The organism is Paraburkholderia phenazinium, from assembly GCF_900100735.1.
Lineage (GTDB): Bacteria > Pseudomonadota > Gammaproteobacteria > Burkholderiales > Burkholderiaceae > Paraburkholderia > Paraburkholderia phenazinia.
Window position 1 is genome coordinate 1 of sequence record NZ_FNCJ01000023.1, and the last position, 57,671, is coordinate 57,671.

The following is a 57,671-nucleotide window of genomic DNA, read 5'->3' on the forward strand; positions in this document are numbered from 1 at the left end:
TACAGGTTCAGCGACGTATGCATCGCCTCGACCCACGACTTCGACGGCTCCACGCCGTGCAGCAGGTGCAGGAAGTGGCCGCCGATCGAATCGTCGTCGGTTTCCACCTCGATGCGCTTGCCGTTGTGCGAGTAGTGATACCAGTACAGCAGCATCGAACCGAGCGAGGCCATCAGCTTGTCGGCGATATCGCGCGCGCCGGGCAGGTTGTGGTCGTCCTTCTCGGGCAGCACGGTGCCGAGCACCGAGACGCCGGTGCGCATCACGTCCATCGGGTGGGCGGCTGCCGGAATCCATTCCAGCGCGGCCTTGACGTTGGCGGGCAGGCCGCGCAGCGCCTTCAGCCTGGTTTTGTACGCGGTCAGTTCGGCCTGGGTGGGCAGCTTTTCATGCACCAGCAGGTAGGCGATCTCTTCGAATTCGCAGGTGCTGGCGATGTCGAGAATGTCATAGCCGCGGTAATGCAGGTCGTTGCCGGTCTTGCCGACCGTGCACAGGGCGGTATTGCCCGCCGTCACGCCCGACAGCGCCACGGATTTCTTCGGTTTGAACGCGCCCGGGGCGCCGGCTTCGCCAGTCGTGCCTGCGGCTTGCATCTTTTCGCTCATCTCCAGCAGTCTCCTGAATACCCGTTCACGTCGTCTGGTCGAACAGCGGCGCGGCTTCGGCCGGTACGCTGCGCCCGGTCGAGCGGGCGCGGCGCAGCACCGACCAGTAATAGCGATAGCTGGCGCGGTCGTGCAGCGTGTCGTGATGGCGCGTCGGGCCCCACTGGGCGGCTTGGGCGGCCAGCAGAATCTCGGCAGCGGTGGCGATCTCATCTTCCCGCGGCGCGAAGGCGGCGACGATCGCCGGTACCTGGGCCGGGTGGATGCTCCACATCCGCGTATAGCCGAACTCGTTGCGGGCGCGGGCGGCGTCATTGGCCACCACGCTCATGTCGCGCACTTCGGTGCTGACGTTATGCGACGGCACCTTGCCGTGTGCGTGGCAGGCCGCGGCGATTTCGAGCTTGGCGCGCCGCACCAACGGATGATCGAACTGGCCGGGCGAGCGCATCGCGGTATCGGGAATCGCGCCGTCGTGCGCGGAGACGAAGTCCATCAAGCCGAAGCTGAGCGCTTCGACGCCCGGCAGGGCGGCCAGATCGAAGGCCCGCGCCAGCGCGCCGTGAGTTTCGACCAGCAACTGCACCGGTACGGGTTGAGCGATGCCGAGTTCGCGCCGCGTCGCCTCGATGTAAGCGCACATTTCTGCGGCATCGGGGACGCTGCGGATCTTCGGCAGGGTGATATAGGCAGGGGCGCGCCTGGCGGCGCGCAGGATCAGGCGCACGTCGTCGCGCCAGTGCGCATGATTGAAATCGTGAATCCGCACGCCGACGCGGCCGAAGCGGTCGTGTTCGCTGCCCAGCAGCGATGCTACCAGCTCGGCATGCTCGGCCTCGCGCCCGACTTGGGCGCCGTCTTCGCAATCGAGCGTGATGTCGAACACCGGCCCCAACTCCTGCTGCAAAGCGAGCGATTTCAGCATCAGCTTCTCGCTGCCGGCGTAGTGATCGCAGGCAGGCAGGACGGTGGGCGGCGCTTCGCCGTCAAACAGCACTTCGGCGGGAGTCAGTGCGCGCATCTTCGGCGTTAGGGGCGTGGGTTCTCGTTGGGGAATCGGATGTAAAAAACCGGAACCCGTTGGCAAGCAACGGAGTCCCGGCTCATCTGCATCAGGCGCTTAGCCGAGCAGGTGCTGGACGCCTTCGCGCTCTTCCAGCAGTTCGTTCAGCGTAGCGTCCATCTTTTCGCGCGAGAACGCGTCGATTGCCAGGCCTTCGACACGCTTGTACTCGCCGTTTTCGCAGGTCACCGGCACACCGTAGATGATGTCTTCCGGAATGCCATACGAACCGTCCGACGGGATACCCATCGTGACCCACTTGCCGTTCGTGCCGAGCACCCAGTCACGCACGTGGTCGATTGCAGCGTTCGCTGCCGAAGCTGCCGACGACAGGCCGCGCGCTTCGATGATCGCTGCGCCGCGCTTGCCGACGGTCGGGATGAAGGTGTTGCGGTTCCATTCGTCGTCGTTGATCAGCTTGGTCAGGTCTTGACCTTCTGCCGTTGCAACGCGGAAATCCGGGTACATCGTCGGCGAGTGGTTGCCCCACACAGCCAGCTTTTCGATCGAAGCGACCGGCTTGCCCGACTTCGCTGCCAGTTGCGACAGCGCGCGGTTGTGGTCCAGACGCAGCATGGCGGTGAAGTTCTTCTTCGGCAGATCCGGTGCCGACTTCATCGCGATGTAAGCATTGGTGTTAGCCGGGTTGCCGACCACCAGAACCTTCACGTCACGGCTGGCGACTTCGTTCAGCGCCTTGCCTTGCACCGTGAAGATCTCGGCGTTGGCCGACAGCAGATCTTTACGTTCCATGCCTTTCGAACGCGGACGGGCGCCGACCAGCAGGGCGACGTCAGCATCCTTGAAGGCAACCTTGGGATCGTCGGTGATCACGACGCCCTGCAGCAGCGGGAACGCGCAATCATCCAGTTCCATCACGACGCCTTTCACGGCGCCTTGCGCTTGCGGCAGGTCGAGCAGTTGCAGGACCACCGGCTGATCCTTGCCGAGCAGGTCGCCATTGGCGATGCGGAACAGCAGGGAGTAAGCGATTTGACCTGCGGCGCCAGTGACGGCAACGCGCTTTGCGGGCTTAGCCATTGAGAATTCTCCAGGACGATGCGTTAGACGCTAGGGAAAACGCCATTCTATATGCGCGTTAGGCGAAGCGTTGTGAAACACGGCGGAATTCACTGTTACGCGGAGCCTCAAGTTGAAAACCGAGGCTGGAAAGCGCGTTGCGGCGAGACCACCATGCCGGAAACCTGTGCAGCGGAGCGGGGGCGCACGAGACGCCGGTGGCCACTGCATGTGCCGGGCTCCTGCAAGGGTGTGTTTCCGAAGCGTCTGACGGGACAAAGACCGGCGAATCGAAAGCTGAACCGCGAGAGACGACAGCATGATGCAGAGCGGCTGCCGGGACAGGGCGGTTCGCCGGAAGTACCTAGAGATACTTGGGGGAAAACGCCGCCGGATTGCCCGCAAACCCTTGCTCGCGAAGGAGTGTAGGATTCGGCCTTCACAAAGTCAACATTATCTTATGTCTTATATAAGACAGATCTATTGCCGGGAAAGCTCTGGACGGAGGATGGGCCTTTATGATGAAATGCGCGCATGACTGCGAACCCGGCTAGCACTGCGAATCCTAACGGCCCTGGGGGACCAGGCGAGGCCGCGCCCGTTGCGGCTGCGCCCGCCACGTCGCCTACTTTCAGCCCTCTGTATCAACAGATCAAGGGGTTGATTACGCAAAGCCTGGAGTCAGGTGAATGGAAGCCGGGTGAAATCATCCCGAGCGAGGTCGAACTGGCCGCCCGCTTCAAGGTGAGCCAAGGCACCGTCCGCAAGGCGATTGACGAACTGGCGGCGGATAACCTGCTGGTGCGCCGCCAGGGCAAGGGTACTTTTGTTGCAACGCACAACGAAGACCGTGCCCAGTTTCGCTTCCTCAGGTTACTTGCCGATGACGGCGCCGAACATCCCCACGTTAGCCGCCTGCTCGAATGCCGCCGCCTGCGTGCGTCGGCCGACATCGCACGTCAGCTCGACCTGAAGCCAGCCGATCCCGTGGTGCTTATCAAGCGGCTTTTGCAGTTTGATGGTGAAATCACGGTACTCGACGAAATCTGGTTGCCCGGCATGGTGTTCCGCGGGCTCACCCTCGAGCGGCTCTCCGAGTACAAAGGTCCGCTCTACGCGATGTTCGAGACGGAGTTCGGAACCCGGATGATCCGGGCTTCCGAGAAGATTCGTGCGGTCGCGGCGGACCCCTCGGTCGCCGATTTGCTGCAGGTGCCGCCTGGATTTCCGTTGCTATCGGTAGAGCGAGTGTCCTATACCTATGGAGACCGTCCCGTCGAAGTGCGGCGTGGATGGTATGTCACAACTGGGTACTACTATCAGAACGATCTCAGCTGAAACCGGGTTGTGAACAGTTGTGAACATCCGGGTCTTCAAGCTGGATCAGTGTGTTCAAGGGTGTCTGGCGCAGCGCGCAGCACCCTCTTGACGACGCCATTGTCTCGTGCGCAGTAAAGGACCTGTGGGGTTTTTCGCTGCAGCGCGATATAAAAAGGCGCTAAAATTGCGGATTAGTGTTACTACATAGTAGGGGTCTAGCATGGCTGAAGCCGTAAAAAAACCGAGGCCGGAGTTCCGGAACATCGGTATCGGGCAAATATTGACGGCGTATCGCCTCCCACTAGCGGGGCGTGTGTCGATTCTCCATCGCGTCAGCGGTGGGCTGCTTTTTGTGTTCCTTCCGTTCCTGCTGTACCTCTTTGATCAAAGCCTTACGTCCGAGCTCAGCTTTGATGTGTTCAAGGGCTTCCTCTCCAACATCATCGTCAAGCTCATCACGCTGGTTCTCGCGTGGGCCTTCCTGTTCCACTTCTGCGCCGGCATCCGTCACCTGGTGATGGACACCAACCACAGCGCAGTCACGAAGGAAAAGGGCAAGCAAACCTCCATCGTCGTGCTGGTCGTCTCGTCGATTCTGACGATTGCTTTTGCGCTCAAACTCTTCGGAGCATTCTAAAAAAATGGCAGCTAACAACCGAATCGGCCCGAAGCGTCTCGTCGTCGGCGCGCACTACGGTCTGCGCGACTGGCTCGCGCAACGCATCACCGCCACCATCATGGCGATCTACACGATCATCCTGCTCGCGTGGTTCTTCGGCGCGCAAGATTTCTCGTATGACGGCTGGGCGTCGATCTTCGCGACGCAATGGATGAAGCTCGCCACCTTCGTGACGCTGCTGTCCCTGTTCTACCACGCGTGGGTGGGTATTCGTGACATCTGGATGGACTACATCAAGCCCGTCGGTGTGCGCCTCACCCTTCAGGCCCTGACGATCGTCTGGCTGCTGGCGTGTGCCGGCTACGCTGCGCAGATTCTCTGGAGAGTATAAAAGAATGGCTGCAATCAAGAATTCTCTGCCGCGTCGCAAGTTTGACGTGGTTATCGTCGGCGCAGGCGGCTCGGGGATGCGCGCTTCGCTGCAACTCGCGCGCGCCGGTCTGTCGGTTTGCGTGCTGTCCAAGGTGTTCCCGACGCGTTCGCACACGGTGGCTGCTCAAGGCGGCATCGGCGCTTCGCTCGGCAACATGAGCGAAGACAACTGGCACTATCACTTCTACGACACGATCAAGGGTTCCGACTGGCTCGGCGACCAGGACGCGATCGAGTTCATGTGCCGCGAAGCACCGAACGCCGTCTACGAACTGGAACACATGGGCATGCCGTTCGACCGCAATGCGGACGGCACGATCTATCAGCGTCCGTTTGGCGGCCACACGGCCAACTACGGCGAAAAGCCGGTGCAACGCGCTTGCGCGGCCGCTGACCGTACCGGTCATGCGCTGCTGCACACGCTGTACCAGCAAAACGTTGCCGCGAAGACGCAGTTCTTCGTCGAATGGATGGCGCTGGACCTGATCCGCGACGCCGAAGGCGACGTGCTCGGCGTGACCGCGCTGGAAATGGAAACCGGCGACGTCTACATCCTCGAAGGCAAGACCACGCTGTTCGCCACGGGCGGCGCTGGCCGGATCTTCGCAGCTTCGACCAACGCGTTCATCAACACCGGTGACGGCCTGGGCATGGCTGCGCGTTCGGGCATCGCACTGCAAGACATGGAATTCTGGCAATTCCACCCCACCGGCGTGGCTGGTGCGGGCGTGCTGATTACCGAAGGCGTGCGCGGCGAAGGCGGTATTCTGCGTAACTCGAACGGCGAGCGTTTCATGGAACGCTACGCGCCGACGCTGAAGGATCTGGCGCCGCGCGACTTCGTTTCGCGTTCGATGGACCAGGAAATCAAGGAAGGCCGCGGCGTGGGTCCGAACAAGGATCACGTGCTGCTCGACCTGTCGCACATCGGCGCCGAGACGATCATGAAGCGTCTGCCGTCGATCCGCGAAATCGCACTGAAGTTCGCGAACGTCGATTGCATTAAAGAGCCGATCCCGGTCGTGCCGACGATCCACTATCAGATGGGTGGTATTCCTACGAACATTCACGGCCAGGTCGTGGGTACGTCGAAGGGTCACGAAGAGCCGGTCAACGGTTTCTACGCAGTGGGCGAATGCTCGTGCGTGTCGGTCCACGGCGCGAACCGCCTGGGCACGAACTCGCTGCTCGACCTGGTGGTGTTCGGCCGCGCAGCTGGCAACCACATCGTCAAGCACGTGAAGGAAATCAAGGAGCACAAGCCGCTGCCGGCCGATGCCGCTGACTTCGCGCTGTCGCGTCTGGACAAGCTGGACAAGTCCTCCTCGGGCGAATACACGCAAAATGTCGCGAACGACATCCGCGCCACTATGCAGGCACACGCTGGCGTGTTCCGCACGTCGAAGCTGCTGGCCGAAGGCGTCGAGCGCATCCGCGAAGTGGCTGAACGTGTCGACAACATCCATCTGAAGGATAAGTCGAAGGTGTTCAACACGGCTCGCGTCGAAGCGCTGGAACTGGCGAACCTGATCGAAGTGGCGCGCGCCACGATGGTTTCGGCAGAAGCGCGTAAGGAAAGCCGCGGTGCGCACGCACAAAACGACTTCGAACATCGCGACGACGAAAACTGGCTGCGCCATACGCTGTGGTTCAGCGAAGGTGATCGCCTCGACTACAAGCCGGTTCACATGCAACCGCTGACCGTCGAATCGGTGCCGCCGAAAGCGCGTACCTTCTAAGGCACAAGTCAAAGGAATTCAGAAATGGCCAAGCGTACATTTGAAATCTACCGCTACGATCCGGATAAGGACGCAGCACCGCGCATGCAATCGTACGAGATCGAAATCGACTCGCACGAACGCATGTTGCTCGACGCGCTGCTCAAGCTGAAGGCGCTCGACGAGACGTTGTCGTTCCGCCGCTCGTGCCGCGAAGGCGTGTGTGGTTCGGACGCCATGAATATCAACGGCAAGAACGGTCTGGCATGTCTGACCAACATGAACGATCTGCCGAACAAGATCGTGCTGCGTCCGCTGCCGGGCCTGCCCGTCGTGCGCGACCTGATCGTCGACATGACGCACTTCTTCAACCAGTACAACTCGATCAAGCCGTACCTGATCAACGATACGCCGCCGCCGGAAAAGGAACGTCTGCAGTCGCCGGAAGAACGCGAAGAGCTGGACGGGCTGTACGAGTGCATTCTGTGCGCAAGCTGCTCGACGTCGTGCCCGAGCTTCTGGTGGAACCCGGACAAGTTCGTCGGTCCGGCTGGCCTGCTGCAAGCCTATCGCTTCATCGCGGATAGCCGCGACCAGGCGACGGGCGAACGTCTCGACAACCTGGAAGACCCGTACCGTCTGTTCCGTTGCCATACGATCATGAACTGCGTCGATGTGTGCCCGAAGGGCCTCAACCCGACGAAGGCGATCGGCAAGATCAAGGAATTGATGGTTCGCCGTGCTGTCTGAGATGGAAGACAAGCATCAGTCCGACCCGCTGCGGCGGGCGCGCCTTCGCTGGCGCGCCCGGCGTGGCTTGCTGGAAAACGATCTTATTTTCGAGCGTTTTTTCGGCAAATACGAGCATGACCTCAGCGACGCCGATGTGGGCGCACTTACGCGCCTGCTCGAGCTGAGCGATAACGACCTGATGGACTTGCTGCTCGCGCGCAAGGAACCAGAAGGCGACCTTGCCGACCCGGATGTAGCCCGGGTGCTGGAGCTGCTGCGCACTGCTTGAGCGAAGCCAGTCCGTTGTTCCACGCGTGCAATTATCGAAACCCTGTTTCCATACTTCGATTGAGGATGTGCCATGACCCCGTCAGATGTTAAAGCCACGCTATCGTTCAGCGACAATTCGCCGAGCGTTGAAATGCCGATCTACAAGGGCACAATGGGCCCGGACGTGATCGACATCCGCAAACTGTACGGCCAGACCGGCAAGTTCACGTACGACCCGGGCTTTATGTCGACGGCGGCGTGTAACTCGGCCATCACCTACATCGACGGCGACAAGGGCGAGCTGCTGTATCGCGGCTACCCGATCGACGATCTCGCGCAGAACGCGGACTTCCTCGAAACCTGCTATCTGCTGCTGAAGGGCGAACTGCCGAACCAGGCGCAGAAGAAGGAATTCGTCGACACCGTCACGAAGCACACGATGGTGCACGAGCAGATGCACTTCTTCTTCCGCGGCTTCCGTCGCGACGCGCACCCGATGGCGATTCTGGTGGCTGCAGTCGGCGCGCTGTCGGCGTTCTATCACGACTCGCTGGACATCAATAACCCGCGTCACCGTGACGTGTCGGCCATTCGCATGATCGCGAAGCTTCCGACGCTGGTGGCAATGGCGTACAAGTACAGCATCGGCCAGCCGTTTGCGTACCCGAAGAACGACCTGTCGTACAGCGCGAACTTCATGCACATGATGTTCTCGAACCCGTGCGAAGAGTACAAGGTCAACGACGTGCTGGTGCGCGCACTCGACCGTATCCTGATCCTGCACGCGGACCACGAACAGAACGCCTCGACCTCGACGGTGCGTCTGGCAGGTTCGTCGGGCGCGAACCCGTTTGCGTGTATCGCAGCCGGTATCGCCTGCCTGTGGGGCCCGGCACACGGCGGCGCGAACGAAGCGGCGCTGAACATGCTGGAAGAGATCGGCTCGGTCGACAACATTCCTGAGTTCATCAAGCAGGTGAAGGACAAGAACTCGGGCGTGAAGCTGATGGGCTTCGGTCACCGCGTGTACAAGAACTACGACCCGCGTGCCAAGCTGATGCGCGAAACCTGCCACGAAGTGCTGGAAGAGCTGGGCCTGCACGACGACCCGCTGTTCAAGCTGGCCATGGCGCTGGAAAAGATCGCGCTGGAAGACGAGTACTTCGTGTCGCGCAAGCTGTACCCGAACGTCGACTTCTACTCGGGCATCGTGCAGCGCGCGCTGGGCATCCCGACCTCGATGTTCACGTGTATCTTCGCGATGGCGCGTACGGTCGGCTGGATTGCGCAATGGAACGAGATGATTGCCGATCCGGAACAGAAGATTGGCCGTCCGCGTCAGCTGTTCGTTGGCGACACGCCGCGTGAAGCGAAGCCGCTGACGGCACGGTAAGCGATTGCTGCTGGTGGTCGCACAGCGTATGGCGGTTTAGGCCGCCGTGGGTTGCGCGTAATACGCCAGCTGCGAACTGCACTGCGGTTAAGGAAGCGCCCCAACGGGTTGAGCGTTGGGGCGTTTTGCATTTGGGGCGGGGCGCGGCGGGGTTTTAGCCAGATTGCGCCTTGCTTCCTCGTGCCTCGATCGCCTGCTTTGCCCGTAGTTTTGGCTGCTCCAGTGAGGGCGGCCTCGTTTGCACGCCAGGTTGGATATCCGCCTGTGCCACATTCCCATGTGTCTCGAAGACGCGGCGATAAGCGCTCGGCGTCATCCCGCGTGCGGACAGAAACAGGCGGTTGAAATTGGCGAGATTGGGAATACCTGCTTTCGCGGCGATGACCGAAATCGGCCACGTCGTATCGGTGAGTTGTCGTGTGGCGTAACTGATTCGTAGGCGCGTTAGATGACGCCCGACGCTTTCGCCGACATGCCGCACGAAATGACGATGCAGTGAGCGTTCCGATAGGTTGGCGACTGCGCAGAGATCGGCGACACGCAGCGGCTCGTTGAAGCGCCGATCGAGCAGGTCGAGCACGCGATTCAGGCGTTCGGCCTCGGACGCGGTGCCGTCCGCCTCAGCGCCGGATCTTGGCTCTGAACCAGAACCACCTTCTCGCGATTCACCGCGCCGCGCGCTGTCCACATGCGCTGACGGTGACGCTAGCGGCGCTGCAAACGCCTCAGCCAGTTGCGGCAGGATCTCCAGCACGGTCGCAAGCCGCACACGTGGCTCAGGATCTAGCAGCGCGTGAACCTTTCCTCGTACCAACGCCGTTGAATCCTCGCCGAAGCGCAGTCCCGGCGCGCCACGCCGCAAGAGCTTGCGTAGCGCCGCGAACTCAGGACAGCAATCGGCCATCCGCCGCACCCAGTCGCCGCTAAACCAGACCACGATCGCCACTTCTGGCTCGTTCGTATCGATCGGTTTAGTCGACGCCCACGTATGCGGCATATCCGGCGGCACCAGTACGAGATCGTCGCCGGCGTAGTCGGCGATATGGTCGCCAACGAACCGGCGGCCGCGGCTATTCATTGTCAGCGTCAGTTCGTATTCGGGGTGATGGTGCCATTCGAACGGAATCTGCGCGATCTGGCGGTGATAGACCCGCACCGAGCAGCCGTCGGGGATCGTGACGCGTTCGTATTGGGGTTTCATGGCGAGCGCCCAGCCGCGGAAGGATGGTACGGCGAATGTCTGAATTGTATCGATAGTTGGCGGGAAGGTATGCCTGGCAGAGGTCGAAACTGCCTAATCTACGGAAACTAGCTGCGCAAACAAACGACCCGAAACACGCGCCCCGCACGCAAGAAGCCATCCGCCCGGAATGCAACCGCCCACGGGCCGTCATCGAAACATAACGGAGGAGACAAGCTATGCCGCTGATGATCGACAACCTGCCCGAAGCGATCCGTACGACCAAACACGCGTTGCGGGCTGCATTGCCCAACTACGCGCAGGTATTTCGCGAGGTAGAGGACGCAATCCGGCAGCAGGTCGACGCAATCCACCGCGACCGCCATCGGGAGCGCGAGCCCATTCCCGTGTTCGACTACAAGTCGATCGTCTCTCACGACGTGGACCCGCGCACCACTGAGCAGATCAAAACCCGCGGCGCGTGTGTCGTGCGGCAGGTATTCGATCCTGCTCAGGCGACTGACTGGAATGACGAAATCGCGCACTACGTGGAGGCTAACCGTCTCGACGAAAAGCTCGCCCATCGCGCCGAAGACAAGTATTTCGGCACCTTGTCTTCAAGCAAGCCGCAAATTTACGGCGTGTACTGGTCGAAGCCGCAGGTCGCCGCGCGACAATCCGAACAACTAACCAATACGCGAGTGTTTCTGAACCGCCTGTGGCGCGCAGAAAGCGAAGGCCGCCAGCGTTTCGATCCGGAGCGGGTGCCGGTCTACGCGGACCGTATTCGCCGTCGCCCGCCTGGTTCGGAATCGCTGGGTCTTTCGCCGCACGTCGACGGCGGTTCGGTCGAGCGCTGGCTCGATCCGAATTTCCGCCAGGTGTACCGGCATGTACTGTCGGGCAACTGGCGCGCGTACGATCCCTTCGACGCCGCGTTTCGTCCTGAAGTGCAGGAGATTCCCTCGCCTGCTGTGTGCTCTATGTTTCGCACCTTCCAGGGCTGGACTGCACTGACCCCGCAAGGTCCCGGCGATGGTACGCTGCAGTTGATCCCTATCGTGAATGCCATGGCCTACGTTGTGCTGCGCGCGCTGCAAGACGACGTTCCAGACGACGAACTGTGCGGCGCGCAACCGGCACGCGCGTTGTCGATCAAACCTGAATGGCATAGCGTGCTTCTCGACGCGGTGACGCCAATCCCGCACATGCTGCCCGGTGACGCGGTGTTCTGGCACAGCGATGTCGTGCATTCGGTGGAAGACGTGCATCGCGGCAGCGGCTACAGCAACGTGATGTACATCGCGTCGGCGCCGTGGTGCGCAAAGAACGAAGCGTATCTGCGGCAGCAGTTGCCGAGCTTTCTGCGCGGTGAGAGCCCACCCGATTTTCCCGCGGATCACTTCGAAACCGACTTCGTGGGTCGCGCGCAGGAGAGTGATTTGACGGCACTCGGTCGCGCTCAAATGGGCCTCGATTTGCTGCGTTGATTTTATTCAGTCGCTCAGAACGGCACACATGGGACCAACGGGCCATGTGTGCCGTCTGTCGTCCATTAGACCGCAATAAACGCACCATGCTCGCAGCCTTGGTTACCCAACTTGCATTTGCCGGGTGCCTCCGATACAGGTATCGCCACTACCACCCAACTCCCTGTTTTTTATCGGTTTTTCCTTGAATCGATGGGCCAAATCGCGGATCAGCGTGGCATAATCAATCGCACACACAGCTTGCCCGCAGCTATCACTACCCCCGCATACCATGGCACAGACTCTCTACGACAAATTGTGGAACACGCACGTGGTCCACACGGAAGAAGACGGTACGACGATTCTTTATATCGACCGTCACCTGCTGCACGAAGTCACCAGCCCGCAAGCCTTCGAAGGCCTGAAGCTGGCTGAGCGTCCGGTGTGGCGCATCAGCGCAAATCTGGCGGTGTCCGACCACAACGTGCCCACCACGGACCGTAGCCATGGCATCGCTGATCCGGTGTCGAAGCTGCAAGTCGACACGCTCGATTCGAACTGCGATTCCTACGGTATCACGCAGTTCAAGATGAACGACCTGCGCCAAGGCATCGTGCACATCATCGGGCCGGAGCAGGGCGCCACGCTGCCGGGTATGACGATCGTCTGCGGCGACTCGCACACGTCTACGCACGGCGCGTTCGGTGCGCTGGCGCATGGCATCGGCACCTCGGAAGTCGAGCATGTGCTGGCTACGCAAACGCTCTTGCAGAAGAAGAGCAAGAACATGCTGGTGAAGGTCGAAGGCCAACTGCCGCGCGGCTGTACCGCGAAAGATATTGTGCTCGCCATCATCGGCAAGATCGGCACGGCAGGCGGCACGGGCTACGCCATCGAGTTCGGCGGTTCGACGATCCGCGCGCTGACCATGGAAGGCCGCATGACCGTCTGCAACATGGCGATCGAAGCGGGCGCACGCGCCGGCATGGTCGCCGTGGACGACACCACGATCGAATACCTGAAGGGCCGTCCGTTCTCGCCGGAAGGCGTCGAGTGGGAGCACGCGGTCGAATACTGGAAGCAGTTCAAGTCGGACGACGGCGCGCAGTTCGACCGCGTCGTCGAACTGAATGCTGCGGAAATCGTGCCGCAAGTCACGTGGGGCACGTCGCCGGAAATGGTGACCGCAATCGACGGCCGCGTGCCGGACCCGGAACGCGAGAAAGATCCGGTCAAGCGCGACGCGATGGAACGCGCGCTCAAGTACATGGCGCTCGAACCGAACTTGCCGATCGAATCGATCAAGCCGGACAAGATTTTCATCGGCTCGTGCACCAACGCTCGTATCGAAGACCTGCGCGCAGCAGCGTACGTCGTGCGCAAGCTGGGCCGCCGCGTGGCGCCGAATATCCGTCTCGCGATGGTCGTGCCGGGCTCTGGTCTGGTGAAGGCGCAAGCCGAGCGTGAAGGTCTGGACAAGGTCTTCACCGACGCAGGTTTCGAATGGCGCGAGCCGGGCTGCTCGATGTGCCTCGCCATGAACGCCGACCGGCTGGATCCGGGCGAGCGTTGCGCGTCGACCTCGAACCGTAACTTCGAAGGCCGTCAGGGCGCGGGTGGCCGTACCCACCTCGTGAGCCCGGCCATGGCGGCTGCGGCGGCCATCGAAGGTCACTTCGTCGATATTCGCAAGCTCGGCTAAGCCGGCGCGATCCTGTTTCGATTCCACCGGCGGCGCACCTCGTGTCGCAGCCGCCGGTCTTTACTCTGGTGGGTGATGGGCCATGGATAAATTCATCGTACATACCGGCGTCGTGGCGCCGCTCGATCGCGAGAACGTCGACACGGACGCGATCATTCCGAAGCAGTTCCTGAAGTCGATCAAGCGCACGGGTTTCGGTCCGAATGCGTTCGACGAATGGCGTTACCTCGACCACGGCGAGCCGGGTCAGGACAACTCGAAGCGTCCGCTGAATCCGGACTTCGTGCTGAATCAGCTGCGCTATCAAGGCGCGTCGATCCTGTTGGCGCGCAAGAACTTCGGCTGCGGCAGCTCGCGTGAGCACGCACCGTGGGCGCTGCAGCAATATGGCTTCCGCGCGATCATCGCACCGAGCTTCGCCGACATCTTCTACAACAACTGCTTCAAGAACGGCCTGCTGCCGATCGTGCTGACCGAGCAACAAGTCGATCACCTGTTCAACGAAACCTATGCGTTCAACGGCTTTGAGTTGACCATCGACCTCGAAGCGCAGGTTGTCCGCGTGGGCGCTGGCACTGAGTATCCGTTCGAAGTTGCAGGCTTCCGTAAGTACTGCCTGCTGAACGGCTTCGACGATATCGGCCTCACGCTGCGTCACGCCGACAAGATTCGTCAGTTCGAAGCAGAGCGTCTGACGAAGCAGCCGTGGCTCAACCACCGCATCGTCGGCTAAGCGCGCATTGTTGGTGTTGTTGCTTTTACGTTCCCAGGTCTAAAAGAAAACAATCAAGGAAATTCGCATGAAGATCGCAGTGTTGCCCGGCGACGGCATCGGTCCGGAAATCATCAAGGAAGCCATCAAGGTTTTGAACGTGCTCGGCGAGAAATTCGAGCTTGAAGAGGCGCCGGTCGGTGGCGCGGGTTACGAAGCCAAGGGCCACCCGCTGCCCGATTCGACGCTCGCACTGGCGAAGGAAGCCGATGCCATCCTGTTCGGCGCCGTAGGCGACTGGAAGTACGACTCGCTCGAGCGCGCGCTGCGCCCGGAGCAGGCCATTCTGGGTCTGCGTAAGCATCTGCAACTGTTCGCAAACTTCCGTCCGGCGATCTGCTATCCGCAACTGACGGCTGCATCTTCACTGAGGCCGGAAATCGTTTCGGGCCTCGACATCCTGATCGTGCGCGAATTGAACGGCGACATCTACTTTGGCCAGCCGCGCGGCGTGCGCGAGGCACCGGACGGTCTGTTTGCCGGTTCGAAGGAAGGCTTCGACACGATGCGCTATTCGGAACCGGAAGTGCGCCGGATCGCGCACGTCGCGTTCCAGGCGGCGCAAAAGCGCAGCAAGAAGGTGACCTCGGTCGACAAGGCCAACGTGCTCGAAACCTCGCAGTTCTGGCGCGACATCATGATCGATGTGTCGAAGGAATACGCGGACGTCGAGCTGTCGCACATGTACGTCGACAACGCGGCCATGCAGTTGGTGAAGGCGCCGAAGGCGTTCGACGTCGTCGTCACCGGCAACATGTTCGGCGACATCCTCTCCGACCAGGCCGCCATGCTGACGGGTTCGATCGGCATGCTGCCGTCGGCTTCGCTCGACAAGAACAACAAGGGTCTGTACGAGCCGTCGCACGGTTCGGCGCCGGATATCGCCGGCAAGGGCGTGGCCAATCCGCTGGCCACCATCCTGTCCGCCGCGATGATGCTGCGCTATTCGCTGAACAAGGCAGAGCAGGCTGACCGCATCGAAGCGGCAGTCAAGAAGGTGCTGGAGCAAGGCTACCGGACCGGAGACATCCTGACGCCGGGTTGCCAGCAGGTCGGCACAGTGGCGATGGGCGATGCCGTCGTTGCAGCGCTTTAAGCTTGTTACGGTTGTGTTGTCAAAGCGCCGCGAAATTTCGCGGCGCTTAGTTAGTTCAACGGGTAGTCAAGCGCGAATGGGCCGCAATCCAGCCCATTCGCGCGCAAAAATGGCCAATCAGGCCGCCCAAATCCGGTTTTCGTGTAGACTGTAACGATGGCGAAGATTCCTCAGATCACCTCGATTTCGAACCACCACGGCAAAACGGCCCGTGTGGTTGAACTCGCCATTACCATCAAAACGCTCGTTAAATCGATTACCCCGAAAACGATCACGATTCGCTGATCGTCCGTCGTGCCCGCCCATCTTCCCCGCGCGGTCACTGCGGGCAAAGATGCGGGGAAGCCTCCACTCGAAGGGTAAGTGTCATGAACGTAGGTCTCGTAGGTTGGCGCGGCATGGTCGGCAGCGTCCTGATGCAACGTATGCAACAGGAAGGCGATTTCGATCTGATCGAACCGGTGTTTTTCAGCACCAGCAACGCAGGTGGCAACGCGCCGTCGTTCGCTAAAAACGAGACCAAGCTCAAAGACGCGTCGAGCATCGACGACCTGAAGAAGTGCGACGCCATCATCTCCTGCCAGGGCGGCGACTACACCAATGACGTGTTCCCGAAGCTGCGCGCAGCCGGCTGGAACGGTTACTGGATCGACGCGGCTTCGTCGCTGCGCATGAAGGATGACGCGGTCATCATTCTCGATCCGGTCAACCTCGACGTGATCAAGAACGCGCTCGTTAAGGGTCAGAAGAATTTTATCGGCGGCAATTGCACGGTCAGCCTGATGCTGATGGCGCTGGGCGGCCTGTTCCGCGAAAACCTCGTCGACTGGATGACGGCCATGACGTATCAGGCCGCATCGGGCGCGGGTGCGCAAAACATGCGCGAACTGCTGCAACAGATGGGCACACTCAACGCGTCGGTGAAGGACGAGCTTGCCAATCCGTCGTCGGCCATTCTCGACATCGACCGCCGTGTGCTGGCCGCAATGAACAGCGACAGCATGCCGACCGAACACTTCGGCGTACCGCTCGCCGGCTCGCTGATTCCGTGGATCGACAAGGATCTCGGCAACGGCATGTCGAAGGAAGAGTGGAAGGGCGGCGCGGAAACCAACAAGATCCTCGGCAAGCCGGCCGTGGGCACGCCGGGTTCGATCCCGGTGGACGGCCTGTGCGTGCGGATCGGCGCCATGCGCTGCCATTCGCAGGCTTTGACGATCAAGCTGAACAAGGATGTGCCGCTCGACGAGATCGATGGCATCCTCGCTTCGGCCAACGATTGGGTCAAGGTCGTGCCGAACGAGCGCGAAGCGTCGATCCGCGATCTGTCGCCGGCGGTGGTGACGGGCACGCTGTCGGTGCCGGTGGGACGCCTGCGCAAGCTGGCGATGGGCGGTGAATACCTGTCGGCTTTCACGGTCGGCGACCAGTTGCTGTGGGGCGCTGCGGAGCCGCTGCGTCGGATGCTGCGCATTCTGCTCGACAAGTAAAGTAAACTACGCGCCTACGACGCGTAAAAACTCAAAAAGCGTCGCGCTTGCGCGGCGCTTTTTTCATTGTGTGCTCCAAAAATCTTGTCTCAATCCAACCGCAAACAAGGGCTGAGCGCTGACGCGCCTGTGGTCCCGATGACCGTTCGACTCTCTTCCCTTTACGCTATGTCACGCAACAGCGTCTGCCAGATCGCGGCTGCGGCTGCCCTTGCCTTTGTTCTGACCGGCGTCGCCGGCGTTAGCGGCGCCCAGGCGGCGGCTGCCGACGCTGCGGCGAGCGCGGCTGAGGCCGCTTCGGCGCCACTCGTGGCCGGCAGCCAGTACACGGTTCGCCCGGGGCAATCGCTCAATGATCTGGCGATTGCCGCCACGCAGTCGCACGACCGTGGGACGCTCGCGCGCGCAGCGAAGGCGTTGTTCGATGCGAATCCGAACGCATTTATGTCGCACGATCCGAGCCGCTTGCGGCTGGGCGCCGTGCTGACAGTGCCTGCGCTCGACGCGACGGGTGCCGCGGTGGGGGCTTCGGGTGCTTCGGCGTCGTCGGGGGCAGCTACTTCGGCTGCTTCCGCGAGCATGGCAGGGACTGCGGGTAGTGTCGCGACTGCGCTCAGCGCTGCGTCGCAGCCGGCCGCTGCGCAGGCGAATGCCGCGAGTGCGGCCACGCACGCGAACGCTGCAAGCGCCGCTATGCACGCTGGCCCGGCGAGCGCGCCGCTTCAGGCGAGTTCGGCAGCCGTGGGCGCTGTCGCCACTGCGCCGACGGCCGGTAGTGCGGCTGCCACGGTTGCCACCGGTGCCGTGGCAGGTGCTGCGTCTTCGCCGGTCGGCGGTGCTTCGGCGTCCGCCGCTTCGCCTGCGTCGGCAGCAAGCGGTGCGCACGTATGGACGGGTGCGATCCAGCCTTCGGCTAGTGCGCCGGTCGCAGGCGCCTCGGCGGCGCTGCCGTCGGCGTCCGCTACGGCGCCGGTTGTCCAGGGGCCGGCTCAGGTCTCCAGTTTGCAGCAATTGCTGGCCCTTAAAAGCCGGGTGCTGATGGAGTTGCAGAAGCACGGTATCGGCGGCAAGCCAGCGCAGCCTTCCCAGGCGGGCGGTGTAGCGACGGCGGGTGGACAAATCGGCGCAACTGCTGGCTCAGGTGTGCCGGGCAATTCCGGTGTGGCGAACTCACATGCGGCGGGCGGTGGTCTCGACTTGTCGCCGGTGAACCTCAGTTTTGCTGCGGCAATTGGCGCGGCTGCGGCCGCTTTGCTGGCAGCCTTGGGACTGCGTCGGCGGAAGAAAGGCGTGAAGGCAGCAGATGCGGCTGCTGCGTCCCAAGCTGACGAGGTGGCAGGACCTGAAACCGTGATGGCGCGGGATAACGTCGCGCCGCACGAAGATGTTGATACGCATGAGTCGCCGGTTGCTGATGAATACGCAGCGCACGAAGACGCGGCGGCCGATGCCGTGGTGTCTCAGGCAGCGCGCGAAGCGGCAGAGCGCGAGGCTGCGGAGCACGAAGCAGCGGCACGTGAGGCCACTGAACATGAGGCAGTGGAGCAGCCGGCTGCAGAACGTGAGATAGCGGCTCGCGAAGCGGCAGCGCACGAAGCGGCAGCAAACGAAGCAGCCGCGCGAGAAGCAGCGGAACGCGAAGCCGCTGCGCAAGAAGCCACAGAACGCGAAGCAGCAGCCCGTGAAGCCGCACTGCGCGGCGCGTCCGAACTCCCTTCCGTCCCTGCGTCCGAGCCGAGCTGGCCGGAAAGCCCGCTCACCCCAGCACCGGACCCCTTCGACGAGGCAACCGCAGCCGCCAGCCACCCCGCGTCTGCAGAGCCCGACACCGACGAATTACCACCGTCCGCCGAGCTCGCTCCGGCGGCCGAGCACCCGGCCCGTCAAGCCCCGGCTGACCTGCACCAATGGAATCAGACCCCGGACCATCCGCCCGAGGAAACTGCTCAGCCGCTTGAAAGCTACAACCCGCCGCAACCGCAGATCAACTTCGGCACAGCCGCATCGCATGACGAGCCGCAAGCGGAGTCGTCCTTCGGCCAGGTTCCGGCCGAGCCGTCGTTCGAGCACACATGGGACCAGCAGCCGGCCCCGACGGCGCCGCAACCCGAGGCGCAGTGGGAACAGCCGACGCTGCCCGAGGCACTCGAGCCCGCGCCATTCATCGATCAGGCCGCGCACGAACCTGCCGCGCCGCACTTCGCCAACACCGAGTCGCCGTCAGAGCAGCCATTCACCGCTGCCCCGGCTGAGCCCGCCGCGACAACCGGCTTCCCCCGCGACGCCGTCGATGCGTTCGGCAGTCTCGAGATGGGCTTGCCGCCGCGCGTCGAGCCGGCCACTCCAGTGACGCCGCCGGCCTCACTGTCGACGCAACCGGTAGTCGAACCCGAAATCACCGCGCAGCAAGCCGTCCCGCCGCAAGCCGCTACACCCCGCCATGCCGGCGCGGAAATCGCCGCGGGCACCGCGGGTTCGGCAGCGGTCGCTGGGCTGGGCGCGGCACGTTTCGGCGCACTGAACCTGGACTTCGATCTGGAATTGCCGCCGAGCCCCGCGCAGCCGTTGCCGACGTTCACGCCGCAAGATCTGGTCCGAATTGCACGCAACAAGCTCGATCTGGCATCGGAATACATCGAACTGGGTGACCTGGCCGGCGCGCGAGCGCTGATCCACGAAGTCATCGAAGCGAACGACGACGCGACCCGCGCCCAGGCGCGTGCGCTGCTCTCGACGCTGGCACCGCTCTCGTAATGCCTGCCGTGACGCGAATTGCACTAGGAATCCAGTACGACGGCTCGGCCTTTTGCGGCTGGCAGTCACAGCCGCACGGCAAGACGGTTCAGGACGCGCTTGAACGGGCGTTGCGCGAATTCGCGCAGACGCCGCTGCAGACGGTGGTGGCCGGCCGCACGGACACCGGCGTGCATGGCCTCGGACAGGTGGTGCATTTCGACACCGAACTCGACCGCACGGATTTCTCGTGGGTGCGCGGCACCAACGCGTTTCTGCCTAAAACGGTCGCGGTGCAGTGGGCGAAGCCGATGCCGGAGACGTTCCACGCGCGCTTTTCGGCGTTCGAGCGGACCTATTACTACGCGCTGTATGTCCACCCGGTGCGCTCGCCGATGCTGGCCGCTCGCGCCGGCTGGGTGCATACACCGCTCGACGTCGAAGCGATGCGTGCCGCGACCGCCTACCTGATCGGCGAACACGATTTCTCCGCGTTTCGCTCGTCGGAATGCCAGGCGAAGACGCCGGTCAAGCACCTGTATCAGATCGACGTGCGGCAGCAGGGCGATTTCATCCACTTTCGCTTTCGCGCCAACGCATTCCTGCATCACATGGTGCGTAATCTGATGGGCTGTCTCGTTGCGGTCGGACGCGGGCGTCAGCCAGCGGCATGGATGGCCGAGGTGCTGGCCAGCCGCGATCGCAATCAAGCCGCCCCCACTTTCATGCCCGACGGCCTCTATCTCGCGCAGGTGGGCTATCCTCAGGAATTCGCGGTGCCTGCTGCGCAACCGGGTAGTGTGCCGTGGAGCACCGTATGGACCGAGTCACCGGAATCATGAATTCAACCACCGTGAATCAGCCAGCCGCCGCGGGCGAGCCCCAGCAGCAGGGTGCGACTCAAGCCGCGGCGCCCCATCGGACCCGCATCAAGTTGTGCGGGCTGTCGAAGCCCGAGGACGTGGCGCACGCCATCGACCTCGGCGCGGATGCGATCGGCCTCGTGTTCTATCCGCCCAGCCCGCGTTCGGTCAACGTGGCTCAGGCGCTCGAACTGGTGCGGGACGTGCCACCCTTCGTTTCGGTGGTGGGCCTGTTCGTGAACGCGACGCCCGACTGGATGAGCGAGGTTGTGAGCAATGTCCCACTCACGATGCTGCAGTTCCACGGCGACGAGACGCCCCAGCAGTGCGAAGCCCTTGCCAACGTTGCGGGTTTGCCTTGGTTGCGCGCTTTGCGGGTTGGGGCTGATACTCAGCAGGCCGATTTGGTAAAATCGGCGCTTAACTATGCAGCAGCCAGCGCTCTTCTGTTCGACACTCATGTTGAAGGCTATGGCGGCGGCGGGAAGGTTTTCGATTGGTCACTTATTCCAGCAGAGCTCGCGCGTCGGGCCGTTTTGAGTGGTGGGTTGAACGCGCAAAACGTCAGTGATGCGATTCATCGCGTGCGCCCGTACGCGGTCGATGTCTCGAGCGGCATCGAAGTAGCGGGCGCCCGGGGCGTGAAAGATCACGCCCGGATGGCGGCGTTCGTACGCGCAGTGCGCGCGGCGGACGCAGAGTGATTCCGCCGGAGCAGGGTTCGCGTGAAGCGGCCCGCCCGGCACACTGAGAAGAGTGACACCATGTATAACTTGCCCGATGAACGAGGCCATTTCGGCCAATTTGGCGGCGTATTCGTCGCTGAAACCCTGGTCCACGCACTCGATGAACTGCGTGAAGCCTACGAAAAATTCCAGAAAGACCCCGAGTTCGTTGCCGAGTATGAGCGCGAACTGAAGTATTTTGTTGGCCGTCCGTCCCCCATTTACCATGCCCAGCGCTGGAGCGAACTGCTCGGCGGTGCGCAGGTGTTCCTCAAGCGTGAGGACCTGAACCACACCGGCGCCCATAAGATCAACAACGTGATCGGCCAGGCCCTGCTCGCCAAGCGCATGGGCAAGCCGCGCGTGATCGCGGAAACCGGTGCGGGCCAGCATGGCGTTGCCACGGCGACCATCGCCGCGCGCTTCGGCATGGAATGCGTGGTCTACATGGGCTCGGAAGACGTGCGCCGCCAGGCCGCCAACGTCTACCGCATGAAACTGCTCGGCGCGACCGTCGTGCCCGTCGAATCGGGCTCCAAAACGTTGAAAGACGCACTCAACGAAGCGATGCGCGACTGGGTCACCAACGTCGAAAACACCTTCTACATCATCGGTACGGTTGCGGGTCCGCATCCGTACCCGATGATGGTGCGCGATTTCCAGCGCGTGATCGGCGACGAATGCAAGGTGCAGATGCCCGATTTGATTGGCCGTCAGCCGGATGCGGTGATCGCCTGCGTGGGCGGTGGATCGAACGCAATGGGTATCTTTTACCCGTATATCGACGACAAAGACGTGCAGTTGATCGGCGTTGAAGCCGCCGGTGACGGCCTTGATACCGGCCGCCATGCGGCTTCGTTGATCGGCGGCAGCCCCGGCGTGCTGCACGGCAACCGCACCTACCTGCTGCAGGACGAAAACGGCCAGATCATCGAGACGCATTCGGTGTCGGCGGGTCTGGACTATCCTGGCGTCGGCCCCGAGCACGCCTGGCTGCACGAAAGCGGTCGCGCGCAATACGTCGGCATCACCGACGAAGAAGCGCTGAAAGCGTTCCACGACTGCTGCCGGATCGAAGGCATCATTCCGGCGCTCGAATCGAGCCATGCGCTGGCCTATGCGGCCAAACTCGCGCCGACCTTGCCGAAGGGCAAATGCCTTCTGGTGAACCTGTCGGGGCGCGGCGACAAGGACATGCACACGGTCGCTGAGCGATCGGGTATCACGTTCTGAGCGCCGCGACGATGCGCGACGAGTTCGACGAGCCGCAACCGGCCATCGACGGCACCGAGGCTGAGACGGCCGAGGCCACTACGATGGCCGCCCAAGCCGAAAGAGCCCAGATCGAAGCAGCCGAGGCGCCTGCACCGGCGCTTCCGGCTGCTTTGCCTGTGGTGCCTGCCGGTATTCAGCTGTTGAACCGCGATTTTCTGACCGATGTGGCGACCCTGCCGGATGCTTCGATCGACCTGATCCTTGCCGACCCGCCGTACGGACTAGGCAAGGACTACGGCAACGACTCCGACATGCGCTCGGGCGAGGACTTCATTGCCTGGACGCGTAGCTGGCTCGAGCTGGCGATTCCGAAGCTCAAGCCGTCCGGTTCGCTGTATATCTTTTGCACGTGGCAGTACGCGCCGGAGATCTTCTGCTTCCTTAAGACGCGTCTGACGATGGTCAACGAGATCATCTGGGACCGGCGTGTGCCGAGCATGGGCGGCACCACCCGCCGCTTCACGTCCGTGCATGACAACATCGGCTTTTTCGCGGTGTCGAAGGATTACTACTTCGATCTCGATCCCGTCCGCATCCCGTACGATGCCGTCACGAAGAAGGCGCGTTCGCGCAAGTTGTTCGAAGGCAGCAAGTGGCTCGAGCTTGGCTATAATCCGAAGGATGTCTGGTCGGTATCGCGACTGCATCGGCAACATGCCGAACGCGTCGATCATCCGACCCAGAAACCTCTGGAAATCGTCGAGCGTATGGTGCTCGCGAGTTGCCCGCCGGGCGGCCGCGTGCTCGACCCATTCATGGGCAGCGGCACCACCGCAGTCGCCTGCGCACGTCAGAAGCGCGAATTCGTCGGCTATGAAATCAATGAAAGTTACTGCGCGATAGCGCGTGAACGCGTCAGCGCGGCCGCGCAGGCTGCGCCGAACCAAACCGTCGCGCCCGTCGCGTCTGTGGCTGCTGAAACCTGAGCAAGGCGCTGTTAGGCGCCGAACGGTGTCGAACCGCGCCAAAACGTAGCTCAAACAGCAGCGAACCGCAACGAACGCGCAGCTAACTATTTTCGAGAGAATTTCCATGTCCCGTATCAAGAACACGTTTGCAGCCTTGGCTGCGCAGGGCAAGAAAGGACTGATCCCATTCATGACCGCTGGCGATCCGGACCCGGCTCGCACTGTCGAATTCATGCACGCGCTGGCCGCTGGCGGCGCGGATGTGATCGAACTCGGTGTGCCGTTCTCCGATCCGATGGCCGACGGCCCGGTGATCCAGGCCTCGTCGGAACGCGCATTGGCCCATGGCGTCTCGCTGCGTCACGTGCTGGCTGATGTGAAGCAGTTCCGCCAGCGTGACGACAAGACGCCGGTGGTGCTGATGGGCTACGCCAACCCGATCGAACGCATGGGCGTTGACGCGTTCGCCGCAGCGGCGCAGGAAGCCGGTGTAGACGGCGTGCTGGTGGTCGACTACCCACCGGAAGAGTCCGTGATTTTCGCGGAAAAGATGCGATCGGCCGGTATCGATCCGATCTTCCTGCTGGCGCCCACCTCGACCGACGAACGCATCGCGGAAGTCGGCAAAATCGCCAGTGGCTACGTCTATTACGTGTCGCTCAAGGGGGTCACCGGAGCGGCAAATCTGGACGTTTCCAGCATCGCGAGTAAAATCCCGGCCATCAAGTCGCGCGTTCCCCTGCCGGTGGGCGTCGGTTTTGGCATCCGGGACGCCCAGACGGCGCGCTCGGTGGCCGAAGTCTCCGATGCCGTCGTGATCGGCAGCCGTATCGTCCAATTGCTCGAAAAAGCCGCGCCGGAGACGGCCGCCGGGACGCTCACGCGTTTCGTCGCAGAAATCCGCGAGGCGCTCGACAGCATCGGTGCGACCGCCCGATAACCGTTACTTTTTGTCTGCTGTAAGCTGCGCGGCGGGGCTTCGCCCCCGCCGTCGCGCGCACTGAAGACCTTGGAAGGAATCAACATGAGCTGGCTCGATAAGCTGCTGCCGCCCAAAATCAAGCAAACCGATCCAAAAAACCGTAAAGGGATTCCTGAAGGCCTGTGGATCAAGTGCCCGTCGTGCGAAGCGGTCCTGTACCGCAACGACGTCGAGGCCAATCTGCACGTTTGCCCGAAGTGCGACCATCACATGCGTATCGGCGCACGTGAGCGGCTCGACGGCCTGCTCGATCCGGAAGGCCGCTACGAAATCGGCCAGGAAATCGTCCCGGTCGACGCGCTCAAGTTCAAGGACAGCCGCAAGTACCCGGATCGCCTGAAAGAGGCGATGGAAGAAACCGACGAAACCGACGCCATGGTCGTCATGGGCGGCGCGATTCACACGCTGCCGTGCGTGGTCGCCTGCTTCGAGTTCTCGTTCATGGGCGGCTCGATGGGTTCGGTGGTCGGCGAGCGCTTCGCGCGCGGCGCGCAGAACGCGCTTGAACAGAATGTACCGTTCATCTGCTTCACCGCTTCAGGCGGCGCGCGGATGCAGGAAAGCCTGTTGTCGCTGATGCAGATGGCCAAAACCACCGCGATGCTGACCAAGCTGTCCGAGGCCAAGCTGCCGTTCATCTCGGTGCTGACCGATCCGACCATGGGTGGGGTCTCGGCGAGTTTTGCGTTCCTCGGCGACGTGGTGATCGCGGAACCGAAGGCGCTGATCGGCTTTGCCGGCCCGCGCGTGATCGAACAAACCGTGCGCGAAAAGCTGCCGGAAGGCTTCCAGCGTGCCGAATTCCTGTTGACGAAGGGCGCGGTTGACATGATCGTGGACCGTCGCAAGCTGCGTGAGGAAATCGCCCGCCTGATGGCGCTGATGTCGCGCCAGCCGGCTGACGCGGTGGCCTAAGCTAACGCCAGCAGGCCAAGCCAACGCAACTGCCGGGCAAGCCTTGATGCCGCGCTTCGTCGCATGGTAGAGGCGCGGCAGAGCCGCAGCAGAAGCACCGCAGAGTAAAAAAACAGCGCGCCGCGAGAGGTCATCAAGCGGCGCGCAGTCATTTCCGGGATAATCGCGGTCTCCCGCGCAATCTCGCAACACCGCCTAACCGACGTATCCGATGACCACATTCCCCACTCTCGACGCGTGGCTCACGCATCTCGAATCCGCGCATCCGGTCGGTATCGACATGGGGCTGACCCGGATCAGCAAGGTGCGCGACGCACTGCAACTGACGTTCGACTGCCCGGTGATCACGGTGGGCGGCACCAACGGCAAGGGCTCGACGTGCGCGATCCTCGAAACTATCCTGCTGCGCGCCGGTTACCGGGTGGGTTGCCATACTTCGCCGCATCTCCTCACGTTCAACGAGCGGGCACGGGTGAACGGCGAGGTGGCGAGCGACGCCGACCTGCTGCCGCATTTCGCAGCGGTCGAAGCAGCGCGCCTGAGCCTGCCGGAGCCGGTCTCGCTGACGTACTTCGAATTCACGACGCTGGCGATCATGCGTCTGTTCGCTTCGCGCGGGTTGGATGCGGTGATTCTAGAGGTGGGCCTCGGTGGGCGTCTCGACGCGGTCAATATCCTCGATACCGATTGCGCGATCATCACGAGCATCGATATCGATCACACCGAATACCTCGGCGATACGCGTGAAAAGATCGCGTTTGAGAAAGCTGGCATCTTCCGCCCGGGCAAGCCGGCGATCTGTGCCGACCCGGTCCCGCCGCAGACCCTGATCGACCATGCCGAGGCGATCGGCGCCGATCTGTGGCTCTTCGGCCGCGATTTCCGTTACGAAGGCCAGGCGGGCAGCGAGCGCCAGCAGTGGAGCTATGTGGGTCGCACGCTGCGCCGCTCGGCGCTGGCGTACCCGGCGCTGCGGGGCGCGAACCAGCTTATCAACACCTCGGCCGCCCTGGCAGGCCTCGAAGCCTTGCGCGACCGTCTACCGGTCTCGGCGCAGGATATTCGCCTTGGTCTGGCGACCGTCGAGCTGGCGGGCCGCTTCCAGGTGTTGCCGGGCAAGCCGGCCGTCGTGCTCGATGTTGGCCACAATCCGCATGCCACTGCGGTTCTGGCGCAGAATCTCGGCAACATGGGCTATTTTCCGTACACGTACGCGGTTTTTGGCGCGATGCACGACAAGGACATCGCCGGCGTGATCGAGCACATGAAGGGCGAGATAGCCCACTGGTGTGTGACCGACCTGCCGAGCCCGCGCGCGGCATCTGCGGAGTTTCTCGAAACCACCCTGCGCGAATGCGGCGTGACCGATGGCCCGGACAGCAGCATCACACGCTTCGCGTCGCCTGCCGAGGCTTTTCAAGACGCGCAAAAACGATGCTCGGAGAATGATAGAATCGTGGTTTTCGGCAGTTTCTATACGGTAGCCGGCGTGATGGCCTACCGTAAATCGCAGCAACACTGAACGGGCGGCAGCCCCGAACCAAGCGATTCATGGGAATTTTCTCGTTCGGCAAGAAAGACGAAACGCCTACCCGGCGTGGCGCAAACACCAGTTCCACCCGGGCCGCTCGTGGCGAGCGCGTGGAGCGGCGAACCCGCCGCACGGAACGGCCTGATGCCGATGCAATGTTGCTCGACCCTACGCTGCCCGAAAAGCAGCGCGCGCGGCGCCGCCTGGTCGGCGCCATTGCGATGGTGGTCGCAGCCGTGGTGATCTTGCCGATGGTGCTGGACTCGCACCCTAAGCCCGTCACTGACGATATCTCGATCGATATCCCCAACCGTCCGGCGCCCAAAGCGGCAGCCGACGATGAAGACACCCAGGCAGGTGTCGCACCCGATAATCCGGCCCCAGATAGCGCGCTCGCGGCTTCCGGCGTAGTCCCGGCTCCGGCAGCGCCTGCCACGGCGAATGCCATGTCACAGCAGCAGGGCACGACCACCGCGCCGGCGCAAGCTGGCAGCAAGAGCAACAAGTCGCCAGCGCCCGCCATGGCTGCGAACACGGCCCCTGCCGCGCCGACCCAGCCACCCGCTCCGGCCAAACCCGTGAAAGTGACGCCCGCGCCGACCCAAAGCGCAGCCAATACGAGCGCGACCTCGAACAACACCGACGCAGCCGCCGCAGACGCCGATTCCGGCACGCCGGCCTCGCCGCCGGGCAGCCGTTTCGCCGTCCAACTGGGTTCGTTCCCGGACGACGCCAGCGCGAAGAGCTGGGCAGCCAAGTTGAAAGCGGCCGGCGTGCCCGCATATACCGAACGTAGGAAGCAGGCTGACGGCACGACGCACACGCTGCTGCGCGCAGGCCCGTTCGCCGACCGCGCCGCTGCGTCGGCCGCGATCGCGAAGGTTCGCGAAGCCGGCCTGACGTCGGGCTCGAACAACGGTTCGGCACAGTAAGTCAGCGATGTTCACTGCCTTCGACTACGCTGTAATGGCGGTGATCGGTTTGTCGGCCCTGCGGGGCACGTGGCGCGGCTTCTTGTCTGAGATTTTCGGGCTGATTGGCTGGCTGGCGGCGTTTTTCGTGGCCTGCTATTTCGTCGGTTATGTGGTGCCGTATATGCCGGCCAGGTGGCCGGGCGGCGCCCTGACTCAATGGCTGCTGGCCTTTGCCCTGCTGGTCGTCGGCGTGATGCTGGTGGTGGGCGTGGTCAACGCGCTGCTGAGCCGGCTCGTGCAGGCATCCGGTTTGAGCGGCGTGGACCGCTCGCTGGGTTTGATGTTCGGCCTCGTCCGCGGGGTCATCCTGGTGCTGATTCTGGTCGCCCTCGCAGGCCTGACCGAACTGCCCCAGCAGGAATTCTGGCGCAACGCCTTGCTGCGGCCCTACGCGGTCCAGGGCGTGCATGAACTGAAACCGCTGCTTCCCGAGACGCTTGCAGCCTACGTCCATGTGTGACGAGGCGGGCGGTCAATAAGAAGCACGCAGGACATCGGCGCGACCCGGATGCTTCCCCGGCACCGGCCGCCGTTACGAATTTCGTACCTTTGAAGGACATGCCATGTGCGGCATCGTAGGCGTAGTTTCCCAATCCCCGGTCAATCAGCTGATCTATGACAGCCTGCTGCTTCTGCAGCACCGCGGTCAGGACGCAGCCGGCATTGCGACGGCGAACGGCAGTAATTTCCACATGCATAAGGCCAACGGCATGGTGCGCGACGTGTTCCGCACGCGCAACATGCGCAGCCTGCCCGGCACCAGCGGTATCGGCCAGGTGCGCTACCCGACGGCCGGTTCCGCGTCGAGCGAAGAAGAAGCCCAGCCGTTCTACGTGAACGCGCCGTTCGGCATCATCCTCGCTCATAACGGCAACCTGACCAACTGGCAGCAACTGAAAGACGAGATGTTCCGCGTCGATCGCCGCCACATCAACACCAACTCCGACACCGAAGTGCTGCTCAACGTGCTCGCGCACGAACTGCAGCTCTCCTGCTCCGGTCTGCAACTCGATCCGAACTCCGTGTTCAAGGCAGTCTCGGGTGTGCATCGCCGCGTGCACGGTTCGTATGCGATCGTTTCGCTGATCGCCGGTTACGGCCTGCTGGCCTTCCGTGACCCGTTCGGCATCCGCCCGCTGTGTCTCGGCAAGCAGGAAACGGCGCATGGCGTGGAGTGGATGGTGGCGTCGGAATCGGTGGCGATTGAAGGTATCGGCTTCGAGTTCGTGCGCGACGTGGCGCCGGGCGAAGCGATCTTCATCGACATCGACGGTAATCTGCATTCGCAGCAGTGCGCGACCAACGCCAGCCTGAACCCGTGCATCTTCGAACTCGTGTACCTCGCGCGTCCGGACTCGGTGCTCGACGGCGTGCCGGTCTACAACGTGCGTCTGCGCATGGGCGATTACCTCGCCGAGAAGATCCGCCGCGAACTGCCGGATGTGCCGATCGACGTGGTGATGCCGATTCCCGATTCGTCGCGCCCCGCTGCAATGCAGGTCGCCAAGAAGCTGGGCGTCGAGTATCGCGAAGGCTTCTTCAAGAACCGTTACGTGGGCCGGACCTTCATCATGCCGGGCCAGGCGATGCGCAAGAAGTCGGTGCGTCAGAAGCTCAACGCCATGGCGATCGAATTCAAGGGCAAGAACGTGCTGATCGTGGACGACTCGATCGTACGCGGCACCACTTCGCACGAAATCGTGCAGATGGCGCGTGACGCAGGCGCGAACAAGGTGATCTTCGCCTCGGCAGCGCCGCCGGTGAAATTCCCGAACGTCTACGGTATCGACATGCCGACGCGTGGCGAACTCGTCGCTCATGGCCGCACGGATGAAGAAGTCGCGCGCATGATCGGCGCGGATCACCTCGTGTACCAGGACGTCGACGCGCTCAAGCAAGCCGTGCGCGACACCAACCCGGCGTTGAAGGAGTTCGAAGCTTCGTGCTTCGATGGCAACTACATCACCGGCGACGTCACGACCGAGTACCTCGATCGTATCGAAACGGCCCGTCTTGCCCCGCAGGCGCAATCGGACCGCGATGCTGCCAGCGAAGCGATGGAAGGTGGCGCAGCGCGTTCGCAACTGCACCTGCAGTTGTCGGTAGAGTAAAAACGCCTCTCCGAAGGTGGCGCGCGCGGGCTATGCACGGCACGCGCCACGCATGTTAGGATGTTGGCTTGCGTCGATTTGATCTCAGCTTGCGGACGCGGGGCAACCCAAAACAGCTAAAGCGAACGGTGGAAATGCCGCAACCGTCCGCCGCCGCTCCAGCTTTCCCCCGCACATGAAGCCCGCTTATGCCGACGCAAAGCGGGCTTTTTTGTTGCCGGCGCGTTTGCCGTTCAGCCTCACGATGAACGCTTGGCGCCGGTCTGGAAAACGTGGCAACACGTGACGACACGTGGAAAATGGAACTAGAACCAACATGGACGACTCCCTGAACTTCGACACCCTCGCAGTCCGCTCGGGCACGCTGCGCAGCGACTTCAACGAGCATTCGGAAGCGATCTTCCTGACGTCGAGCTTTGTGTTTGAAAGCGCGGCCGACGCTGCCGAGCGCTTCAAGAACTCCGAAGACAATTACACGTACTCACGCTTCACGAATCCCACAGTCACGATGTTCCAGGACCGTCTGGCTGCGCTCGAAGGCGGTGAGGCATGCATGGCGACGGCTTCGGGCATGAGCGCGATCATGTCAGTAGTGATGTCGGCGTTGCAGGCGGGCGACCACCTTGTCAGCTCGCAGAGCCTGTTCGGTTCGACGCTCGGCATGTTCTCGCAGATCTTCACCAAGTTCGGCATCACGACCACGTTCGTCGATCCGACGGATCTGGAGGCATGGAAAAACGCCGTGCGGCCTGAGACGAAGATGTTCTTCCTCGAAACGCCGTCGAATCCGCTGACTGAAATCGCGGACATCGCGGCGATCGCCAAGATTGCGAAGGCGTCGAATGCTCTGTTCGTCGTCGACAACTGTTTTTGCAGCCCGGCGCTGCAGCAGCCGCTGAAACTCGGCGCGGACGTCGTGATGCATTCGGCCACCAAGTTCCTCGACGGCCAAGGCCGTGTGCTTGGCGGCGCGCTGGTCGGCTCGAAGCAGTTCATCATGGAGAAAGTGTTCCCGTTCGTGCGCAGCGCCGGGCCGACGCTGTCTGCGTTCAACGCGTGGGTGCTGCTCAAGGGCATGGAAACGCTGTCGTTGCGCGTCGAAAAGCAGTCGGATAACGCACTGGAAATCGCACGCTGGCTGGACACGCATCCTGCTGTGAATCGCGTGTTCTATCCGGGACTGGAGTCGCATCCGCAGTACGAGATTGCGAAACGTCAGCAGAAAGCGGGCGGCGCGATTCTCTCGTTCGAACTGAAGGGCGACACGCCCGAAGCGCAGCGGGCGAACGCATGGCGCGTGATCGACAGCACCAAGATCTGCTCGATCACCGGCAACCTCGGCGATACGCGTACCACGATCACCCATCCGGCCACGACGACGCACGGCCGCATCACGCCGGAAGCGCGCGCAGCAGCGGGCATTACGGAAGGGCTGATCCGTCTCTCGGTCGGGCTGGAAAACGCGGGGGATATCCGCAACGATCTGGCGCGCGGTCTGGCGGGTTAAGTCTTAAAGTCTTAGGAGCAGTCGGGTCAGTGGCGCACTGCGCGCCATTGACCCGGCGCGAGCCCGAAACGCCGCGTAAAAGCGTGCGTGTAGGCGCTCTGATCGCCGAAGCCCACTTCGAGCGCGATATCGGTCAACGAGCGCCGCGGGTCGCCGAGCAGCGTGATAGAAATATCGAGCCGCAGACGCTGCAGATAGCGATGCGGCGTCTCGCCGAACGCTTCGATAAATAACTGATGAAAACGCCGCATGCCGAAGCCACAGTGCGTGGCGAGGTCGGCAATCCGCAGCGGCTCCGACAAATGCGCGCGCAGCCAGCGGTCGATGCGTGCGAAGTCGAGACCGGCGCCAGGCGCGCCATCGAACCTCGCGGATTGCGTCGTACCGGCATCCGCCAGCATGGCCGCGCACAAGCGCGCAGCCGCATCCCAGTGGAAACGCCGTTTGCTGAGATCGTCTGCGGTCTGGATGCCCCCGGTTGCATGCGCGGCGATACGTTGCACGAGCTGCGTCAGCGAAGCCTCCACGGTTACCGCCCGCGCCCGGTCGAACAAACGTTCCGGCACCGCCAGCGACGCTGCAGGCAAATCGAGCACCAACTGCCGGTTCTCGCCGACGCCCGCATAGTCATGCTGCGCGCCGGCGGGAATCAACCAGGCCGAACCGGAATCGATCTGCTGACCGACTCCGTCCACGGTCATCACCATCGCGCCATCGAGCCCCAGCACGACCTGATGAAAGTCGTGCACGTCCGACGCTTCGATCGCGCCATAACGGCGCAACGAAACGCAAGGGGCGGTGAGGGCCGCGTGGCTCATCTGCAAGCGGAAAACTTAGACGTCGAGCAGTTCGACTTCGAACACCAGCGTTGCATTCGGCGGAATCACGCCGCCTGCACCGCGCACGCCGTAGCCGAGTTGCGGCGGAATCGTCAGTTTGCGCACGCCGCCCACCTTCATGCCTTGCACGCCTTCGTCCCAACCCTTGATGACCATGCCGCCGCCCAAGACGAACGCGAACGGATCGTTACGGTCCTTGCTGGAGTCGAACTTCTGGCCGTCGGTCAGCCAGCCGGTGTAGTGGACACTGACGGTCTGGCCGGCTTTCGCTTCGGCGCCGGTGCCTTCGGTCAGGTCTTCGTATTTGAGGCCGGATTCGGTAGTCACGGTCGACATGAGTTGCTCCTTGAGACAAGTCGTAAAAGTCGACATTGTAGGCGTGTTGAGGCCGCATCGCCCAGATCACCTGGGTTCTGCTGCGCCTTCCGGCGCGCTAGCGAACCACTACCGCGCATAGAGTGCGCACCTGCGTCCTGACTCGCGAGGGAGCGTGCCTATAATGGGGGTTCCGTTTATTCCATGCACTGCCTGAGAGGGCCTAGATCGTGACAACGTCTTCCACCGGAGCCGGCAGCGGCCAGCAGGTCGCTTTCGGTGCCTCCTTGTCCGAACGCACCGCGCATCTTTGCGCGGAGGCTGCGCTGTTTATGCGCGATCACGTGTTGTCGCTGGTGTCGCATGATTTGCGCAGTCCGCTCAATGCGATCCATAGCTGGGCGTACGTGCTCGAGCGCAAGCTCGACGCGAACGACCCCGCCGCACAGCGCGCCATCGGCGGCATCCGCAGCGGCGTGGATCAGCAGGTCAAGCTGTTGGAGACGCTCGTCGATACGACCCGCGCGGGAACCCGCAACCTCGCGCTGGTGCGCGAGCCGTTTGCGTTGCAGGCTTTGTTCTCGGATTCGGTTGACGAAGTGCGTTCAGGACTCGCGAGGGCGCGCGGCGTCTCGGTGGCGTTCGACTCGGCGTTATCCACCGAGCAGTTCGGCGGCGACCGCGAGCGCCTCGCGGCGGCGCTGTGGTTGATGCTCACGTTCGCGGTCGAAGCAAGCGCGCACGCCGCGAAGGTCACGCTCGCCTCCAGCGCCAACGCCACCGCGTGGCACGCAGTCGTCACCTTCGATGCGACCCTTGCCGCGCTCGACGATCCGTCCTTGCCGCACCTGCTCGAGCCGTTCGCGCGCACCCAGGCGCGCGCGCCGGGCGAGGCTGGCCAGATCGCGTGGGTGCTGGCGCTGTGCAAGCGCGTGGCCGAAGCCCACGGCGGCACCTTCGAGCAAAGTGAGATGCAGGACGGCCAGCCGGTGACGCTTGCGCTGCGCATTCCGCTGGTCGCGCATTAAAGGTAGCGCAGGCAATACGCCAGGCGGCCACAACATTTCGCCGCCGGTCATAAAACTTTCATTTAGCTTTCGCATCTATACTGACAACTTTTGTTGCCGGAGCCCTTTCTCTTGATTCAGGTCGTCGCCCTTATCGGTGCGTTGTTGCTCGTTGCGCTCAACGGGTTCTTTGTTGCGGCCGAATTTGGCCTGGTGAAACTGCGGCAAACGCGCGTGCGGAGTCTGGCCGCCCAGCACGGCGTGCGCGGCCGGTTACTGGCGAAGGTGCATGGGCATCTCGACGCCTACCTGTCCGCTTGTCAGCTCGGTATCACGCTCGCGTCGCTGGGCCTCGGCTGGATCGGCGAGCCGGCCTTCGCGGACCTGCTGACGCCGGTATTCCGCGTGCTGGGGATCGAATCGGAGAACGTGATCCACGGCGTCTCGCTGTTCTTCGCGTTTTCGTGCATCTCGTTCCTGCATATCGTGGTGGGCGAACTGGCGCCGAAGTCGCTGGCGATCCGGCAGTCCGAGAAGGTTTCGCTGTGGGCCGCTACGCCGCTGTACGGGTTCTACTGGGCAATGTATCCGGCGATCTGGGTGCTCAACACCAGCGCGAACGCGGTGCTCCGTCTGGCGGGCCTGACGGCGGATCACGGCGGTGACGCGCATTACTCCACCGAAGAACTGAAGCTGATCCTGCGCGGCCGCCATGCCAACGTGGCAAGCGGCATGAGCGCGAGCGACGGCGCCTACAGCCAGGACGAATGGAACACCATTGCGCATTCGCTCGATTTCTCGCGTATGACGGTCTCCGATCTGATGCGGCCGGCCTACGAAATGGTCGGACTGCGGCGCGATCTGCCCTTGCGCGAGAACATGCAGGTGGTGGCGCAACATCGCTTCAGCCGTTATCCGCTGTTTGAGGACGACACGGGCGAGCGCGTGGCCGGCATGATCCACCTGAAGGACCTGCTGCTGGCGCGCCAGGCGGGCAGCACGCTCGACGATCTGTCGAAGTATGTGCGGCCGGTTCAGTACGTGAAACCCGACATGCCCGCGCTCGAACTGTTCCGGCGCTTCCGCAAGGGCGCGCCGCATATGGCGCTGGTCGGCCACAAGAATGCGGCGCCGATTGGCTTCCTGACGCTCGACAATCTGCTCGGCGCGCTGGTCGGGCAGATTCATGACGAATTCCGCCAGGGCGACGCCGACTGGACCCGGATGGACGACGGCACGCTGATGGGCAAGGGCAGTTTGCCGGTGGTGTCTCTGGAGCGGGCGCTGGGGATCGATATTGACGAAGGTCGTGCCGAATCGGTGGGCGGGCTGGTGATTCAGGCGCTCAACGATCTGCCGACCGAAGGCAAGCGAGTCGAGTTCGATCGTTTCGATATCGTCGTCAAGAAGATGAAGGGCCCGCGCATTCTGCTAGTGCGTGTATATCCGAAGCGCTTCGATGACGAAGGCGGTTGAGCGGCGAGCATGCCATTGCGCTGCTTGCTTGCTTGCTCGCGAGTCGTCCCACGCGCCGTTTTTCACGTGTTACGCCTCCCGGTTAAAATCGTCGTCCAACACCATCCGGGGGCGACATGGGTTATCTGCTTGTACTGGGCGTAGGGCTGCTGGCGGGCATGCTGAGCGGCGTGATCGGCACAGGCTCGTCGATGATGCTGATGCCCGTGCTTGTCATGCTGTTCGGCCCGCAGCAAGCCGTGCCGATCATGGCGATCGCCGCGATCATGGGCAATCTCGGCAAGATCCTGGCATGGTGGCGCGAAGTCGACTGGCGGGCCTGCGCGGCCTATTGCTCGACCGCGGTGCCCGGTGCCGCGCTCGGTGTGCGGACGCTGCTGGCCTTGCCGCCCCATGCGGTCGAACTCGCCCTGGGACTGTTCTTTCTCGCGATGGTGCCGGCCCGGCGCTGGCTTGCGCGCCGTTCCATTCAGTTCTCGCTGCTGCATCTGGCTATGATCGGCGGCGTGGTTGGATTTCTGACCGGCATCGTCGTTTCGACCGGGCCGATCACCGTGCCGGTTTTCATGTCGTATGGCCTCGTGAAAGGCGCGTTTCTGGCGACGGAGGCCGCCGGCTCGCTGGCGGTGTACGGCACGAAGGTGGCCGTATTCAAGCACTTTGGCGCGTTGCCGTTGCATGTGGTGCTGGATGGCCTGATTACCGGCTCGGCGCTGATGGCGGGCTCTTTTGCCGCGCGTTATGTGGTGGTGCGGATGAGCCCGCGCACTTTCAAACTGGTGGTCGATGGCTTGATGCTGTCGTCGGGACTCTCGCTGTTGTGGGCCGCGGGGCGGTAACGATGGCGGCTGCGTTAGCGCGCCGTTCCGCCGTTTTCGCCACTAGCCATTCGCCGGGCAAACTCAACCCACCGAAGCCGCGAACACCCGGCGGTAGTTGCCGCCCAGAATCATCCCCACCTCCTCGTTGCTGAAGCCCGCGGTGAGCAGCGCGTCGGCATACGCCGGCAATTGCTCGTAGCTGCGGAACACCGGCGGCGAGATGAAGCCGAGCATGTCCGTGCCTAGCCCCACATGCTCGACACCCACCACGTCGGCCATGCGTTTGACCCCGTTCGCCATCCCCTGCAAATCGCGGTACGTTCCCGAACTCGGCCAGACGCCGATCACGCCGCCGGTGTTGGCGATTACGCGGGCGTGGTCCGCTGTGATGAGCCGGCTGCGTTCCTTCGGATGCGCAGACAGGGCGGTATGCGAGAGGATCAGCGGCTTGGTTGTGGTGTCGGCGGCGCGCTTGACCAGGTCGTAGGTGCCGTGCGCGACGTCCACGACAATCCCCAACTGGTTGCAGCGGCGCACCACGTCTGCACCGAAGTCGGTCAGGCCGCCATGCACAGGCGGCTCGGTCTGGATGTCGCCGAGTTCGTTGACCCGGTAGTGCGTGAGTTGCAGATGCCGCAATTGATGCAGCGTATACGCTTCATCCACGCGATCGAGCTGGCCCTCCAGAAAATCCGCGCCTTCGGAGGCGATGATCGCGCAGGGGCCTGCTTGGGTGTTCGTGGTGAGGGACGCCATGTTCGTCACCACCTGCATCTGCTCGCGTTCTATCAGCTCATGCGCGCGTTTGAACTCGGCTTGTCCCAAGGCATATAGTTCGCCTTCCTTAGGAGTGCGCCAGGCTTCGAAGCGTTTCCGGTCCGCCGATACGCGGGTGACGGTAGTATCGGTGACGATGGCGAGGCAGATGACGTTCATGCCGCCCGCGCGCATCGGCGCCGCGAGCGGGATAAAGGGGCGATTTGCACCGATGGCTGGATCGCGCGAGACGATCACGCGTCCGCCGTGGCTGTGCATGTCGATGGTCAGCGTGTCGGCGCTGCGCCAGTCGCGCATGCTGTCCGATGCTGCAGCAGCCGTTGCTTGAACGTCCGGCGCCTGAGCGCCTGACGCTGCAGTACCCGACGCCGCCCCGGTGTCCTGCTTCTCGGTGTAGCCCGCAAAGCGTCCAGGCGCACAAGCAGCAAGGCCCAACGCGGCACCGGACGCGAGAAACGCTCGGCGGCTGACGCTGCGCGGAGCACGTGTCGCTGGCAAGTCGAGCGGTTGCGCCTCGACTAGCTGATAGCGCCAGCCGGCAGGATCGTCGGTCAAGCGTTCGAGGCGCCCTCTGAAGGTGACGGCTTGCTCCTGTGGCGCACAGGGCACGGCAGCATATACCTCGATAGACGACAACGGATCGCGCGGCAAGCAACCGCCGCAGCAAGGGGCACCGGCTGCCAGGAGGAAGTAATCGGCTTGATCCGCTGCGGGATCGAGCGGAATCATCCAGCCGCGTAGTTCGACAATCTTGCCGTGCAGTGCATCGGCGTCGCCGGTACGGATACTCGTCCAGTCAAGGGGCATAGGCACTTCCTTCCAGGGGCGTGGAGAAGCGTATCGCGGCTGCCTGTCCGCCATGATGCGGGCAGGCAGCCCAAGCGACCGGCGTCAGATTATCAGAGTCGCCTGTACGGATACCAATTCGCCACGAGCCCTCAACCCCTTAACCCCGCGGTACCCCATCCTCGACCAGCACAGCCACCGGCATCGTCGCCAGCACATCGCGCAGATAGAGCACGCCGTGATCTTCGACCTTGGGCGCAGCGGTGCTCATCCAGTCGAACAATGCGCGCGATGTCAGCTCGCTGGGGATTTTCACCGCTGTATCGTCCCACTGCGCTGCATCGACGAGCGGCAAGTCATTGCCCTCGTCGAGCTCGAGCAAACCCAACGCGAGATGGGTGACGATGATGACGGCCCAGGCGTTCCCGTGCCTGCGCGCGAACGCAACCACATGCGCCGCTTGCTTGCCCTTCACAGCGAGCGGCACATACGCACCTTCGCTCAACAACGCCGGCAGATGCGCCCGCAATGCCAGCAAGCGCTGCACGATGCCCAGCTTCACCCGTCCGCTGCGCCAGTCAGGCAGAAAGTCCGACGGCGGCGTCTCGACCAGCCATGCCCGACGCTGCGCGAAATCGACCGGACGACGGTTGTCGGGATCGACCAGACTGAAATCCCACAACTCTGTGCCCTGGTACAGATCCGGGACACCAGGTGACGCGAGCCGCAGCACGGTCTGCTGCAGGCTGTTAATCGCTCCAGCCCGGCTAATGCGCGCAACCAATGCCGAGAGTTCGCGCAGGAAGCCGTCGCGCCGTTGCGGCGCGAGGATATCGAACACGAAGTCACGGCACGCATGCTCATACACTTCGTCTGGAGCGAGCCAGGAGGTGCGCAACTTCGCTTCGCGTAGCGCCTTCAACTGCCATTGCGCGACCCGCTCAGCGAGTTGCTTGACGCCGGCCTCGTCATCGGGGGAGAGCTGCGGCGGCCAGCATCCCACCAGGGTTTGATACAGCATGGCTTCCGCGGCCGGGCCGGGCGCCCAGTCATGATCGAGGCTGCTCGCACTAGCGTCGAGCGTGCGGCGCTGCGGTGCGTTCAGTGTCGACCATGCACGCAGCGTCGCGCTCCAGTCATGCGCGATCTCGCTGAGCACGGCGAGACGGGCGCGCACGTCTTCGCCGCGTTTGTGATCGTGCGTGGCGGTCGCCAGCATGGCATGCGGGAACCGGCGTGCCCGTTCGAGATTGGCCGCATGAAACTGCTCGACCGAGAGCGCGAACTCGCCTGGATCCGAACCGACCTCGTTGCGCGACAGCAAGCGCCCGTAGCGATAGCACGCGGTGTCCTCGACCGCTTTGGCGGCCACCGGTGCGGTCAGTTGCGAAAACAGCGTTTGCGCAGTGCGTCGGGACGATCCAGCATAATTGAACGACATGCTGTTCGAACCCGGCTGTGCGTTACCAGCGGGCCGGGCAGGCGTAGGGTCGTCGGCCACACCGCCTAACCAGGCATCGACCTGCTCCAGCACGGCATGATCGGCAGGCGAGAGCGTCTGCTTCGCCCCGGCTAGCGCCTGATTGAAATAGAAGTTGTCGGCTTCAGTGCGCAAGCCGTTTTGCGGATAGATGCGATACACCGGAAAATGCACGGTCAGTTCGGTCAGCACGCGGCGCAGCGCGGTGAACGTAAAGTCGCGCGTGGTGATCGAATCGCGTGCGATCCGATGCAACGCGCGTGCCGCGCGGTCGAGTTCCGCCGCGAGGTTTTCCGCCAGAATCTTGCGTCGTGCCAGCATCGCTTCGGCGGCGAAGCTCGCGCTGCGCCCGCTCAACTCGGCCCATGTCGCAGCGAGCGGTTCGGCGCCGGCCGGGTCATGCAGCAGCGCACCGACGTCGGTCATGAAGTCGTAGCCGGTCGTGCCGTGAACCGGCCAGTCGCCGCGCAACGGTTCGCCGCGGCCGAGAATCTTCTCGACCACCACATACGGCTCGCCTTCGCGCAGGTCATTGAGCCGTTGCCGCAACCGCTGGCAATATTCGCGCGGCTCGGCGAGGCCGTCCACATGATCGATGCGCACGCCGTCGATCAAGCCTTCGGCGTACAGGCGAAGCGGCAGCGCATGTACCGCGTCGAACACCTCCGGCCGTTCGACCCGTACACCAGCGAGCGTGCTGATGTCGAAGAAACGCCGCCAGTTCACTTCGTCCGACGCCGTGCGCCACCAGGCGAGCCGGAAATGCTGGCGTTCGAGCAGGCGATGCAGGCGCTCGCGTGTCACAGGCTCGCCGGGCGCATAGTTCGCCAACGCGATTTCGATGGCCGACCTGCCGTTCTGTGCGACAAACTCGCGCAGCAACTCGCCCGCTTCAGCGGCACGCGGCTGGTCTGCGGGTTGTGTGGTCAGCCCCTGGAAACGTTCGGCGAGCGCGTTCAGATCCGCACGCTCGGCGCTTTGCAGGATCGACGCATAGTCGATGGGACAAATGGGGCCTACATGAGGCCCATAGCTCACGTAGAAGCGACCGGTTTGCGCAGCGAAGTGCAGTTCGATCCGGCCAGCCGCGAGTTCGTTGCCATACTGTGCGCCGAGGCACGGCATCAGCACCTTGCCGCGTAACGCCGGATCGGGCGAATGCCAGTCGATGTCGAAATGCCGTGCGTACGCGCTATGGCGTCCCCACTCGAGAATATCGAGCCACCATGCGTTGCTCGATCCGCCCACGCCCATGTGGTTCGGCACCACGTCGACAATCAGCCCCATGCCGTGTTCGCGCAGTTTCTCGACCAGCCGCTTGAGGCCCGCTTCGCCGCCGCATTCGGCGCTGACCTGGGTGTAGTCGACGGTATCGTAGCCGTGTCTCGAACCCGGCTCGGCCGTTGTCACTGGCGACGCATAGAGGTGGCTGACTCCGAGCGCGGCAAAGTATTCGACATGCGCGAGTGCGTCGTCGAAGGTAAAGCCCTTATGGAACTGGAGCCGGAGTGTGGAGCGCGGGACGGTCATGGTGTGTCGGGCCCCGAAGAAGCGGTGGCGGAACGAGCCGCCGCCGTGGCGCTGCGCGCCCGCTCGACTGCGAGCAGGCGGTCGCAAAAGGCCGGGTCTTCAAACAGCTCGTCGATGGATAGCGCGAGGCGTCGCCGCCAGTTCGGATGCTCGTCGATCGAACCCGGCAGGTTCGGCTGCTCTTCGAGCGCGAGCAGATCTTCGAGCGGATAGGTGACGATAGGCGCTGGCGTCGCGCTGACGAAGGCCAGTGCTTCATCCACCGGGGCACTTTCGGGCGGCGGTGCGGGCACGTCCCTCGCGGCGACGCCCGCTTGCTGGAACGCTTCCCACAGCAAGGTGCGATCTTCCGCGCGCTCGGCCTGCGCCACTTCCACCGGGTCGCGGCCATCGGCGCGCGGCATGGTCTGGCCGATGCGATTGCGCCAGATGATATCGGCGCCGCGCCACCAACCGGTGACGGTCGGCAGATCGTGCGTGGTGGTGGTCGCCACCGCGTTGCGGTCCCATCGCTGCGGCTGCTTGAAGCCCCTGCCCCATTCGCTGCCTTCGAACCACAGCACGCGAATGCCGGCAATGCCGTGTTCCTCGATCCGTTCGCGAAAGCCCGGCGGTACCGTGCCGAGATCCTCGCCGATCACAATCGAGCGGTGCCGCCACGATTCGAGCGCGATGAGCCGCAGCATGTCTTCGAGCGGGTAGCGCAGATAGGCGCCGTTGGCCGCGCTTTCGCCATCCGGCACGAGCCACAGACGGCGCAGGCCGAGGATGTGGTCGATGCGCACACCGCCCGCGTGCGCAAACGCTGCGCGCAGCATGTCGATGAACGCCGAGAATCCCTGGGTGCGCATGGCGCGCGGCGAAAACGTGGTGAGGCCCCACGCTTGCCCGGCCTGGTTGAACAGATCGGGCGGCGCGCCGACCGAGACGCCTTGCAGCATCTCGTCGCGATACGACCACGCATGACTGCCGGCGCTGTCGCAGCCCACTGCGAGGTCGGCGATCAGCCCGACCGCCATGCCCGCATCGCGGGCCGCATGCTGGGCGTGCGACAGCCCCTTGGCGGCGAGCCATTGCAGGAACAGATGAAACTCCACTTCGTGCCGATGCGCATTGGCAAACGCCTCGACTTCCGCGCTGCGCGGATCGCGCAAGGCCCCGGGCCAGTTGCGCCAGTGGCCGTTGGGTTCCGGCTGGGCAAGCTGCACCGCCTGCAACGTCTCGAAGCGCGCGTGGTCTTCCAGCGAGCGTCCACCGTGCAAGCAGAACGCGTTGAATTCGAGCGCACGTGGGGCGTCCTGGGCCCGCTCATGCACGCAGAACTGCTCGAACAGCGTGCGCAGTACCTTGAGCTTCAGCCTGACCGCCGGCGGCCAGTCGATCAGTGCGAGGCGTTCGAGTTGCGACCATGTTTCGCTACCCCCGGCTGCGTCGACCGCGACGCGCGCCGCCTCCGCGCCAAACACGGCGGCGGGATCGATATGCGTCACGTTGAGCCACAAGCGCGACGACGGCGAGTACGGACTGAAGCGCTCCGGCTCGGCGCTGAACATCGCGTGCGTGGGGCTGACGGCGAGCGCATGCGCGCCGCGCTTCGCGCTCTCGATCGCCAGCCGCGAGAGTGCGGTGTAGTCGCCAATGCCGCCATCGCCAGCGCGGCGCAAGCCGTAGAGCTGTGCGGCGATACCCCACATCGGCGGGGCGGGGGTGTCCTGCAAGGCATGCCATGCATCGGCCGCGGTATAGCAGCGCGGCGGCGCCACCGCGAGCGTGATGCGGTGGTCGTTGATGAAGAGCGTGTGATAACCGGGTTCGTCGATCGGTGACAGTAGCGCCGCTTCGCCTTTGGGCGCGGTAAAGCGGCCGTCGATCTGCGAACCGCTTTCGAGCTCGATCCGGTAGTGGCTGCCCGACTTGATCGCGGCGGCCGGCAGGGCGATGCCGCGCTCACATTCGGCGGTCATGAGCGGCGGCAGCTTGCGGCCGGACAGCTCCGCTTCGAGCGCGGCGGCACTCTGGCGCGTCTGGCTCGCGCTGCCACACGGCAGACCCATGCGTTCGAGCAGCACCGTGAGCGTGCCTTCGGGGACGTGCTGGGTAACGTGGTGGGCGTCTTGCCATTCGACCTCGAAGCCCGCGCGGGCAGCGAGGCTATCGATCGTGTCGGCGGGGCGGTGCGCGGGGCTCATGCGTGCCACTCCCGTTCGACGACCTTGCGCGCATCGTGCGTGTGGGCGTACTCGTTGACGTCGCCGGTCAGCCACGCCACCAACGTATTAGGCGGCAATAGCTGCGCGCCGAGACGGTCGCGGACCCGCGGCGGCGTTTCGAACACGATCATTCCGGCAGGCGTTTGCGGAAACGGCACTTCGGCGTCGCCCAGATTCAGCGCGATGGACAGCGTCTCGCCATCGTCGAGCCGCCAGCGCGCGACGAGTGCCTTGGCATCGCTGCCGTCCTGCGCAGCAAGCACAGTTGCGCCCAACGCCTTCGAATGCGCTAGGCGCGGCGTAACCAGCTTGGCACGCACCGTGAGCGCGGATTTGTAGAAGTGCATCCAATCGAGCCGTTCGTGCGCGTCAGGTTGCGCAGCGGTATCGGCAGGCGGCGACGACGCCGCGAAGGTCTGCGGCGCATTCGGATCGGGAATCTGCGCGCGGCGAGCCTCGTCGCTGAAGGCAGGGAAGCGGGCGAATTCGCGGCGGCGTCCTTCGCGCACGGCGTCGGCCAGCTCGCCGGAGTGATCGGTGAAGAACAGGAATGGTTGGTCGGAGCCGAATTCCTCGTCCATGAACAGCAGCGGAATCTGCGGCGAAAGCAGCAACAGGCCAGTGGCTGCACGCAGCGCATCCGGTTCACAAAGCTTGCGCAGACGCTCGCCGAAAGCCCGGTTGCCGATCTGGTCATGGTTTTGCAGAAACATCACAAACGACGTAGGCGGGACATGCCCGCTCGGTTCGCCACGCGGCTTGCCGTCGTGAATCGGCGAAGGCTCGCCCTGATACGCAAAACCTTCGCTGAGCACGCGCGCCAGTTTGCGGATCGGTTGATCCGCAAACGCGTGGTAATAACCTTCGGTCTCGCCAGTCAGCAGCACATGCAGCGTGTTGTGCGCATCGTCGTTCCACTGCGCGTCGAAATGCGTTTCGAGCAGGCTGGCGGAGTTGTGTTCGTTTTCCAGCACCAGATGCACGTGACGCCCATGCCGCACCTTGGCGCGGATATGGTCCGAAAGCTCGCGCAGCCACTCGTGATTGCCGATGGCGTGCACCGCATCGAAGCGCAGACCGTCGAAGCGATACTCGTTGATCCAGTAAAGCGCGTTGTCGCAGAAGAAGTCACGCACCTCCGTGCGTTCGAAATCGATGGCCGGGCCCCATGGCGTATGCGTGCCTTCGCGAAAGAACGGCCTCGCGTACTGGTACAGATAATTGCCGTCCGGGCCGAAGTGGTTGTAGACCACATCGAGGAACACATTCAGACCGAGGCCATGCGCGGCGTCGATCAGCGCTTTCAATTCATCGGGCCGGCCATAGGCCGAATCGGGCGCATAGGGCAGCACGCCGTCGTAGCCCCAATTCCGTTTGCCGGGGAAATCGTTCAACGGCATCAATTCGACGGCCGTCACGCCAAGCTCAGCGAGCGCGGGCAGACGTTTCATGACACCTGCATAGCCGCCGAGCGCACCGACATGCAACTCGTACAGCACGGTTTCTTCCCACGGCCGGCCATGCCAATGCGCATGCTGCCAGGTGTAGGCGCGTGGATCGATGACCTCGCTCGGGCCATGCACGTCCTGCGGCTGAAAACGCGAGGCAGGATCAGGCACGGCCGTCTCGCCGTCGAGACGGTAGCGGTACAGGGTGCCTGCGCCGCCCTCGGCTTCGGTCTCGAACCAGCCGTTGCCGGTTGGCGTCATCTCGAGCGTGAGCGGGGTGCCCGGACCTTCGATCGCTACCTGCACGGACTGGCAGGACGGCGCCCAAAAGCGAAAGCGCGTGCGCGGCCTCGCGCTGGCAGCGCCGAGCAACTGCGCGCCGAACGGCAGGCAATGCGCATGATGGCGCGCATGAGGATCAATCGGGCTTTCGGACATGATTCGTCACCATTCGGTTTTGCTCCGCGGCCTCGGGGCTCCGCAACTATTACGTGTGCGACTCGCCGTCGCCGGACGGCTGCGTGCCCCGGTCGGGCGGCAGCGCGCTCAACAGTCGCGAGCCGTGTTGCGGGCCCGCTTTCCAGCCGGCCTGCCAGTCGGCGTCGCCGACCGGCTGCGCGGCCAGGATGACCAGGCCGTGACCGGCCACTTCCACCTCCGGCACGGCGAGCGGGTGGGGCGGCGAATCGGGGTCCGCGGTATCCAGAAGCACGTGCCATTCCAGATGCGGCGCGGGTGGAGTAAAGCGCAAGGTGTCGCCCGACGCGTTGAGCATCATCAACAATACTTCGGTTTCACCATGAAGTCCCGGACCCGCGCGGCGCAAGGTCAGCGCGCGTCCTTCCGGGTCTTGCCAGGCCTCGATCGTCAAAGGATCGCCGCGCTCGTCGAACCAGCCGACGTCGTACAGGCCAGGCAGGACCTCGCGGTCGCCGAACAGAAAACGCGTCTCGCGCAGCAGCGGATGCTGCTTGCGCAAGCCAATCACGCGCGACACAAACCCAGTCATCCTGCGACCTTCCTCGGAGCCCGCGCGTTCCCAATTGATCCATGATAATTCGTTGTCCTGGCAGTACGCATTGTTATTGCCGTTCTGGGTGCGGCAGATTTCGTCGCCGGCCAGCAGCATGGGCGTGCCGAGCGCAATGAGGAGCGTTGCTACCAGCGAGCGCGCCACCCGGGCGCGGGTTTGGAGAATTGCCGGGTCGTCGGTAGGCCCTTCGACGCCCCAGTTCGAACTGCAGTTCTCGTTATGCCCGTCGTTGTTGTTCTCGCAGTTTGCTTCGTTATGCTTTTGTTCGTAGGAGACGATATCGGCGAGCGTGTAACCGTCATGCGAGGCGACGAAATTTACCGAGGCCCACGGCTTTCTGAAGCGACGATTGAAGAGGTCGGCGGAGCCTGTGAGACGCGCGGCGAGATCGGGACGCAGCCCGGCGTCGCCGCGCCAGAAACGGCGCACGGTATCGCGAAAGCGGTCGTTCCACTCGGCGAAACCCGGCGGATGATTGCCGAGCTGATAGCCGCCGGGGCCGATATCCCACGGTTCGGAAATCAGCTTGCGCTGCGACAGGATCGGGTCCTGGCGCAACGCGTCGAAAAAGCCCGAGCCAGGATCGAAGCCCGAGTGTTCGCGGCCCAAGGTCACGCCGAGATCGAAACGGAAGCCGTCGATATTGAACTTGGTCGACCAGTAGCGCAGCGAATCCATCACCATCTGCAGCACGCGCGGATGCGGCAGGTTCAGCGTGTTGCCGCAGCCGGTGTCGTTGATATGGTGACGCTCGTCGCCGGGCACGAGGCGGTAGTAGCTGGCGTTATCGAGGCCGCGCCACGAGACCGTCGGACCCATTTCGCCGCCTTCGCAGGTGTGGTTGTAGACCACGTCGAGAATCACTTCGATACCCGCCGCGTGCAACTGCCGCACCGCGATGCGCATTTCGTCGAGCCGGTGCGTGCTCAGGTACGATGGCTCCGGTGCAAAAAAGGCCGCCGTGTTGTAACCCCAGTAGTTGCGCAGTCCGCGCTCCACCAGAAAACGGTCGTTCAGGAAGGCATGCACTGGCAGCAGTTCGACTGCGGTCACGCCGAGCGTTTGCAGATGCCCGATGAATTCCGGCGACGACAGCGCCGCAAACGTGCCGCGTTCATGGGCGCGCAGATCGGGCCGCAGCATCGAGGCGCCGCGCACATGTGTTTCGTAAATGACGGTTTCGCCCCACGGCACATTCGGGCGGGTGTCGTGCGACCAGTCGAAGGCTTCGTCGATCACCACGCACTTCGGCATGGCCGGCGCCGAATCGCGCCGGTCGATGGAGAGGTCGAGGCGGTTCGAATGCATCCGGTAACCGAACAGCGCATCGGACCAGCGGAACTGTCCGACCAGCTTGCGTGCATACGGGTCGAGCAACAGCTTGTGTGGATTGAAGCGATGCCCGTGCTGCGGCTGATAGGGGCCGTGGGCGCGAAAGCCATAGGCGGTGCCAGGATGCGCATTGGGCAGGTAGCCGTGCCAGATCTCGTCGGTGCACTCTGGCAGCGTGAAGCGTCGCATCTCCTTGCGGCCCGTCGGATCGAACAGGCACAGCTCAATTTGCTGGGCATGGGCCGAAAACACGGCGAAATTGACGCCGAGCCCGTCCCAGCTCGCCCCAAGCGGGTAGGGCGAGCCCGGCAACAGCCGGTCGGGTAATGCGTGCGACATGGTTCCCGTCCTTATTCTGATTGGTCGTCTCTTCGCGGGGCGCTTGGTACGTTCCTTCCTTGGGTTGACTCAACGAATGCATCGGGGTTTAACCGGCGCGGTACGTGTCTCAGGTATCCGCGCGCAGCACGATGGTCGCGAGCGGCGGCAGGATTAGCGCGGCCGATTGCGGCTTGCCGTGACTCGCAATGTCCTCCGTGTAGATCAATCCGGCATTGCCGACATTCGATCCGCCGTACACGCTGGCGTCCGTGTTGAGAATCTCGCTCCAGCGTCCGGCAACCGGCATGCCGATGCGATAGCCGAGACGCGGCACCGGCGTGAAGTTGCACACCACCACCAGTTCGCGGCCGGCGCCGTCGACGCGCCGGTAAGCGAACACGCTGTTCCCGCTATCGTCGCCAATCAGCCACTCGAAGCCGCCGGGCTCGCAGTCGAGCGTGTAGAGCGCGGGTTCGTCGCAGTAGAGGAGGTTCAGGTCGCGCACCAGTTTCTGTGTGCCGTGATGGAGCGGATCGTCGAGCAGATGCCAATGCGGCGAGCCGTCGTGATCGAACTCGGCCATCTGGCCGAACTCGCCGCCCATGAAAATCAGCTTCTTGCCGGGATGCGTCCACATGAAGCCGAAATACGCGCGCAGGTTGGCAAAGCGTTGCCAGCGGTCGCCCGGCATCTTGCCGAGCAGCGAGCCTTTGCCGTGCACCACCTCGTCGTGCGAGAGCGGCAGCACGAAGCACTCCGAGTACGCGTACACCATGCCGAAGGTCATGTTGTGGTGATGGTAGCGGCGGTACACCGGGTCTTCGTGCATGTAGTGCAGCGTGTCGTGCATCCAGCCCATGTTCCACTTGAACTCGAAGCCGAGGCCGCCGTCCTCGACACGCGCGGTCACTCCGGGCCATGCGGTCGATTCTTCCGCAATCGTGATCGCGCCGGGTACGCCCGGCACATAGCCGACTTCGTGATTCAGGCGCTTGAGAAAGGCGATCGATTCGAGATTCTCGCGTCCGCCGTAGATGTTCGGCACCCATTCACCAGCGGCGCGCGAATAGTCGCGATACAGCATCGAGGCCACCGCATCCACCCGCAGGGCGTCGACGTGATAGCGCTTGAGCCAGGCCAGCGCCGAGGCGATCAGGAACGCGCTTACCTCGTTGCGGCCGAGGTTGTAGATCATCGTGTTCCAGTCCTGGTGATAGCCTTCGCGCGGATCGGCGTGCTCGTAGAGCGGCGTGCCGTCGAAGTCGATCAGTCCGTGCGCGTCGTTCGGAAAGTGCGCCGGCACCCAGTCGAGAATCACGCCGAGCCCTGCCTCGTGCGCGTGGTTGACGAACTGTGCGAACTGCTCGGGCTTGCCGAAGCGGGCCGACGGCGCGAATTGCGCAAGCGGTTGATAGCCCCACGAGCCGCCGAACGGATGCTCGGCAATCGGCATGAATTCGATGTGCGTGAAGCCCATGCCCTGGGCGTAGGGAATCAATCGCTCTGCCAGTTCACCCCAGTCGAGTCCGCGGTGGCCGTCCTCGGCGATGCGCAGCCAGGATTCGGCATGTACCTCGTAGATGGAGATTGGCGAGCGCGGCGTCTGATTGGCGCCGCGCGCCTGGATCCATGCACTGTCGGTCCACGCAAACTGCTCGATCTCGTCGACGTGCGCGACGATCGACGCCGTGGCCGGCGGCCGTTCGGTTTGCATTGCGCAAGGGTCGGCCTTGAGCGGCAGCGGATGGCCGTCGCGCGACAGCAGCTCGTACTTGTAGCGTGTGCCTGCGCCGACTCGCGGCACGAACAGTTCCCATACGCCCGCCTGATGGCGCAAACGCATCGGATGGCGGCGTCCGTCCCAGGCGTTGAAATCGCCGACCACGGAGACGCGCCGCGCATTCGGCGCCCACACCGCAAAGCGCACGCCGGGTACGCCGTCGATTTCCACCGGCCGCGAGCCGAGGCATTCGAGCACCGCATACGGATCGCCGTGGGCGAGCCGGTGCAAGGGCTCGTCGCCAAGCACGGGGCCAAACGAATAGGTATCCTCGATTTCCTGGACCGGACCATGCCAGTCGATGCGCAGCCGGTATGGCACGGCCTTGCTGACACGGCCGACGAACAGTCCGTTGGGATGGATCTTCTGCAGCTCGCCGAGCGTCGCGCCATCGGCGCGCGCAATCACCGTCACATGCGCGGCATTCGGCAGCAGCGCGCGCACCACCGGACCCGCGTCGCTCTGATGCAGGCCCAGTTGCGAAAACGGATCGGGGTGCCGCGCTTCGACGAGCGCGTCGAGATCGAGCGGTTGCAGGCCGGCGGTCGCGCATTGGTCACTGAGGTGCTCACTCATAATCGCCCTCAGCCGGGGTAGGCGGTGTGGCGCCGGTAGAACCGGTCGCCGGTGGCTCGTGGGGCGTGCCCGTATCGCCGAGTATCCGGCTCGCGAGAGCGGCCAGGCCGCGTACTGGCAAGCCGAGCCACGTCGGACGATTGGCGGCCTCGTAGCGGATCTCGTAGGCGGCTTTCTCGATCAGGAAAAGATTGAGCAGGCCCCGTTCCGCAGCAGGCGCGACCAGCGGTTGCGCGGCATCGGCGACCGCGGCGCGGTATGCCGCGAGGAAGCTCTCGGCGGCGTAGCCGCGGAAGCGGTCGAACAGCGCGCGCTTGCGGTCGGCGGTTTGTTGGGGCGCGCTTTCGGTGGTGGATTGCGCCGCTGCGCTGGCGTACGAGAACGAGCGCAGCAGACCCGCGACATCGCGCATCGGGCTCGCTTTCTGGCGGCGTTCTTCGAGCGAGCGCGCCGGCTCGCCTTCGAAGTCGATCAGGAACGCATCGCCTTGGGCGACCAGCACCTGTCCCAGGTGGAAATCGCCATGAATGCGCGTGCGCAGGGCGCCGGCGTCGGCCGGGACGAGGGTGGCGACGGCTTCGGTCAGCGCCGCGCGCCGATCCAGCAGGCTTTGGGCCAGCTCCTTCGTATCGTCGGTCAATTGATCCACACGTTGCACGAGCAGGTCGAACGCGGCGGCCAGCATCGTCTGCGCGCCGTCGACCCATGCCCGCACGTCCTCGGGTTTGGCCGCCTCGGGTGAGAACGCCAGGTCGTCGGATGGCGCCGCGAGCACGACGTGCAACTCGCCGAGACGCTGGCCGATGATGCCGGCCATTGCCCGGTAGCCTTCGATGGCTTGCGCTTCCTTTTCGGGGTCCGGTGCGGAATCCTCCGCATCGACGGCGAGGGCGAGGTCGTCGATCGTGCGGCGCAGGTAATCGAGCGCCCAGTTCCATGCGTCGCCCTGGTTGTCGATGAAGCCTTGCAGAATGCACAGCGTATGCGGCACGCCGGCCGGATCGATGCGCACCACTTCGCCATACAGCGGTGCGGTGTTCGCGTAACCGATCCTGGTCAGATAGCGGCTCATTTCCGCTTCCGGATGGATCCCGCTCACGAGCCGCCGCACCAGCTTCAGCACCACGGCGTCCTCGATGATCAGCGAACTATTGCTTTGCTCGGCGGCCAGCCAGCGAATCTCAGGACGATCGCCCAGATCGAGTTTGTCGAAACCTTCGGTTGGGATAAAGCAGATTTCGCTTTTCTGCACCGTCGGCACAACCGCGCGCTCACGCAGCTTGCGCAAGACGTTGTGCGCGAAGATCGGCAGCGCGAACGCGTCCGTGAGATGGCCGACGTTGCGGCCGCGGCGCACGCGCGCCAGCGCCAGTTGCATGAACAAAGGCGTGGTGGTTTCGCCGCCCCAAGTAATCGCAATCGGCAGCACATAGCGCTCGGTGTGATCGCCGACATCCGCTTCGATTTCGGTGAAGGCGAAGCCACCGTTCGGAATCGTCGTCAACGCCGCAAGGCGTACCGCATGCATCGTCTGATCCTTCGAGGCAAACCAGCGGCGCCGGCTTAGCCACGAGGGCAGCACTTCGGATTCGAGCAACCGGACGTTTTCTGGCGTAGGTCCGACCTGACCCTCGCGGATCACAATCGTGACGAATTCGGGCAGCGGCTCGGACGCGGCCTGGCTCCATGCCGGACGTTGCGTGCCGGGGCATAGCAGGAACCACAGGAAGCCATATGGCGGGAACGTTAGCAGATAGGTGAGCTGGCCGATGGCCGGGAACACGGAGTCCGCGGTCATCTCGACCGGCACGGTGCCAACGAACTCGGATAGATCGAGTTCGACCGCTTGCGGCGCACGCGACAGATTCGCCACGCACAGAACCGCCGGCTCGTCCGGCGTCTCGCGCAGATACGCGAGAATCTTGCGATTGGCCGGCTTCAGGAAGCGGATCGTGCCGCGCCCGAAGGTCTGCTTGGCGCGGCGCACGGCGAGCATGCGGCGCGTCCAGTTGAGCAGCGAATGGGGGTCGCGGCTCTGCGCTTCGACGTTGACAGCGTCGAAGCCGTAGAGCGAGCCCATCACCGGCGGCAGCACCAGTTGTTCCGGATCGGCGCGCGAGAAGCCGCCGTTGCGGTCCGACGACCATTGCATCGGCGTACGCACGCCGTCGCGGTCGCCCAGGTGGATGTTGTCGCCCATGCCGAGTTCGTCGCCGTAGTAGATCACGGGCGTGCCGGGCATCGACAGCAGCAGTGAATTGATCAGTTCGATACGCCGCCGGTCGCGCTCCATCAACGGCGCGAGCCGTCGCCGGATGCCGAGATTCAGCCGTGCGCGGCGATCGCTCGCATAGGTGTTCCACAGGTAGTCGCGCTCGGAGTCCGTGACCATTTCGAGCGTCAGTTCATCGTGGTTGCGCAGGAAAATCGCCCACTGGTTCGTCTCGGCAAGATCCGGCGTTTGCCGCATGATGTCCGTGATCGGGAAGCGGTCTTCGCTGGCGATCGACATGTAAATACGTGGCATCAGCGGGAAGTGGAACGCCATATGGCATTCGTCTTCGTCGCCGAAATACTCCTTCACGTCTTCCGGCCACTGGTTCGCTTCGGCGAGCAGCATCCGGTTCGGATATTCGGCGTCGATGGTGGCGCGAATCTTCTTCAGGATTGCGTGTGTTTCCGGCAGGTTCTCGTTGTTGGTGCCTTCGCGTTCCACCAGATACGGCACCGCATCGAGACGCAGCCCGTCGATGCCCATATCGAGCCAGAAGCGCATGATCTGCAGCACCTCTTTCAGCACAGCGGGATTGTCGAAATTCAGATCGGGCTGGTGCGAATAGAAGCGGTGCCAGTAGTAAGCGCCGGCCACGGGATCATGCGTCCAGTTCGACGGCTCGCTATCGATAAAGATGATCCGCGTGCCTTGATACTTCTGATCCGTATCGGACCACACGTAGAAGTTGCGATGATTCGAGCCTGGTTTCGCAAGCCGGGCGCGCTGGAACCACGGGTGCTGGTCTGACGTATGGTTAATGACCAGTTCGGTGATCACACGAATGCCACGGGCGTGCGCTTCCTGAATGAAGTGCTTCACATCCGCAATCTGGCCGTAGTCCGGATGCACGCTGCGATAGTCGGCAATGTCATAGCCGTCATCGCGGCGCGGCGACGGATAGAACGGCAGCAGCCAGATCGCGTTGACGCCGAGCTCGGCAATATAGTCGAGCTTGGCAATCAGTCCGGGGAAATCGCCCACACCGTCGTTGTTCGCGTCAAAGAACGACTTGATGTGCACCTGATAGATGATCGCGTCTTTGTACCAGAGCGGGTCGTCGCTGAGCGCCGATGCCTTGCCGCGCCGGGCGGGCTTCGGCTTCGCGACGCGGCTGCCTGTAGCTGCGGCGGCGTGGGCTTGCGACGTGCTCTCGGTCGGGTCGTCACGTTTCATTGCGCACCTTCGGTCGGGGGTTGGTAGCCAGCGTCTGCATGGCTGCCGCTATCGTCGTCTGTGCTGGGGGGCTCGGGTGGCAGGCCGCCGGCCGGTGCGATGCGCCAGATCGCGAACGGCAGTGCGCCAGGGTTGAGCCGCACGTGCTGCCAGCGGCCGTACCACTCGAAGCGTGCCCCACTCATCTGGTCGACCACTTCGAGCGCCGCTTGATCGTTCAAATGCCAATGGGCAAAGGTCGCCCACGAAAGCTCGACATCCGCACCTTCCTCGTTGAAAGGATCGAGATTGATGGCGACGACGATCACGTTGTCGCGCGCTTCCGTGGCTTTCTCGAAGAACAGGATATGGTCATTGTGCGCCGTCAGAAACGTGACGCCCAGATGCGATTGCAGTGCTGGGTTGGCGCGGCGAATCCGGTTCAAGGCGCTGATTTCGCCGACGATATTGCCGGGCCGGTTCCAGTCCCACGCGCGCAGTTGATACTTCTCGGAATCGAGATATTCCTCGCTGTTCGGCAGCGCGGCGGCTTCGCAGAGTTCGAAGCCGCTGTACACGCCCCACAGCCCTGAGAGCGTCGCCGCGAGCGCCGCGCGGATCAGGAAGCCGGAGCGTCCTGACGATTGCAGGTGCCGTGGGTTGATGTCCGGCGTGTTGACGAAAAAGTTCGGCCGGTAGTACTCGCGGATATTGGTCTGCGTGAGTTCGGTCAGATACTCGGTGAAGTCGCGCTTCGACTCGCGCCATGTGAAATAGGTGTACGACTGCGAGAAGCCGATCTTGCCGAGCCGGTACATCATGCGTGGCCGGGTGAAGGCTTCCGCGAAGAAGATCGTCTCGGGATGGCGCGCCCGCACGTCGGCGATCATCCATTCCCAGAACGGCAGCGGTTTCGTATGGGGATTGTCGACGCGGAAAATATGCACACCCGCTTCGATCCAGAACAGGATCACGTCGCGCAACGCGAGCCACAGGTCGGGTTTGGCGTCGTGCGCATAGAAGTCCGGGTTGACGATGTCCTGATACTTCTTCGGCGGATTCTCGGCATAGCGCAGCGTGCCGTCGGGGCGCCATGCAAACCAGGTGGGATGCTCCTTGAGCCACGGATGATCAGGCGAGCACTGGATCGCGAAGTCGAGCGCGATCTCGAGGCCATGCTCGTGCGCGGCGGCGAGCATCTGCTTGAAGTCGTCGAGCGTGCCCAGTTGCGGATGGACGGCCGTGTGGCCGCCTTCCACCGCGCCGATTGCGTAGGGGCTGCCCACGTCGCCAGGCTGCGCGTTCAGCGCGTTGTTGCGGCCCTTGCGGTTGGCGAGGCCGATCGGGTGGATCGGCGGGAAGTACAGCACGTCGAAACCCATGTCGCGGATGCGCGGCAGTTTCTTCGTGACATCCGCGAAGGTGCCGTGCCGGGATTCGTCGTCGCTCATCGAACGCGGGAAGATTTCGTACCAGCTCGCAAAGCGCGCGGCGGTCCGTTCGGCATCGATCCGGTAGACCACCGGGTCGCGTGTCAGGAACGGGCGGTGACGGGCGGCGGCCATCGCTTTGGCGGTGGTGGGCGCGAGCAGCAGCGCGATCCGCGTCTCGAGATCCGCCTTGGTGAAGACCTTGACGATATGTTCAAGCGGTTCGGTCACGGCGCCTTCTACCGTTTCCACCTCCGCTAGCACCAGCGCAAACAGGTGGCTGGCTTCGTCGATTTCAAGCTCGACGGTTTGCCCGGCCTTCAGCTTTTTCTGCACGTGCTCGACCAGCGAAGCGAAGTCGTCGCGCCACGCGATCACGGTGAATTCGTGCCGGCCCATCCGTTCGAGTGGGATGCGGGCGTGCCACAAGTCGTTCCCTGCGGGCGGCGCGGGGAGCATTGGCGCTTCGTGCCAGGCGGTTTCGTCGGCAGCACGCCAAATGACCGCGGCGGCTATCTTGTCGTGTCCTTCTGCGAAGATCGCCGCCGTCACGTCGACCCGTTCGCCGACCGTGCGCTTGACGATAAAGCGACCGTTGTCGACTGACGGCGTCACGCTTTCGATCGCCACACGCGGGGCGGCGATGGCCTCCAGCACGGTTTTGTGGCCGCTGCGCTTGTTGCTCGGCTTGTCGATGGGTGGTGCGAGCAGCACGGGTTTCTCCGCCTGGGCGGCGAACAGCCGGCAGGCGCCGGGCGCAAGTGTAAATGGGGAAAGCGAGGCGGGCGATGCTTGCGCGACGGCGTCGAGCGGCACGAAGCGTGTGAAGTTGCCCGGTACGCCGGCCAGAAAGCGCCCCGGATCGACCCGCACCGGCAGGCCGAGGTCGGGGTTGATGACGATCAGGACCGCTTGCTGGCTGTCGCGCAGATCGAGGTGATCGCCGCGCAACAGGACGGCGGCGGGCGCACTGGGGCCGCTGAGCGCCCGCAATTCGCCGACGCTTTGCAAGGCCTTCGCCTCATGCAGCACGCCGTTGGCATGTTTGATCGGCTCGGACAGGTCGAAGCGTGCCGCCTTGCACAACTCGGCGTACTGCGCGGCGTTGCCGCGCGTGTACGACATCGGCTGGGCGATGCCGTACTCGAAGCCCATCGGCATCAGCCAGCCAGTGCCGGTTGCCGCTGCGGTGAACAGCGCGCGGCGGTAGGCACGCTGGAGCATCGAGGCGTCGTGGCCGTCGCCGAGATCGGCGGCGAGGCGGCTGCCGTAGGGCGCCTCCGGAAACGCGATCGGCGCGCCGACGCGGCTCAGCGCGGCGTGCTCGTCGGTCAGCCAACTGGCGCGGAAGTCCCACCAGCGCACCGAGGAGAACACGCTGTCGAAGCCCGCACCCTCGAGATGCTGCAGATCGGCGCGGGCGAGGCCAGGCGTGGCGGCAAGAAAACGTATCTGCGGATACTGTGCCCGCACTGCTGCACCAAGCTGGCGCCAGAACTTGACCGGTACGCGGTGCGGCGAATCGAAACGAAAGCCAGCCACGCCCGCTTCAGCGAGCGCGAGCAGTTCGCGGGTCCACCAGTCGAGCAATGCGGCGGTGCTGCCCTCGTTGCTGAAATTCACGTAGGCGACGTTGTCTTCGCGATGCGCATGGCGCGGATCGAGCCGCGCTTCTTCCGATTCGAACGGATGGAACCAGTCCGGGTGCTCAGCGAAGAGGGCGCTGTCGGCCGCAAAGCGATCGATCACGAGGTCGGCCAGCACGGCGAGGCCATGTTGGCGCGCCGTGGCGGCAAGGCTGCGCAGCGCTTCGGGAGCGCCTTGCTGCGCCGCGAAGACCGGGTGCAAGTGACGATGGTCGCTGACAATTTGCGCGTGTCCGGCCCGTCCAGGCTGGAACAGCGCGCCGATCAGCGCATGATCGAAGCCGAGCGCGGCGGCGTGCGCGAAGTGCGCAGGCCACGCGTCGAGGGGCCCGACGAGGAGAGAGTGGAGAAAATAGATCCGCGGCGCATACCTTTGTGAAGGTTCCATCGGTCGTTTCCAGATTCGTCCTGCCGCGATGTGGATGCATCGAGATGCGATCACACCGCTCATTGGGGCTTCCAGAGCCGGATGCCGCCCGCTGCATGAACTCAGCGCGCGTACTGGTCAATGTAGTGCAAAGATCGCTTGCCCGCCGGGCAGTAACGAACAATACGCACGCGCAGGCACCGGCCATGCGGTTCTGGACCAGATAAATGCAAAGTCTGCAGCAAGCGTTGTGCCAGCGGCCTGGGCGGCCGCGAAAACGGAAGGAAGCGCGGGTGCGCGGGGAGCGGGGTGGCGGCGCAGGTGGGTCAGGCGCGCTGCCAGTATGTAATTCAGGTGCTCCTTACGCGGGTTTTACAAGTCCGCTATTACCTCACGAGCCCAGCAGCCCCGCCGCGATGTTGACGCACAGGCCCAGCACGGCCACGTTGAAGTAGAACGAGAGAATCGATTGCGCCAGTGCTGCACGCCGGATCGAACGCGATCTGAGAACCACGTCCGAAGTTTGCGACGCGACCGCAATCGTGAACGAAAAGTACAGAAAGTCCCAATAGTTCGGCTGCAGCTTGTGATCGGGGAACAGCAGCGCGGTTTCGTGCGGGTCAGAGCCGTAGTAGAGCCTGGCGTAATGCAGCGTGAAGATGGTCGGAATCAGGAACCATGCGCCGAACATCGTCAGTCCGGTAACCAGGTAATGCGCAAGGGTCGACGCGGCGCCGAGGTTCTTCGCGGACGCCAGTTCGAGCACGATGGCGGCGATGCTCGCCAGCGTGGCAACGCAGATCACCATCAGGACGACGCCCGCGTTCTCATCGTCGCGCTGCGCGAATTCGCGGACCTTGTTTTCATGCGCACCCGCCATGTGCACCCAGATCAGCACAAGATACGTCCATATCGTGACGTCCCATGCGGCCAGCACGCGCACCATCGGCCTCATGTGCCAGGGCAACGCCAGCGCGGCGATGATACCGATTACAAGCGCAGCGACCATGCGCGGGCGGTTGCGGAGGACCTGCGGATAGAGATTCATTGGCATGGACGGTTAAGGTGAGGCTGCGCGGGGATTGGCACAGCACTGTTAAGCAGAATTGAGCGTTGCCGATTCTACCGCGAGCCTCGGGCACCAATTGTCGAATGGTCGCGGGGCAGCTATAGTCTTTCGCAACGGCCGTGCGCCGGACTTTCACGCCGTATCGCAACCACAATACGAGACCGCTACAGCGGCACAGACCAGGTTTGGGGCGGACAACCGGAATAACTTGCGGAGAGCGGCATGCCGCACCCAGTAAAGTTGGCCGGTTGAAAAGAATTGACTCGTCATCTGTGGAGCCCCCATGGCAGATGTTCAAGACAACGATGAGAACCATGCGCGCCGCGTGGTGACGCATACCCATTCCGCTGGCCGCCGCACCTGGTTGCTGGGCGCGTGTGCCGCGGCTGCCGCGTTGGCGTTCACGAGCGCCGGACGCTTCGGCACATCGTTTGGCGTTTGGTTCGGGATTCCGCCGGCCTTTGCGGACGCACCTGCAGGCGGCGGTCTCGACGCCTTCCTCGCCCTATCACAGCATCTGACCGGTCGAACCGGCTTCGACCCGGTCCTCGGCAAGCGCGTCTACGATGCCTTGGCACGCTCCGACAGCCAGT

General features: G+C 63.4%; 44 protein-coding genes (1 of these 44 running past the window's edge). 29 read left to right on the forward strand and 15 right to left on the reverse strand.

Annotated features, from left to right (window positions below):
* The 3 genes from BLQ92_RS33535 to BLQ92_RS33545 all read right to left on the reverse strand — a co-directional run.
* Window positions 1-608, reverse strand: a 608-nt coding sequence (locus BLQ92_RS33535; RefSeq protein ID WP_280517454.1) for a citrate/2-methylcitrate synthase, incomplete at its 3' end; no start/stop codon positions are given.
* A 25-nt stretch (window positions 609-633) separates the two neighbouring features.
* On the reverse strand, window positions 634-1,629 hold the full coding sequence (locus BLQ92_RS33540) for an HpcH/HpaI aldolase/citrate lyase family protein (protein ID WP_090693137.1): 996 nt from the start codon (window positions 1,627-1,629) through the stop codon (window positions 634-636).
* Between the two features lie 99 nt (window positions 1,630-1,728).
* Window positions 1,729-2,712, reverse strand: a complete 984-nt coding sequence (locus tag BLQ92_RS33545; protein WP_074294070.1) for a malate dehydrogenase — start codon at window positions 2,710-2,712, stop codon at window positions 1,729-1,731.
* Between the two features lie 513 nt (window positions 2,713-3,225).
* Here BLQ92_RS33545 and BLQ92_RS33550 point away from each other — a divergent pair.
* From BLQ92_RS33550 to gltA, 7 genes are all read left to right on the forward strand, one after another.
* Entirely contained in the window at window positions 3,226-4,029 is an 804-nt protein-coding gene (locus tag BLQ92_RS33550; protein ID WP_090693142.1) for a GntR family transcriptional regulator, read from the forward strand.
* A 202-nt stretch (window positions 4,030-4,231) separates the two neighbouring features.
* Window positions 4,232-4,648 (forward strand): succinate dehydrogenase, cytochrome b556 subunit, encoded by a 417-nt coding sequence (gene sdhC, locus BLQ92_RS33555; RefSeq protein ID WP_090693146.1) that lies wholly within the window; start codon window positions 4,232-4,234, stop codon window positions 4,646-4,648.
* Between the two features lie 4 nt (window positions 4,649-4,652).
* Entirely contained in the window at window positions 4,653-5,021 is a 369-nt protein-coding gene (gene sdhD / locus BLQ92_RS33560; RefSeq protein ID WP_090693149.1) for a succinate dehydrogenase, hydrophobic membrane anchor protein, read from the forward strand.
* 4 nt (window positions 5,022-5,025) lie between these two features.
* Window positions 5,026-6,801, forward strand: coding sequence for a succinate dehydrogenase flavoprotein subunit (gene sdhA / locus BLQ92_RS33565; protein WP_090693151.1), 1,776 nt, complete (start codon window positions 5,026-5,028; stop codon window positions 6,799-6,801).
* A gap of 24 nt (window positions 6,802-6,825) precedes the next feature.
* Window positions 6,826-7,530 (forward strand): succinate dehydrogenase iron-sulfur subunit, encoded by a 705-nt coding sequence (locus tag BLQ92_RS33570; protein WP_090693155.1) that lies wholly within the window; start codon window positions 6,826-6,828, stop codon window positions 7,528-7,530.
* Window position 7,531: 1 nt separating this feature from the next.
* Window positions 7,532-7,801 (forward strand): FAD assembly factor SdhE, encoded by a 270-nt coding sequence (locus BLQ92_RS33575; protein ID WP_090693159.1) that lies wholly within the window; start codon window positions 7,532-7,534, stop codon window positions 7,799-7,801.
* Between the two features lie 72 nt (window positions 7,802-7,873).
* Window positions 7,874-9,175 (forward strand): citrate synthase, encoded by a 1,302-nt coding sequence (gltA, locus tag BLQ92_RS33580; protein WP_090693163.1) that lies wholly within the window; start codon window positions 7,874-7,876, stop codon window positions 9,173-9,175.
* A 154-nt stretch (window positions 9,176-9,329) separates the two neighbouring features.
* Here the strand turns inward: gltA and BLQ92_RS33585 are convergent, their stop codons facing one another.
* Window positions 9,330-10,376, reverse strand: coding sequence for a helix-turn-helix domain-containing protein (locus BLQ92_RS33585; protein WP_090693167.1), 1,047 nt, complete (start codon window positions 10,374-10,376; stop codon window positions 9,330-9,332).
* Between the two features lie 218 nt (window positions 10,377-10,594).
* Here BLQ92_RS33585 and BLQ92_RS33590 point away from each other — a divergent pair, with 218 nt between their 5' ends.
* From BLQ92_RS33590 to BLQ92_RS33670, 18 genes are all read left to right on the forward strand, one after another.
* Complete coding sequence (locus BLQ92_RS33590; RefSeq protein ID WP_090693171.1) at window positions 10,595-11,845, forward strand: DUF1479 domain-containing protein; 1,251 nt, start codon at window positions 10,595-10,597, stop codon at window positions 11,843-11,845.
* 271 nt (window positions 11,846-12,116) lie between these two features.
* Window positions 12,117-13,526 (forward strand): 3-isopropylmalate dehydratase large subunit, encoded by a 1,410-nt coding sequence (leuC, locus tag BLQ92_RS33595; protein WP_090693175.1) that lies wholly within the window; start codon window positions 12,117-12,119, stop codon window positions 13,524-13,526.
* 82 nt (window positions 13,527-13,608) lie between these two features.
* Window positions 13,609-14,259 carry a 3-isopropylmalate dehydratase small subunit gene (gene leuD / locus BLQ92_RS33600; protein ID WP_090693179.1) on the forward strand — a complete coding sequence of 217 codons (651 nt, stop codon included), beginning with the start codon at window positions 13,609-13,611 and terminating at the stop codon, window positions 14,257-14,259.
* 67 nt (window positions 14,260-14,326) lie between these two features.
* A complete protein-coding gene (gene leuB, locus BLQ92_RS33605; RefSeq protein ID WP_090693183.1) occupies window positions 14,327-15,394 on the forward strand; it encodes a 3-isopropylmalate dehydrogenase in 1,068 nt (355 codons plus the stop codon).
* Window positions 15,395-15,550: 156 nt separating this feature from the next.
* Window positions 15,551-15,679: a hypothetical protein gene (locus BLQ92_RS41200; protein WP_279607950.1), complete on the forward strand. Its 129-nt coding sequence runs from the start codon at window positions 15,551-15,553 to the stop codon at window positions 15,677-15,679.
* Between the two features lie 83 nt (window positions 15,680-15,762).
* Entirely contained in the window at window positions 15,763-16,884 is a 1,122-nt protein-coding gene (asd, locus tag BLQ92_RS33610; RefSeq protein ID WP_090693186.1) for an aspartate-semialdehyde dehydrogenase, read from the forward strand.
* A 168-nt stretch (window positions 16,885-17,052) separates the two neighbouring features.
* Window positions 17,053-19,638, forward strand: a complete 2,586-nt coding sequence (locus tag BLQ92_RS33615) for a motility hub landmark protein FimV (protein ID WP_244896710.1) — start codon at window positions 17,053-17,055, stop codon at window positions 19,636-19,638.
* Between the two features lie 8 nt (window positions 19,639-19,646).
* A complete protein-coding gene (gene truA, locus BLQ92_RS33620) occupies window positions 19,647-20,459 on the forward strand; it encodes a tRNA pseudouridine(38-40) synthase TruA (RefSeq protein ID WP_090693472.1) in 813 nt (270 codons plus the stop codon).
* Window positions 20,456-21,184: a phosphoribosylanthranilate isomerase gene (locus BLQ92_RS33625; protein WP_425194969.1), complete on the forward strand. Its 729-nt coding sequence runs from the start codon at window positions 20,456-20,458 to the stop codon at window positions 21,182-21,184. Before truA ends, BLQ92_RS33625 begins: the two co-directional genes overlap by 4 nt.
* A 60-nt stretch (window positions 21,185-21,244) precedes the next feature.
* Window positions 21,245-22,438, forward strand: coding sequence for a tryptophan synthase subunit beta (gene trpB, locus BLQ92_RS33630; RefSeq protein ID WP_090693198.1), 1,194 nt, complete (start codon window positions 21,245-21,247; stop codon window positions 22,436-22,438).
* An 11-nt stretch (window positions 22,439-22,449) separates the two neighbouring features.
* On the forward strand, window positions 22,450-23,406 hold the full coding sequence (locus BLQ92_RS33635; protein WP_090693201.1) for a DNA-methyltransferase: 957 nt from the start codon (window positions 22,450-22,452) through the stop codon (window positions 23,404-23,406).
* 106 nt (window positions 23,407-23,512) lie between these two features.
* On the forward strand, window positions 23,513-24,328 hold the full coding sequence (trpA, locus tag BLQ92_RS33640; protein WP_090693204.1) for a tryptophan synthase subunit alpha: 816 nt from the start codon (window positions 23,513-23,515) through the stop codon (window positions 24,326-24,328).
* 84 nt (window positions 24,329-24,412) lie between these two features.
* Window positions 24,413-25,285 (forward strand): acetyl-CoA carboxylase, carboxyltransferase subunit beta, encoded by an 873-nt coding sequence (gene accD / locus BLQ92_RS33645; RefSeq protein ID WP_090693208.1) that lies wholly within the window; start codon window positions 24,413-24,415, stop codon window positions 25,283-25,285.
* Between the two features lie 211 nt (window positions 25,286-25,496).
* On the forward strand, window positions 25,497-26,807 hold the full coding sequence (gene folC / locus BLQ92_RS33650; protein ID WP_090693212.1) for a bifunctional tetrahydrofolate synthase/dihydrofolate synthase: 1,311 nt from the start codon (window positions 25,497-25,499) through the stop codon (window positions 26,805-26,807).
* 29 nt (window positions 26,808-26,836) lie between these two features.
* Entirely contained in the window at window positions 26,837-27,748 is a 912-nt protein-coding gene (locus BLQ92_RS33655; RefSeq protein WP_090693216.1) for an SPOR domain-containing protein, read from the forward strand.
* 7 nt (window positions 27,749-27,755) lie between these two features.
* Window positions 27,756-28,250, forward strand: a complete 495-nt coding sequence (locus BLQ92_RS33660; RefSeq protein WP_090693220.1) for a CvpA family protein — start codon at window positions 27,756-27,758, stop codon at window positions 28,248-28,250.
* A gap of 103 nt (window positions 28,251-28,353) precedes the next feature.
* On the forward strand, window positions 28,354-29,901 hold the full coding sequence (gene purF, locus BLQ92_RS33665; protein WP_090693224.1) for an amidophosphoribosyltransferase: 1,548 nt from the start codon (window positions 28,354-28,356) through the stop codon (window positions 29,899-29,901).
* A gap of 316 nt (window positions 29,902-30,217) precedes the next feature.
* On the forward strand, window positions 30,218-31,408 hold the full coding sequence (locus BLQ92_RS33670) for an O-succinylhomoserine sulfhydrylase (RefSeq protein WP_090693228.1): 1,191 nt from the start codon (window positions 30,218-30,220) through the stop codon (window positions 31,406-31,408).
* Between the two features lie 26 nt (window positions 31,409-31,434).
* Here BLQ92_RS33670 and BLQ92_RS33675 read toward each other — a convergent pair whose 3' ends face one another.
* Together BLQ92_RS33675 and BLQ92_RS33680 are read right to left on the reverse strand one after the other, a co-directional pair.
* On the reverse strand, window positions 31,435-32,226 hold the full coding sequence (locus BLQ92_RS33675) for a helix-turn-helix domain-containing protein (protein WP_090693232.1): 792 nt from the start codon (window positions 32,224-32,226) through the stop codon (window positions 31,435-31,437).
* A gap of 15 nt (window positions 32,227-32,241) precedes the next feature.
* A complete protein-coding gene (locus BLQ92_RS33680; RefSeq protein WP_090693236.1) occupies window positions 32,242-32,583 on the reverse strand; it encodes an FKBP-type peptidyl-prolyl cis-trans isomerase in 342 nt (113 codons plus the stop codon).
* A gap of 209 nt (window positions 32,584-32,792) precedes the next feature.
* Here BLQ92_RS33680 and BLQ92_RS33685 point away from each other — a divergent pair, with 209 nt between their 5' ends.
* The 3 genes from BLQ92_RS33685 to BLQ92_RS33695 all read left to right on the forward strand — a co-directional run bounded on the left by BLQ92_RS33685 (window position 32,793) and on the right by BLQ92_RS33695 (window position 35,884).
* On the forward strand, window positions 32,793-33,590 hold the full coding sequence (locus tag BLQ92_RS33685; RefSeq protein WP_090693240.1) for a sensor histidine kinase: 798 nt from the start codon (window positions 32,793-32,795) through the stop codon (window positions 33,588-33,590).
* A 111-nt stretch (window positions 33,591-33,701) separates the two neighbouring features.
* Entirely contained in the window at window positions 33,702-35,045 is a 1,344-nt protein-coding gene (locus tag BLQ92_RS33690) for a hemolysin family protein (protein WP_090693245.1), read from the forward strand.
* Between the two features lie 116 nt (window positions 35,046-35,161).
* Window positions 35,162-35,884: a sulfite exporter TauE/SafE family protein gene (locus BLQ92_RS33695; RefSeq protein WP_090693247.1), complete on the forward strand. Its 723-nt coding sequence runs from the start codon at window positions 35,162-35,164 to the stop codon at window positions 35,882-35,884.
* A gap of 63 nt (window positions 35,885-35,947) precedes the next feature.
* Here BLQ92_RS33695 and BLQ92_RS33700 read toward each other — a convergent pair whose 3' ends face one another.
* The 9 genes from BLQ92_RS33700 to BLQ92_RS33740 all read right to left on the reverse strand — a co-directional run bounded on the left by BLQ92_RS33700 (window position 35,948) and on the right by BLQ92_RS33740 (window position 57,063).
* Window positions 35,948-37,450, reverse strand: a complete 1,503-nt coding sequence (locus BLQ92_RS33700; protein WP_090693252.1) for a dipeptidase — start codon at window positions 37,448-37,450, stop codon at window positions 35,948-35,950.
* A 139-nt stretch (window positions 37,451-37,589) separates the two neighbouring features.
* Window positions 37,590-40,439: a malto-oligosyltrehalose synthase gene (treY, locus tag BLQ92_RS33705; RefSeq protein WP_090693256.1), complete on the reverse strand. Its 2,850-nt coding sequence runs from the start codon at window positions 40,437-40,439 to the stop codon at window positions 37,590-37,592.
* Complete coding sequence (malQ, locus tag BLQ92_RS33710; RefSeq protein WP_090693261.1) at window positions 40,436-42,628, reverse strand: 4-alpha-glucanotransferase; 2,193 nt, start codon at window positions 42,626-42,628, stop codon at window positions 40,436-40,438. The genes treY and malQ overlap by 4 nt, the downstream gene beginning before the upstream one ends.
* On the reverse strand, window positions 42,625-44,535 hold the full coding sequence (gene treZ, locus BLQ92_RS33715) for a malto-oligosyltrehalose trehalohydrolase (protein ID WP_090693265.1): 1,911 nt from the start codon (window positions 44,533-44,535) through the stop codon (window positions 42,625-42,627). The genes malQ and treZ overlap by 4 nt, the downstream gene beginning before the upstream one ends.
* A 49-nt stretch (window positions 44,536-44,584) precedes the next feature.
* Window positions 44,585-46,801, reverse strand: a complete 2,217-nt coding sequence (gene glgX, locus BLQ92_RS33720) for a glycogen debranching protein GlgX (RefSeq protein ID WP_090693269.1) — start codon at window positions 46,799-46,801, stop codon at window positions 44,585-44,587.
* Window positions 46,802-46,910: 109 nt separating this feature from the next.
* On the reverse strand, window positions 46,911-49,139 hold the full coding sequence (gene glgB / locus BLQ92_RS33725) for a 1,4-alpha-glucan branching protein GlgB (RefSeq protein ID WP_090693274.1): 2,229 nt from the start codon (window positions 49,137-49,139) through the stop codon (window positions 46,911-46,913).
* On the reverse strand, window positions 49,132-52,587 hold the full coding sequence (gene treS / locus BLQ92_RS33730) for a maltose alpha-D-glucosyltransferase (protein WP_090693281.1): 3,456 nt from the start codon (window positions 52,585-52,587) through the stop codon (window positions 49,132-49,134). The genes glgB and treS overlap by 8 nt, the downstream gene beginning before the upstream one ends.
* Window positions 52,584-56,030 carry a maltotransferase domain-containing protein gene (locus BLQ92_RS33735; RefSeq protein ID WP_090693285.1) on the reverse strand — a complete coding sequence of 1,149 codons (3,447 nt, stop codon included), beginning with the start codon at window positions 56,028-56,030 and terminating at the stop codon, window positions 52,584-52,586. The genes treS and BLQ92_RS33735 overlap by 4 nt, the downstream gene beginning before the upstream one ends.
* Window positions 56,031-56,400: 370 nt before the next feature.
* Window positions 56,401-57,063, reverse strand: a complete 663-nt coding sequence (locus BLQ92_RS33740; protein WP_090693289.1) for a DUF1345 domain-containing protein — start codon at window positions 57,061-57,063, stop codon at window positions 56,401-56,403.
* Window positions 57,064-57,361: 298 nt separating this feature from the next.
* Here BLQ92_RS33740 and BLQ92_RS33745 point away from each other — a divergent pair, with 298 nt between their 5' ends.
* Window positions 57,362-57,671 carry the 5' portion of a sugar dehydrogenase complex small subunit gene (locus BLQ92_RS33745; RefSeq protein ID WP_090693292.1) on the forward strand. It continues 284 nt past the right edge of the window, so only the first 310 of its 594 coding nucleotides appear in the window; its start codon is at window positions 57,362-57,364; its stop codon lies beyond the right edge, outside the window.

What these genes read in the sequence shown, in the direction of transcription:
- BLQ92_RS33540 (WP_090693137.1), bottom strand. Translation starts at nt 1,629, where the DNA reads ATGCGCGCACTGACTCCCGCCGAAGTGCTGTTTGACGGCGAAGCGCCG.
- BLQ92_RS33655 (WP_090693216.1), top strand. Translation starts at nt 26,837, where the DNA reads ATGGGAATTTTCTCGTTCGGCAAGAAAGACGAAACGCCTACCCGGCGT.
- BLQ92_RS33735 (WP_090693285.1), bottom strand. Translation starts at nt 56,030, where the DNA reads ATGGAACCTTCACAAAGGTATGCGCCGCGGATCTATTTTCTCCACTCT.
- trpA (WP_090693204.1), top strand. Translation starts at nt 23,513, where the DNA reads ATGTCCCGTATCAAGAACACGTTTGCAGCCTTGGCTGCGCAGGGCAAG.
- BLQ92_RS33660 (WP_090693220.1), top strand. Translation starts at nt 27,756, where the DNA reads ATGTTCACTGCCTTCGACTACGCTGTAATGGCGGTGATCGGTTTGTCG.
- sdhA (WP_090693151.1), top strand. Translation starts at nt 5,026, where the DNA reads ATGGCTGCAATCAAGAATTCTCTGCCGCGTCGCAAGTTTGACGTGGTT.
- BLQ92_RS33590 (WP_090693171.1), top strand. Translation starts at nt 10,595, where the DNA reads ATGCCGCTGATGATCGACAACCTGCCCGAAGCGATCCGTACGACCAAA.
- asd (WP_090693186.1), top strand. Translation starts at nt 15,763, where the DNA reads ATGAACGTAGGTCTCGTAGGTTGGCGCGGCATGGTCGGCAGCGTCCTG.
- BLQ92_RS33635 (WP_090693201.1), top strand. Translation starts at nt 22,450, where the DNA reads ATGCGCGACGAGTTCGACGAGCCGCAACCGGCCATCGACGGCACCGAG.
- treY (WP_090693256.1), bottom strand. Translation starts at nt 40,439, where the DNA reads ATGACCGTCCCGCGCTCCACACTCCGGCTCCAGTTCCATAAGGGCTTT.
- treZ (WP_090693265.1), bottom strand. Translation starts at nt 44,535, where the DNA reads ATGTCCGAAAGCCCGATTGATCCTCATGCGCGCCATCATGCGCATTGC.
- BLQ92_RS33675 (WP_090693232.1), bottom strand. Translation starts at nt 32,226, where the DNA reads ATGAGCCACGCGGCCCTCACCGCCCCTTGCGTTTCGTTGCGCCGTTAT.
- BLQ92_RS33545 (WP_074294070.1), bottom strand. Translation starts at nt 2,712, where the DNA reads ATGGCTAAGCCCGCAAAGCGCGTTGCCGTCACTGGCGCCGCAGGTCAA.
- accD (WP_090693208.1), top strand. Translation starts at nt 24,413, where the DNA reads ATGAGCTGGCTCGATAAGCTGCTGCCGCCCAAAATCAAGCAAACCGAT.
- gltA (WP_090693163.1), top strand. Translation starts at nt 7,874, where the DNA reads ATGACCCCGTCAGATGTTAAAGCCACGCTATCGTTCAGCGACAATTCG.
- BLQ92_RS33700 (WP_090693252.1), bottom strand. Translation starts at nt 37,450, where the DNA reads ATGCCCCTTGACTGGACGAGTATCCGTACCGGCGACGCCGATGCACTG.
- malQ (WP_090693261.1), bottom strand. Translation starts at nt 42,628, where the DNA reads ATGAGCCCCGCGCACCGCCCCGCCGACACGATCGATAGCCTCGCTGCC.
- BLQ92_RS33570 (WP_090693155.1), top strand. Translation starts at nt 6,826, where the DNA reads ATGGCCAAGCGTACATTTGAAATCTACCGCTACGATCCGGATAAGGAC.
- BLQ92_RS33740 (WP_090693289.1), bottom strand. Translation starts at nt 57,063, where the DNA reads ATGCCAATGAATCTCTATCCGCAGGTCCTCCGCAACCGCCCGCGCATG.
- leuC (WP_090693175.1), top strand. Translation starts at nt 12,117, where the DNA reads ATGGCACAGACTCTCTACGACAAATTGTGGAACACGCACGTGGTCCAC.
- glgX (WP_090693269.1), bottom strand. Translation starts at nt 46,801, where the DNA reads ATGTCGCACGCATTACCCGACCGGCTGTTGCCGGGCTCGCCCTACCCG.
- trpB (WP_090693198.1), top strand. Translation starts at nt 21,245, where the DNA reads ATGTATAACTTGCCCGATGAACGAGGCCATTTCGGCCAATTTGGCGGC.
- BLQ92_RS33680 (WP_090693236.1), bottom strand. Translation starts at nt 32,583, where the DNA reads ATGTCGACCGTGACTACCGAATCCGGCCTCAAATACGAAGACCTGACC.
- BLQ92_RS33695 (WP_090693247.1), top strand. Translation starts at nt 35,162, where the DNA reads ATGGGTTATCTGCTTGTACTGGGCGTAGGGCTGCTGGCGGGCATGCTG.
- purF (WP_090693224.1), top strand. Translation starts at nt 28,354, where the DNA reads ATGTGCGGCATCGTAGGCGTAGTTTCCCAATCCCCGGTCAATCAGCTG.
- glgB (WP_090693274.1), bottom strand. Translation starts at nt 49,139, where the DNA reads ATGAGTGAGCACCTCAGTGACCAATGCGCGACCGCCGGCCTGCAACCG.
- sdhD (WP_090693149.1), top strand. Translation starts at nt 4,653, where the DNA reads ATGGCAGCTAACAACCGAATCGGCCCGAAGCGTCTCGTCGTCGGCGCG.
- folC (WP_090693212.1), top strand. Translation starts at nt 25,497, where the DNA reads ATGACCACATTCCCCACTCTCGACGCGTGGCTCACGCATCTCGAATCC.
- sdhC (WP_090693146.1), top strand. Translation starts at nt 4,232, where the DNA reads ATGGCTGAAGCCGTAAAAAAACCGAGGCCGGAGTTCCGGAACATCGGT.
- BLQ92_RS33550 (WP_090693142.1), top strand. Translation starts at nt 3,226, where the DNA reads ATGACTGCGAACCCGGCTAGCACTGCGAATCCTAACGGCCCTGGGGGA.
- BLQ92_RS41200 (WP_279607950.1), top strand. Translation starts at nt 15,551, where the DNA reads ATGGCGAAGATTCCTCAGATCACCTCGATTTCGAACCACCACGGCAAA.
- leuB (WP_090693183.1), top strand. Translation starts at nt 14,327, where the DNA reads ATGAAGATCGCAGTGTTGCCCGGCGACGGCATCGGTCCGGAAATCATC.
- treS (WP_090693281.1), bottom strand. Translation starts at nt 52,587, where the DNA reads ATGAAACGTGACGACCCGACCGAGAGCACGTCGCAAGCCCACGCCGCC.
- BLQ92_RS33670 (WP_090693228.1), top strand. Translation starts at nt 30,218, where the DNA reads ATGGACGACTCCCTGAACTTCGACACCCTCGCAGTCCGCTCGGGCACG.
- BLQ92_RS33625 (WP_425194969.1), top strand. Translation starts at nt 20,456, where the DNA reads ATGAATTCAACCACCGTGAATCAGCCAGCCGCCGCGGGCGAGCCCCAG.
- BLQ92_RS33575 (WP_090693159.1), top strand. Translation starts at nt 7,532, where the DNA reads ATGGAAGACAAGCATCAGTCCGACCCGCTGCGGCGGGCGCGCCTTCGC.
- BLQ92_RS33615 (WP_244896710.1), top strand. Translation starts at nt 17,053, where the DNA reads ATGTCACGCAACAGCGTCTGCCAGATCGCGGCTGCGGCTGCCCTTGCC.
- BLQ92_RS33585 (WP_090693167.1), bottom strand. Translation starts at nt 10,376, where the DNA reads ATGAAACCCCAATACGAACGCGTCACGATCCCCGACGGCTGCTCGGTG.
- leuD (WP_090693179.1), top strand. Translation starts at nt 13,609, where the DNA reads ATGGATAAATTCATCGTACATACCGGCGTCGTGGCGCCGCTCGATCGC.